Origin of the sequence: Flavisphingopyxis soli (genome assembly GCF_007995095.1) — a bacterium.
GTDB lineage: Bacteria > Pseudomonadota > Alphaproteobacteria > Sphingomonadales > Sphingomonadaceae > Flavisphingopyxis > Flavisphingopyxis soli.
The window spans coordinates 25,001-81,368 of record NZ_VOPY01000001.1 but is presented as its reverse complement, the minus strand read 5'-3'; the positions used below and the strand labels follow the sequence as shown (position 1 = coordinate 81,368).

The 56,368-nt window shown below is 64.5% G+C and carries 54 protein-coding genes (2 of these 54 cut by a window edge); 28 read left to right on the top strand and 26 right to left on the bottom strand.

From position 1 onward, the window contains the following. Positions 1 to 3,574: the 3' portion of an NAD-glutamate dehydrogenase gene (locus tag FSZ31_RS00370; RefSeq protein WP_147121096.1), read on the top strand. 1,181 nt of this gene lie to the left of the window's left edge; 3,574 of the gene's 4,755 nt are visible here — the last part of the coding sequence; its start codon lies beyond the left edge, outside the window; the stop codon is at positions 3,572 to 3,574. Positions 3,575 to 3,599: 25 nt separating this feature from the next. Here FSZ31_RS00370 and FSZ31_RS00365 read toward each other — a convergent pair whose 3' ends face one another. The 6 genes from FSZ31_RS00365 to FSZ31_RS00340 all read right to left on the bottom strand — a co-directional run bounded on the left by FSZ31_RS00365 (position 3,600) and on the right by FSZ31_RS00340 (position 9,432). Then, on the bottom strand, positions 3,600 to 3,860 hold the full coding sequence (locus FSZ31_RS00365) for a ribbon-helix-helix domain-containing protein (protein WP_147121095.1): 261 nt from the start codon (positions 3,858 to 3,860) through the stop codon (positions 3,600 to 3,602). Then, positions 3,860 to 4,582, bottom strand: a complete 723-nt coding sequence (gene phbB / locus FSZ31_RS00360) for an acetoacetyl-CoA reductase (RefSeq protein ID WP_147121094.1) — start codon at positions 4,580 to 4,582, stop codon at positions 3,860 to 3,862. The genes FSZ31_RS00365 and phbB overlap by 1 nt, the downstream gene beginning before the upstream one ends. 60 nt (positions 4,583 to 4,642) lie before the next feature. Beyond that, the gene (hemH, locus tag FSZ31_RS00355; protein WP_147121093.1) at positions 4,643 to 5,647 is read right to left on the bottom strand and encodes a ferrochelatase; all 1,005 of its coding nucleotides are present in this window, start codon (positions 5,645 to 5,647) and stop codon (positions 4,643 to 4,645) included. Beyond that, complete coding sequence (locus FSZ31_RS00350; protein ID WP_147121092.1) at positions 5,644 to 7,929, bottom strand: xanthine dehydrogenase family protein molybdopterin-binding subunit; 2,286 nt, start codon at positions 7,927 to 7,929, stop codon at positions 5,644 to 5,646. The genes hemH and FSZ31_RS00350 overlap by 4 nt, the downstream gene beginning before the upstream one ends. Positions 7,930 to 8,005: 76 nt before the next feature. Next, the gene (locus FSZ31_RS00345; protein WP_147121091.1) at positions 8,006 to 8,434 is read right to left on the bottom strand and encodes a CoA-binding protein; all 429 of its coding nucleotides are present in this window, start codon (positions 8,432 to 8,434) and stop codon (positions 8,006 to 8,008) included. A 26-nt stretch (positions 8,435 to 8,460) separates the two neighbouring features. Further along, positions 8,461 to 9,432, bottom strand: coding sequence for an Mrp/NBP35 family ATP-binding protein (locus FSZ31_RS00340; RefSeq protein WP_147121090.1), 972 nt, complete (start codon positions 9,430 to 9,432; stop codon positions 8,461 to 8,463). A 146-nt stretch (positions 9,433 to 9,578) separates the two neighbouring features. Here FSZ31_RS00340 and hflK point away from each other — a divergent pair, with 146 nt between their 5' ends. From hflK to FSZ31_RS00320, 4 genes are all read left to right on the top strand, one after another. Beyond that, positions 9,579 to 10,646 (top strand): FtsH protease activity modulator HflK, encoded by a 1,068-nt coding sequence (gene hflK / locus FSZ31_RS00335; protein ID WP_236643598.1) that lies wholly within the window; start codon positions 9,579 to 9,581, stop codon positions 10,644 to 10,646. After that, a complete protein-coding gene (gene hflC, locus FSZ31_RS00330; protein WP_147121088.1) occupies positions 10,643 to 11,494 on the top strand; it encodes a protease modulator HflC in 852 nt (283 codons plus the stop codon). Before hflK ends, hflC begins: the two co-directional genes overlap by 4 nt. A 101-nt stretch (positions 11,495 to 11,595) precedes the next feature. Beyond that, entirely contained in the window at positions 11,596 to 13,149 is a 1,554-nt protein-coding gene (locus FSZ31_RS00325) for a Do family serine endopeptidase (RefSeq protein WP_147121087.1), read from the top strand. Positions 13,150 to 13,274: 125 nt separating this feature from the next. Next, positions 13,275 to 14,852, top strand: a complete 1,578-nt coding sequence (locus FSZ31_RS00320) for a helicase HerA-like domain-containing protein (RefSeq protein ID WP_147121086.1) — start codon at positions 13,275 to 13,277, stop codon at positions 14,850 to 14,852. Positions 14,853 to 14,910: 58 nt separating this feature from the next. On the opposite strand, the gene FSZ31_RS00315 is transcribed toward FSZ31_RS00320, so the two are convergent. Both FSZ31_RS00315 and queF read right to left on the bottom strand, forming a co-directional pair. Then, a complete protein-coding gene (locus tag FSZ31_RS00315; protein WP_147121085.1) occupies positions 14,911 to 17,610 on the bottom strand; it encodes a M1 family metallopeptidase in 2,700 nt (899 codons plus the stop codon). 46 nt (positions 17,611 to 17,656) lie between these two features. After that, positions 17,657 to 18,103: a preQ(1) synthase gene (gene queF / locus FSZ31_RS00310; protein WP_147121084.1), complete on the bottom strand. Its 447-nt coding sequence runs from the start codon at positions 18,101 to 18,103 to the stop codon at positions 17,657 to 17,659. Positions 18,104 to 18,194: 91 nt separating this feature from the next. Here queF and FSZ31_RS00305 point away from each other — a divergent pair, with 91 nt between their 5' ends. Then, positions 18,195 to 18,389, top strand: coding sequence for a hypothetical protein (locus tag FSZ31_RS00305; protein WP_147121083.1), 195 nt, complete (start codon positions 18,195 to 18,197; stop codon positions 18,387 to 18,389). Positions 18,390 to 18,419: 30 nt separating this feature from the next. Here FSZ31_RS00305 and FSZ31_RS00300 read toward each other — a convergent pair whose 3' ends face one another. Both FSZ31_RS00300 and FSZ31_RS12865 read right to left on the bottom strand, forming a co-directional pair. Next, entirely contained in the window at positions 18,420 to 18,980 is a 561-nt protein-coding gene (locus FSZ31_RS00300) for a DsrE family protein (protein ID WP_147121082.1), read from the bottom strand. A gap of 117 nt (positions 18,981 to 19,097) precedes the next feature. Continuing rightward, on the bottom strand, positions 19,098 to 19,454 hold the full coding sequence (locus FSZ31_RS12865; protein ID WP_201739091.1) for a hypothetical protein: 357 nt from the start codon (positions 19,452 to 19,454) through the stop codon (positions 19,098 to 19,100). 23 nt (positions 19,455 to 19,477) lie between these two features. Here FSZ31_RS12865 and FSZ31_RS00290 point away from each other — a divergent pair, with 23 nt between their 5' ends. Next, the gene (locus tag FSZ31_RS00290; protein ID WP_147121081.1) at positions 19,478 to 19,900 is read left to right on the top strand and encodes a hypothetical protein; all 423 of its coding nucleotides are present in this window, start codon (positions 19,478 to 19,480) and stop codon (positions 19,898 to 19,900) included. A gap of 930 nt (positions 19,901 to 20,830) precedes the next feature. On the opposite strand, the gene FSZ31_RS00285 is transcribed toward FSZ31_RS00290, so the two are convergent. Genes FSZ31_RS00285 through FSZ31_RS00275 form a run of 3 tightly spaced genes read right to left on the bottom strand, consistent with a single transcriptional unit; the run spans position 20,831 to position 23,419 of the window. Next, entirely contained in the window at positions 20,831 to 21,277 is a 447-nt protein-coding gene (locus FSZ31_RS00285) for a hypothetical protein (RefSeq protein WP_201739090.1), read from the bottom strand. A 55-nt stretch (positions 21,278 to 21,332) separates the two neighbouring features. Beyond that, complete coding sequence (locus FSZ31_RS00280; RefSeq protein ID WP_147121080.1) at positions 21,333 to 22,355, bottom strand: hypothetical protein; 1,023 nt, start codon at positions 22,353 to 22,355, stop codon at positions 21,333 to 21,335. 5 nt (positions 22,356 to 22,360) lie between these two features. Then, complete coding sequence (locus FSZ31_RS00275) at positions 22,361 to 23,419, bottom strand: ribonucleotide-diphosphate reductase subunit beta (RefSeq protein ID WP_147121079.1); 1,059 nt, start codon at positions 23,417 to 23,419, stop codon at positions 22,361 to 22,363. Between the two features lie 87 nt (positions 23,420 to 23,506). Between FSZ31_RS00275 and FSZ31_RS00270 the strand changes: the two genes are divergently transcribed. Next, entirely contained in the window at positions 23,507 to 23,776 is a 270-nt protein-coding gene (locus FSZ31_RS00270; protein WP_408021634.1) for a DUF2171 domain-containing protein, read from the top strand. A 53-nt stretch (positions 23,777 to 23,829) separates the two neighbouring features. Here FSZ31_RS00270 and FSZ31_RS00265 read toward each other — a convergent pair whose 3' ends face one another. From FSZ31_RS00265 to FSZ31_RS00255, 3 genes are all read right to left on the bottom strand, one after another. Next, a complete protein-coding gene (locus FSZ31_RS00265; RefSeq protein WP_147121077.1) occupies positions 23,830 to 24,159 on the bottom strand; it encodes a hypothetical protein in 330 nt (109 codons plus the stop codon). After that, entirely contained in the window at positions 24,156 to 24,575 is a 420-nt protein-coding gene (locus FSZ31_RS00260; RefSeq protein ID WP_147121076.1) for an endonuclease domain-containing protein, read from the bottom strand. Before FSZ31_RS00260 ends, FSZ31_RS00265 begins: the two co-directional genes overlap by 4 nt. Before the next feature lie 95 nt (positions 24,576 to 24,670). Beyond that, positions 24,671 to 26,665 (bottom strand): ribonucleoside-diphosphate reductase subunit alpha, encoded by a 1,995-nt coding sequence (locus FSZ31_RS00255; protein ID WP_408021633.1) that lies wholly within the window; start codon positions 26,663 to 26,665, stop codon positions 24,671 to 24,673. A 492-nt stretch (positions 26,666 to 27,157) separates the two neighbouring features. Between FSZ31_RS00255 and FSZ31_RS00250 the strand changes: the two genes are divergently transcribed. Beyond that, positions 27,158 to 27,409, top strand: a complete 252-nt coding sequence (locus tag FSZ31_RS00250) for a GlsB/YeaQ/YmgE family stress response membrane protein (protein WP_147121074.1) — start codon at positions 27,158 to 27,160, stop codon at positions 27,407 to 27,409. Between the two features lie 75 nt (positions 27,410 to 27,484). Here FSZ31_RS00250 and FSZ31_RS00245 read toward each other — a convergent pair whose 3' ends face one another. After that, complete coding sequence (locus FSZ31_RS00245; RefSeq protein WP_161595902.1) at positions 27,485 to 28,450, bottom strand: alpha/beta fold hydrolase; 966 nt, start codon at positions 28,448 to 28,450, stop codon at positions 27,485 to 27,487. Continuing rightward, a complete protein-coding gene (locus FSZ31_RS12750) occupies positions 28,438 to 28,710 on the bottom strand; it encodes a hypothetical protein (protein WP_161595901.1) in 273 nt (90 codons plus the stop codon). Before FSZ31_RS12750 ends, FSZ31_RS00245 begins: the two co-directional genes overlap by 13 nt. Here FSZ31_RS12750 and FSZ31_RS00240 point away from each other — a divergent pair. From FSZ31_RS00240 to FSZ31_RS00225, 4 genes are all read left to right on the top strand, one after another. Further along, the gene (locus FSZ31_RS00240; protein ID WP_147121072.1) at positions 28,703 to 28,969 is read left to right on the top strand and encodes a hypothetical protein; all 267 of its coding nucleotides are present in this window, start codon (positions 28,703 to 28,705) and stop codon (positions 28,967 to 28,969) included. The two genes, FSZ31_RS12750 and FSZ31_RS00240, sit on opposite strands and share 8 nt — an antisense overlap. 106 nt (positions 28,970 to 29,075) lie before the next feature. Further along, positions 29,076 to 29,351: a hypothetical protein gene (locus FSZ31_RS00235; protein ID WP_147121071.1), complete on the top strand. Its 276-nt coding sequence runs from the start codon at positions 29,076 to 29,078 to the stop codon at positions 29,349 to 29,351. A gap of 68 nt (positions 29,352 to 29,419) precedes the next feature. After that, positions 29,420 to 29,686, top strand: coding sequence for a hypothetical protein (locus FSZ31_RS00230; RefSeq protein ID WP_236643597.1), 267 nt, complete (start codon positions 29,420 to 29,422; stop codon positions 29,684 to 29,686). 82 nt (positions 29,687 to 29,768) lie between these two features. Beyond that, positions 29,769 to 31,055 carry an MBL fold metallo-hydrolase gene (locus tag FSZ31_RS00225; RefSeq protein WP_408021632.1) on the top strand — a complete coding sequence of 429 codons (1,287 nt, stop codon included), beginning with the start codon at positions 29,769 to 29,771 and terminating at the stop codon, positions 31,053 to 31,055. Here FSZ31_RS00225 and FSZ31_RS00220 read toward each other — a convergent pair. Further along, positions 31,052 to 32,356, bottom strand: a complete 1,305-nt coding sequence (locus FSZ31_RS00220; protein ID WP_147121070.1) for a chloride channel protein — start codon at positions 32,354 to 32,356, stop codon at positions 31,052 to 31,054. The two genes, FSZ31_RS00225 and FSZ31_RS00220, sit on opposite strands and share 4 nt — an antisense overlap. A gap of 375 nt (positions 32,357 to 32,731) precedes the next feature. Between FSZ31_RS00220 and FSZ31_RS00215 the strand changes: the two genes are divergently transcribed. The 4 genes from FSZ31_RS00215 to uvrB all read left to right on the top strand — a co-directional run bounded on the left by FSZ31_RS00215 (position 32,732) and on the right by uvrB (position 36,661). Further along, positions 32,732 to 33,505, top strand: coding sequence for a LysM peptidoglycan-binding domain-containing protein (locus tag FSZ31_RS00215; RefSeq protein WP_236643596.1), 774 nt, complete (start codon positions 32,732 to 32,734; stop codon positions 33,503 to 33,505). Then, positions 33,502 to 33,909: a hypothetical protein gene (locus FSZ31_RS00210; protein WP_161595900.1), complete on the top strand. Its 408-nt coding sequence runs from the start codon at positions 33,502 to 33,504 to the stop codon at positions 33,907 to 33,909. The genes FSZ31_RS00215 and FSZ31_RS00210 overlap by 4 nt, the downstream gene beginning before the upstream one ends. A 20-nt stretch (positions 33,910 to 33,929) precedes the next feature. After that, the gene (locus FSZ31_RS00205; RefSeq protein WP_161595899.1) at positions 33,930 to 34,421 is read left to right on the top strand and encodes a hypothetical protein; all 492 of its coding nucleotides are present in this window, start codon (positions 33,930 to 33,932) and stop codon (positions 34,419 to 34,421) included. Between the two features lie 62 nt (positions 34,422 to 34,483). Next, positions 34,484 to 36,661, top strand: coding sequence for an excinuclease ABC subunit UvrB (gene uvrB, locus FSZ31_RS00200; protein WP_147121066.1), 2,178 nt, complete (start codon positions 34,484 to 34,486; stop codon positions 36,659 to 36,661). Here uvrB and FSZ31_RS00195 read toward each other — a convergent pair. Further along, positions 36,658 to 37,584, bottom strand: coding sequence for a CPBP family intramembrane glutamic endopeptidase (locus FSZ31_RS00195; RefSeq protein WP_147121065.1), 927 nt, complete (start codon positions 37,582 to 37,584; stop codon positions 36,658 to 36,660). The two genes, uvrB and FSZ31_RS00195, sit on opposite strands and share 4 nt — an antisense overlap. Before the next feature lie 174 nt (positions 37,585 to 37,758). After that, positions 37,759 to 38,220, bottom strand: a complete 462-nt coding sequence (locus FSZ31_RS00190) for a hypothetical protein (protein ID WP_147121064.1) — start codon at positions 38,218 to 38,220, stop codon at positions 37,759 to 37,761. Positions 38,221 to 38,354: 134 nt separating this feature from the next. Between FSZ31_RS00190 and FSZ31_RS00185 the strand changes: the two genes are divergently transcribed. From FSZ31_RS00185 to FSZ31_RS00170, 4 genes are all read left to right on the top strand, one after another. Then, entirely contained in the window at positions 38,355 to 39,878 is a 1,524-nt protein-coding gene (locus FSZ31_RS00185) for a S10 family peptidase (RefSeq protein ID WP_236643595.1), read from the top strand. A gap of 79 nt (positions 39,879 to 39,957) precedes the next feature. Beyond that, positions 39,958 to 40,800, top strand: coding sequence for a sulfurtransferase (locus tag FSZ31_RS00180; protein ID WP_147121063.1), 843 nt, complete (start codon positions 39,958 to 39,960; stop codon positions 40,798 to 40,800). Between the two features lie 10 nt (positions 40,801 to 40,810). Next, the gene (gene metC, locus FSZ31_RS00175) at positions 40,811 to 42,007 is read left to right on the top strand and encodes a cystathionine beta-lyase (protein WP_147121062.1); all 1,197 of its coding nucleotides are present in this window, start codon (positions 40,811 to 40,813) and stop codon (positions 42,005 to 42,007) included. Next, on the top strand, positions 42,007 to 43,368 hold the full coding sequence (locus FSZ31_RS00170; RefSeq protein WP_236643594.1) for a mechanosensitive ion channel family protein: 1,362 nt from the start codon (positions 42,007 to 42,009) through the stop codon (positions 43,366 to 43,368). The genes metC and FSZ31_RS00170 overlap by 1 nt, the downstream gene beginning before the upstream one ends. 152 nt (positions 43,369 to 43,520) lie before the next feature. Here FSZ31_RS00170 and ppa read toward each other — a convergent pair whose 3' ends face one another. After that, positions 43,521 to 44,057 carry an inorganic diphosphatase gene (ppa, locus tag FSZ31_RS00165; RefSeq protein WP_147121061.1) on the bottom strand — a complete coding sequence of 179 codons (537 nt, stop codon included), beginning with the start codon at positions 44,055 to 44,057 and terminating at the stop codon, positions 43,521 to 43,523. A gap of 186 nt (positions 44,058 to 44,243) precedes the next feature. Further along, a complete protein-coding gene (locus tag FSZ31_RS00160) occupies positions 44,244 to 46,169 on the bottom strand; it encodes a M61 family metallopeptidase (RefSeq protein ID WP_236643686.1) in 1,926 nt (641 codons plus the stop codon). A gap of 178 nt (positions 46,170 to 46,347) precedes the next feature. Here FSZ31_RS00160 and hisS point away from each other — a divergent pair, with 178 nt between their 5' ends. The 6 genes from hisS (at position 46,348) to FSZ31_RS00130 (ending at position 53,737) form a co-directional block, all read left to right on the top strand. Further along, entirely contained in the window at positions 46,348 to 47,598 is a 1,251-nt protein-coding gene (gene hisS / locus FSZ31_RS00155) for a histidine--tRNA ligase (protein WP_147121060.1), read from the top strand. Beyond that, on the top strand, positions 47,595 to 48,677 hold the full coding sequence (prfA, locus tag FSZ31_RS00150) for a peptide chain release factor 1 (RefSeq protein ID WP_147121059.1): 1,083 nt from the start codon (positions 47,595 to 47,597) through the stop codon (positions 48,675 to 48,677). Before hisS ends, prfA begins: the two co-directional genes overlap by 4 nt. Next, a complete protein-coding gene (prmC, locus tag FSZ31_RS00145) occupies positions 48,670 to 49,521 on the top strand; it encodes a peptide chain release factor N(5)-glutamine methyltransferase (RefSeq protein WP_147121058.1) in 852 nt (283 codons plus the stop codon). The genes prfA and prmC overlap by 8 nt, the downstream gene beginning before the upstream one ends. A gap of 294 nt (positions 49,522 to 49,815) precedes the next feature. Then, positions 49,816 to 50,652, top strand: a complete 837-nt coding sequence (locus tag FSZ31_RS00140) for a DUF4167 domain-containing protein (RefSeq protein ID WP_147121057.1) — start codon at positions 49,816 to 49,818, stop codon at positions 50,650 to 50,652. A gap of 113 nt (positions 50,653 to 50,765) precedes the next feature. Beyond that, on the top strand, positions 50,766 to 52,172 hold the full coding sequence (locus tag FSZ31_RS00135) for a DUF4139 domain-containing protein (RefSeq protein ID WP_147121056.1): 1,407 nt from the start codon (positions 50,766 to 50,768) through the stop codon (positions 52,170 to 52,172). An 11-nt stretch (positions 52,173 to 52,183) separates the two neighbouring features. Further along, positions 52,184 to 53,737 (top strand): DUF4139 domain-containing protein, encoded by a 1,554-nt coding sequence (locus FSZ31_RS00130; RefSeq protein ID WP_147121055.1) that lies wholly within the window; start codon positions 52,184 to 52,186, stop codon positions 53,735 to 53,737. Here FSZ31_RS00130 and FSZ31_RS00125 read toward each other — a convergent pair. Both FSZ31_RS00125 and FSZ31_RS00120 read right to left on the bottom strand, forming a co-directional pair. Continuing rightward, positions 53,734 to 54,144 (bottom strand): acyl-CoA thioesterase, encoded by a 411-nt coding sequence (locus FSZ31_RS00125; protein ID WP_147121054.1) that lies wholly within the window; start codon positions 54,142 to 54,144, stop codon positions 53,734 to 53,736. The genes FSZ31_RS00130 and FSZ31_RS00125 overlap by 4 nt on opposite strands. Next, entirely contained in the window at positions 54,141 to 54,449 is a 309-nt protein-coding gene (locus FSZ31_RS00120) for a nitroreductase family protein (RefSeq protein WP_147121053.1), read from the bottom strand. The genes FSZ31_RS00125 and FSZ31_RS00120 overlap by 4 nt, the downstream gene beginning before the upstream one ends. 114 nt (positions 54,450 to 54,563) lie before the next feature. Between FSZ31_RS00120 and FSZ31_RS00115 the strand changes: the two genes are divergently transcribed. Continuing rightward, positions 54,564 to 54,992: a CBS domain-containing protein gene (locus FSZ31_RS00115; protein ID WP_147121052.1), complete on the top strand. Its 429-nt coding sequence runs from the start codon at positions 54,564 to 54,566 to the stop codon at positions 54,990 to 54,992. 16 nt (positions 54,993 to 55,008) lie between these two features. Here the strand turns inward: FSZ31_RS00115 and FSZ31_RS00110 are convergent, their stop codons facing one another. Continuing rightward, on the bottom strand, positions 55,009 to 56,368 hold the 3' portion of the coding sequence (locus tag FSZ31_RS00110; RefSeq protein ID WP_236643593.1) for a lipopolysaccharide biosynthesis protein. Its footprint extends 137 nt past the window's final position; 1,360 of the gene's 1,497 nt are visible here — the last part of the coding sequence; its start codon lies beyond the right edge, outside the window; its stop codon occupies positions 55,009 to 55,011.

The window sequence follows — 56,368 nt, the reverse complement described above, 5'->3', positions numbered from 1 at the left end:
GCCCAAGCTGTTCCTCGTCGAGGGCGCGCTCGGCCGGCATCTGTTCGCGTTCGTCTGGCTGCCGCGCGATGAAGTGTCGACGGGTCGACGGCTCGCGATCCAGTCGATGCTGACGACCGCGGCGAAGGCCAGCGTGATCAGCTGGAATATCGTTCTCGAGGACGGCGCGGCGGCGATGCTGCGCTATACGCTCGACCTGCGCGATGGCGGGGTCGTGCCCGATGCGCCGGCGCTCGACGATCAGTTGAAGGCGATGGTCCGCGGCTGGCTGCCCGGTGTCGAGGAAGAACTCGGCGAACTCGGCGAGACGTCGCGCGCCGCCGCCCTGACACGCAAATATGCCGAGATATTCCCGGCCAACTATCGCACCAGCTACGGATCGGACGAGGCCGCGCGCGACATCCTGCGCCTGCGCGAAGTGACGCGCCTGTCGCCGCGGACGGTGCGCCTCTATCGCTGCAAGGGTGACCGGGCCAAACAGGTCAGGCTAAAGGTCTATAATTTGTCGGGCTCGATGCCATTGTCCGACGCGGTGCCTGCGCTCGAGAATTTCGGCTTCAAGGTCATCGAGGAAGTGCCGACCGCGCTGTCCGACCGCCAGCACGGCTATATCCACGACTTCCTGCTCGAGCGCGATGCCGATCAGGACGCGCAATCGCTGCTGGCGAGGGCCGACGTTATCGAGCCGATGATTGCCGCAGTGCTGATCGGCGCGGCTGAAGACGATTTGTTCAACCGGCTGACGATCGACGCCGGGCTTGCCCCGCGCGAGATCGTCTGGTTGCGCGCCTGGTTCCGCTATCTGCGCCAGACCGGCATGGCCTATGGCATGGGCACGGTGGTCGATGCCATGCGCAGCGCGCCCGCGGTTACGCGCGGTCTGGTCGGCCTGTTCTCTGCGATGCACCATCCCGATGATGCCTCGGCCGACGATGTTGCCGACTTCTCCAGGGCGATCGAGACCGCCTTGGCCGACGTCACCGCGATCGACGACGACCGCATCCTGCGTACGCTCAAGGCGTTGATCGAGGCGACGCTGAGGACCAACGCCTTTGCCCCCGCGGCCAAGGAAGCGTTGGCGTTCAAGATCGACAGTGCGGGCGTGCCGGGCTTGCCCAAGCCTCTGCCGTGGCGCGAAATCTGGGTCTATTCGCCGCGCGTCGAGGGCATCCATCTGCGGGCTGGCCCCGTCGCGCGCGGCGGCCTGCGCTGGTCCGACCGGCGCGACGACTTCCGTACCGAAGTGCTCGGCCTGATGAAGGCGCAACGCGTCAAGAACGCGGTGATCGTCCCGACCGGAGCGAAAGGCGGATTCTATCCCAAGCAACTGCCCAATCCGCAGGACGATCGCGACGGCTGGATCGCCGAGGGAACCGAGGCCTATCGGATTTTCATCCGCACGCTGCTCTCGGTGACCGACAATATCGAGGCGAGCGAGGTGGTGCAACCGCGCTGCGTCGTCACGCGCGACGGTGAAGATCCCTATTTCGTCGTTGCTGCCGACAAGGGCACGTCGACCTTTTCCGATGTCGCCAACGCGATCGCGCTCGAACAGAATTTCTGGCTCGGCGACGCGTTCGCGAGCGGCGGCAGCTACGGCTATGACCATAAGGCGATGGGCATCACCGCCAAGGGCGCATGGCTGTCGGTCCAGCGTCATTTTGCCGAGATGGGCGTCGACGTACAAAGCGACCCCGTGCGCGTCGCCGGTTGCGGCGACATGTCGGGCGACGTCTTCGGCAACGGCATGCTGCTGTCGAAATCGATCAAGCTCGTCGCCGCGTTCGACCATCGTCACATCTTCTTCGATCCCGATCCCGATCCCGCCAAGAGCTGGGCCGAACGCGCGCGCATCTTCGCGTTGCCGCGATCGAGCTGGGAAGATTACAATGCCAAGCTGATATCCAGGGGCGGCGGGATCCATTCGCGCCATTCGAAGGCGATCGCATTGACCCCTGAGGTCAAGCAAATGCTCGGCCTCGAGGTTGACGAGATCGATCCGACCGCATTGATCTCGGCGATTTTGCAGGCCGAGATCGACCTGTTGTGGTTCGGCGGAATCGGGACGTACATCAAGGCCGCGACGCAGAACCATGTTGAGGTCGGCGATCCGGCCAACGACCGGCTGCGCGTCGACGGCAACGAAGTGCGTGCCAAGGTCATCGGCGAAGGCGCCAATCTGGGCGTGACGCAGGACGGGCGGATCGAATTCGCCGCAACCGGCGGCCGGATCAATACCGATTTCATCGATAATTCGGCGGGCGTCGATTGTTCGGACAACGAGGTCAACATCAAGATCGCGCTCAACCGCGAGATGCTCGAAGGCCGGCTCAGCTTCGACGGGCGCAATGAATTGCTTGCCGCGATGACCGACGACGTGTCGTCGCTCGTCCTAGAGGATAACCGCCTGCAGGCGCTGGCGCTGTCGATCGCAGAACGTGGCGGCGCCGAGGCGCTGCCGTCCTACGTCCGCCTGATCGAAATCTTCGAAAATTCGGGGCGTCTCGATCGCAAGGTGGAAGGCCTGGCACCGTCCGATGTCCTGCTGCGCCGCGGCCAGGACGAGCACGGACTGACACGGCCCGAACTCGCGGTGCTGCTGTCGACCGCCAAGCTCGCCCTGCAGGACGCGATCGAGGCGAGCCGCCTGCCCGACGACCCGACGCTCCAGTCCGAGCTGCGCGAAGCCTTCCCACTTGAAATGCGCGACCGCTTTGCCGACGCGATCGACGACCACCGGCTGCGGCGCGAGATCATCGCGACCAAGATCGCCAACCGGATCGTCAACCGGATGGGGATCATCCATCCCTTCGAACTGGCCGAGGAAGAAGGCTGCGCGCTCGCCGATGTCGCGGCGATGTTCGTCGCGGCCGAGCGCTTGTACGACATGCGCACGATCTGGGACGGTCTCGACACCGCGGTGATCGACGAGGGTACGCGCCTCGCGCTGTTCACCCAGGCATCGAACGCCTGCGCGTCGCAGGTCGCCGACCTGCTGCGCACTGCGCCGGGCATCCAGAAGCCGGGCAAGCTGGTGGCGCGGCTCAAGCCGGGCGTCGACCGGCTGCTCGCCGGCGTCGACATGCTGTTGAGCGATGTCGTCCGGCAGCAATGGGAAGCCCTGTCGACGCGGCTGGCGGCAGCGGGAACGAGCGACGATGTCATCGAGCCCGTCGTGCGCCTGTTCAAGGCCGACGGCGCGGTCGGTCTGGCGGCACTGAGCGAGCAGCTGGGGGTCGAGGAGATTGCGGCGACGCAGGCCTTTACCCACCTCGGCGAGGCGCTCGGCCTCGACTGGGCGCAGACGATGGCGGCCAAGATGGCGCCGTCGGATCCATGGGATCGCCTGCTGATGAAGGGGCTCGCGCGCGACTTCCAGCAGATGCGGCTCGAGTTCCTGATGCGCGCCGAGGATGGCGAGCTCGAACGCCATGTCGCTGCCTGGATCGAGGAGCACAACGCGCGCGTTGCCCAGTTCCGCCACGTCATCGATCGCGCCAAACGCTCGCCGACGCCGACCAGCGCGATGCTGGCGCAGATCGCGGCGCAGGCGCGCTCGCTCCTCGCGCGCTGATCTCAGGCCCGGACGAGCCCCGCGATTATTCAGCGGTCGCTGAAGCCTGGACGAGCAGCCAGACGCGGATCGCGCTCGCCAGGTTGGGCGGCGTCTCGGCGATCAGCCGTTCGGCATCGATTCGCGCGATGAGCGCATTGAGCGGCAGCGAGGCAGATTTCGCCGCCGCCTCGAGCGCTGACCAGAACGGCGGCTCGAGGCTGATCGACGTGCCGTGTCCCGCGATCGTCACGCTGCGCTTGACCGGCGGGTGGTAGAAGGCAGCAGGACGCGCAGGCTTGTCCATCAGTACATGTGCTGACCACCGTTGATCGACAGCGTCGACCCGGTGATGAAGGCGCCTTCGTCCGAACACAGGAACGCGACGCCGCGCGCAATCTCGCTGGCCTGGCCGAGGCGTCCGACGGGAATCTTGGCGACGATCTTTTCGAGGACCGGAGGCGGCACCGCGGCGACCATCTCGGTATCGATATAGCCCGGCGCGATCGCGTTGACGGTGACGCCCGAACGGGCGCCCTCTTGCGCCAGTGCCTTGGTGAAGCCGTGGATGCCCGACTTGGCGGCGGCATAGTTGACCTGGCCGTACTGGCCCGCCTGGCCGTTGATCGAACCGATATTGACGATCCGGCCCCAGCCGCGGTCCTTCATCCCGGGATAGGTCGCCTTGGCCATGTTGAAACAGCCGCCGAGATTGACCCGGATCACCTCGTTCCAGTCATCGCAGCTCATCCGCTGCATCGTCCCGTCGCGCGTGATGCCGGCGTTGTTGACGACGATGTCGATTGGGCCGTGCTCCTTGACGACCGCTTCGCAACCGGCGAGGCAGGCCTCGTGATCGCCGACGTCCCACTGATAGGCGGGGATGCCCGTCCGATCGGTGAATTCCTTGGCCTTGGCGGCGTTGCCGCCATAATTGGCCACGACGGTGATGCCCATATCCTTGAGCGCGAGGCTGATCGCTTCACCGATGCCTCGCGTCCCGCCCGTGACGATTGCCACCTTTGCCATGTCGTGCGTCCTCTCGTTTCGTTTCTTATCAACGAGACTTACGACTGCGGCGTGCCAGCTTCAAGCGATCCAGCCTGCCAGTTCGCGTCGGATGATCGTTTCGAGCATGTCGAGGCCGCGCTCGGCGTCGTTGAGGCAGGGCAGATAGGCGAAGTTGCGCCCACCGGCTTCGAGGAATTGCTCGCGGCCCCGGATGGCCAGCTCTTCGAGCGTTTCGAGGCAGTCGGCCGAGAAACCCGGCGCAACGACCGCAATGTCGTTGATGCCCTCCTTGGCCAGTTTGGCGAGCATCGTATCGGTCGCGGGTTCGAGCCACTTGGCGCGTCCGAAGCGCGACTGAAAGCTGATCGTCAACGGGATCGACAGCCGCTCGCCGAGCAACCGCGCGGTTTTCTGGCAATGGCAATGATAGGGATCGCCTTTTTCGAGCGTCCGTTGCGGCATGCCATGGAAACTCGCCAGGATAGCGCGCGGCTTGAAATCGAGCGCGCCCACCGCCTGCTCGATCTCGCCTGCCAGTGCGTCGATATAGGCGGGGTCGTCGTGATACGGCGGCAACGTGCGCAAGGCTGGCTGCCAGCGCATGGCGGCCAGCGCGGCAAAGGCGGCGTCATTGGCGGTCGCGGTCGTTGCCGCGCAATATTGCGGATAGAGCGGCGCAACCAGGATCCGGTCGCAGCCCTTGGCCTGCATCGCCGACAGCACTTCGTCGATTGCCGGTCGGCCATAACGCATTGCGAAGGCGACGGTGATCCCGTCGCCCAGCCGCGCGTCGAGCGCGAACGCCTGGCGCCGGGTGAAGGCGAGCAGCGGCGAACCCTCGGGCGTCCAGACCTGGGCATAGGCACGCGCAGATTTGCGCGGGCGCGTGCGCAGGACGGCGCCGCGCAGGATCGGCTGCCACAGGATCGACGGCAGTTCGACGACGCGCTTGTCCGACAGGAATTGCTTGAGATAGCGGCGCACCGCGCCGGCTTCGGCGGCTTCGGGCGTGCCCAGATTGACCAGCAGGACGCCGACGCGCGGTGCGGGCATCGGTGGGTGGCTGGCTGGGAGAGACGTCATGCTGTTCGACCGATACGAAAGGGAAGGTTGCGGTGTCGCACGCCGGTGGCTGAAAACAACGCGTTTGCCAAGGCCGGCGCGACGACAGGGACGCCCAGTTCGCCGATCCCGCCGGGGTCGCGTTCGCTGTCGATGAATTCGATCACGATCTCGGGCGTCTGGGCAAGCCGGGGCAGTTTGAGATCGCGCATCCTCAGGCGGGTGGCGAGGCCGTCACGATATTCGGTTGTGGCGCCGATCGCGCCGGCGAGACCGAAGATCAGGCCGCCCTCGATCTGTTGCCGTGCGACATCGGGATTGACCAGCCGTCCGGCATCGACCACCGCGGTCAGGCGGCGGACCTGGAGCCCCTTGGCGCTCATCCGCGCATCGGCGAGTAGCGCGATATGGCTGCCGCGCATCGAATGGATCGCGAGACCCTGCGACGCGCCGTTCGCGCCGCCCTGCCAGCTACCGCTGACGCCGACCATCGCCAGGCAGCGCGCCAGCGCCGCGTCACCTGCCAGCATCGACATGCGATAGCTCAGCGGATCGAGCCCCGCTTCGTGCGCGAGTTCGTCGACGAAGCTCTCGGTGAAAAAACAGCAATAGCTGTCGGCGTTGCCGCGCCAGCGGCCGGCGGGCAGCGCGCTGTCGACCGCGACGTGATCGACTGCAAAATGCGGTATATTATATGGTGGACGCGCGGGCGCGACGGCGGCGGCCTCGCTCTGGCCATCGCTCGCCCGGGCGGCGTCGTGGGCCGATTGCCCGTCGAGCCGCGCGGCGAGCTGGTGCGCGGCGGCGGGCACCGCGATACGCGCGATCCAGGCGTCGATCGTGCCCGCGGTGTTGAGCGTTGCAACCATCCGTCCTGCGGCTGGTGCGCGCGGCAGGTCGCGCATCGTGTCTTCGGCGCGCGAATAGGTCAGCTGGACCGGGCGTTGCGCGGCGCGTGCAATGATCGCGGCTTCGACCGCGACGTCGTGGTCGAGCCGCGAGCCAAAGCTGCCGCCGGCGAAGCTCTGGAAAATCGTCACGTCGTCGATGCCCAGCCCGAGCGTATCGGCGACTGTCTGGCGACAATGGCCCGGCGCCTGCGTCGCGACCCACAGCTGAACCTTGCCGTCCTGTACGCGCGCGGTGGCGGTGCGGGTTTCGATCGCAACGTGGAGCGCGGGATCGACGGTATATTCGGCGAGCTTCATGCGCTGTCGCGCAATCGCCGCTTCGACACTGCCCGCCTGCTGCATGCGCACGCCGGTGCCCCGCTGTGCGGCGGATCTCAGATCGCTTGCGATCGCCTTGCTCCTGACGCGCGGACCGCGCGTTTCGAACACCGGCTTGATCGCGTCGAGCGCGCGATTCGCGGACCACCAGCTATCGGCGAGCACCGCGACCCAGCGCGGGTGCTCGACGATCTGGATGACGTCGACGATCTGCTCGGCGGCGGCCTTGGTCATCGATTTGAGTCGGGTGTCGCCGTGGGGTCCGTGGCGAATCGCGGCGAAGGCCATGTCGGGCAGACGGATATCGCCGGCAAAATTGGCCGACCCGTCGAGCTTGGCGGGGATATCGAGGCGCGGCGCTTCGCGTCCATAGAGCGCGTCGCTCTCGGGCAGACGGTAGATCAACGTGGCCGGCGGCGACAGATTCGCGGCGTCGGCGGCAAGCGTGCCAAAGCGCAGCCTCTGATTACCGTGGACGACGAAGCCCGCATCGGTTCTGCACTCTTCGGCGGCGACGTTCCAGCGTTCGGCGGCGACGTCGCAAAGCAACATTCGCGCAGCCGCGGCGGCATCGAGGCACGATTGCTCGAACGCGCGCACCGAACTCGACGCCATCGTCAACATGGCGGCATCGCGGACCGCGACTTCGCCCAGGATCCCGCGGCGCGCATCGTTGACTTCGGCCGGGACCGACCCGCGCGGCGTGATCTGCGCCGCCTGTTCGTCGATGACGAGGCGATTGGCATAAAGCGGGCTGACCGGCGCTGGTTCGACCGCGATACTGCGCCAGTCGGCGCCGAGTTCGTCGGCGATGATCTGCGGCAGCAGCGTCGTCACGCCCTGGCCCATTTCGCATTGCGGAACGATGACGGTGATCCGCCCGCTCGTCGCTATCTTGAGCCACGCGTTGAACAGTCTCTCGTCGGGTGCGACGTTGACGTTGGGCCCATAAGAGCGCGGCCACACTGCCCAGCCGACCGCGAGCCCGACCGCCGCGCCGCCGCCGATCAGTATTTGTCGGCGGCTGACCGCAGGGCTGGCCGGCTTGGTTTTCAGGTTGGGAAAGCGGGCCATGACCTGACCTGATAATGCCCCCCCGCGCGCTGGCAAGCCGCTTGGCGCAAAGCTCCCGCTCGGGCATCGGCCAACCTCATTCGACCGGCGGTATGTTCAGCCTGGCGAGCTCGATCTTGGGGCAATGGTCCATGACGACGGTAAGGCCTGCCTCTTCGGCACGCTTGGCGGCAGCTTCATTGATGACGCCGAGCTGCATCCACACCGCTTTGGCGCCGTGCGCGATCGCCTCGTCGACGACCCCGCCGGCGTCATCGCTGTTGCGGAAAATGTCGACCATGTCGGCGGGCGGCGAAACATCGTTGAGCGATGCGACGACGGGAGCGCCGTGGATCGTCGTGCCGACATGGCCGGGATTGACCGCGACGACATCATAACCGTGTTCGACCAGCGTGCGCGTCACGCCGTTGCTCGGTCGCGACGCGTTGGGCGATGCGCCGACCACGGCGATGCGGCGGGTCGAGGTCAGCAGGTCGCGAAGCGCATCATCGGTATCGATTGGCATAAGAAACTCCTTGGACTGTCGGCGCGCTAGGCTGTGCGCCGTTCGTCCACCCAACGCGCGACCCGCCCTGCAATATCCCTGAACGGTTGGGCGAGGTCGTTTTCGCTGCCCGCCGGCGGCTCTCCCCCGTCGCTCGCTTCGCGAACCCCGAGCGATAGCGGGATGCGGCCGAGAAAGGCGACGCCGATCTCCTGCGCCGCGCGTTCGACGCCGCCCGAGCCGAACGGATCGCTGATCTCGCCGCAGTGCGGACAGGCATAGCCCGCCATGTTCTCAACGAGGCCGATGATCGGCACGCCGGCCTGTTCGAACAATGCGATCGCCCGCCGCGCGTCGATCAGCGCGAGGTCCTGCGGCGTCGACACGATGACCGCGCCGACCGGCTTGTGGCGCTGGATCATCGACAGCTGCACATCGCCGGTCCCCGGCGGCATGTCGGCGATCAGCAGCTCGGTCGCGCCCCAGTGCGCATCGACCAGCTGGGTCAGCGCGTTGCCCGCCATCGGTCCGCGCCAGGCGATCGCCTGACCCGGTTTGACCAGCTGGCCCATCGACAACAGGCCGATGCCGTGACGACATTCGACGGGGACGAGTTTCTTGTCGCGCGCCTCGGGCCGCGTCTCGTCGCAGCCGAGCAGCGTGGGCTGCGACGGGCCGTAAATATCGGCATCGACGATGCCGACCTTGCGCCCGGCGAGCGCCAGCGCGACCGCGATATTGGTCGCGAGCGTCGACTTGCCGACGCCGCCCTTGCCGCTGGCGACCGCGACGATCGGTAGCTCCCGACGCTCGCTGGTCTCGGCAATGCGCACTTCGTCGACGCCGTCCATCGCTCCGAGCTCGGCCTTGAGGCGGCCGATCATGTCGGCGCGGGCCGTTTCGTCGAGCCCCGAAACATCGCATACCAGCGAGACGGTCGAATCCGTGAGCCGCACGGCGGCGGCACGGCCTTGTGACAGGCGGGCTGCGGTCGCGGCGATCATTTCTGATTGGGTCATGGCGAGGCGAATAGTCGGGAATTCCGCGAATGGCACTGTTTTTCGCGGGCCATGCAACCTATAACAGAGGAATGAAGAATTTTTGGCAACGGGCGGTTCGCCGACTGACAGCGAGCGGCCCAGTGCCGCGGGGCAATATTTTCGCGGTGGAAAAAGGACCATGGGGCGGGGGTGACGACGAGTCTCCCAAGCCCAAGGGGCCGCGCAATCCATGGTCGCAACCGTCGAACGGTCCGCAACCCGTTGGCGATAACGCGCGCGGGCCATCGGCGCTCGACGAACTGCTCCGGCGCGGTCGTGCCGGATTCGGCGGCGGCGGCGGCGGTGGCGGCAGGCCCCGACTGTCCGGCGATCGGCCCTTCTGGCTCTATGGCATCCTCGGCTTCATCGCGATCTGGATCGTCTTCAGCAGTTTCCACATGCTTCAGCCTGCCGAACGCGGCGTCGTGACCCGGCTCGGCTCCTACGCGCGGACGGTCGGCCCCGGCGGCATCCAGCTGACAATGCCAGCACCTTTCGAACAAATGACCAAAATCGACACCCTCAACATCCGCGAGCTAAAGATCGGATCCGAACAGCCCAACGAGGAAAACCTCGTCCTGACCGGCGACCAGAATATCGTCGACCTCGCCTATCAGGTGCGTTGGTCGATCAAGGACCCCGAACTGTTCATCTTCCAGTTAAAAGATCCAGAACAAACGATCGGCGAGGTCGCCGAGAGCGCGATGCGCGCGACGGTTGCCAATTTCTCGCTCAACAGTGCGATCACATCGGGGCGCTCGGACATCGAGGCGCAGGTCCAGCAGCGCATGCAGACGATCCTTGACCAGTATCGATCGGGCGTACGTATCGACGGCATCCAGCTACGCCAGGCCGATCCGCCGGCCGAGGTCGACGAAGCGTTCAAGAAGGTCAATGCGGCAAAACAGCAGCGCGAATCGTATCAGAACGATGCGCGCGCCTATGCGCAGCAGATCCTCGAACAGGCGCGCGGTGAATCGGCAGCGTTCAACAAGGTCTACGAGCAGTACCGGCTCGCGCCCGACGTCACCAAGAAGCGCATGTACTACGACACGATGGAGCGCGTCCTCGGGAAAGTGGACAAGACGATTGTCGAGACGCGCGGCGTGACGAGCTATCTGCCGCTTCCCGAACTGCGTCGCCGCGCCAAGGCGGCCCCCGAAGTCACAGTGACCGAAGGAGCTGCACAATGAGCATCGTCACACAGATCACCGAACACCCCGTCCGCACCAGCATGATCGCACTGGCGCTCGCGGTGCTGGCAAGCATGACGTTTTCGATCGTGCCCGAGGACAAGCAGGCATTGCTGCTACGTTATGGCACGATCACCGGGGTAGTGAATTCGTACAAGCCCGACCAACCATTCGGATCGACAAATGCCGGTCTGATTGCGCGCATTCCCTTCGTCGAGCAGATCAAGTTTATCGACAAGCGCGTGCTCGGCGTGAATATGGAGCGCCAGCAAGTGTTGTCGACCGATCAGTTGCGACTTCAGGTCGATGCATTCGCCCGCTTTCGCATCGTCGATCCGGCCAAGATGTACACGACGATCCAGACCGAGGACAAATTGCGCGACCAGCTCGGCGCAATTCTCGGATCGTCGCTGCGCAACGAGCTTGGCAAGCGAGCCTTCGCGACGCTGCTCAGCCCCGAGCGCGGCCAGATCATGGACAATATTCAGGCCGGGCTCAATCGCGAGGCAGCCAAATATGGTGCCGAAATCATCGATGTCAGAATCAAGCGCGCCGATCTTCCGCAGGGCACGCCGCTGACATCGGCGTATCAGCGAATGCAAACCGCGCGCAATCAGGAGGCCATCTCGATCCAGGCCGAGGGACGCAAGGAGGCGCAGCTGATCCGTGCCGACGCCGATGCCGAGGCGGCTAATATCTACGCTTCGGCGTTCGGCAAGGATCCCGGCTTCTACGACTTCTACCGGGCTATGCAGGCCTATCAGAAGACCTTCGTCGAATCGGATGGCGCGACCTCGGTCGTCCTGTCGCCAGACAATGAGTTCCTACGCGAATTCCAGGGGCGTTGATCGCTGGGATCGCCGTCCCATATTCAAGCTTCGTTAAACTTCGAAGTTTCATGAGAACCGTGGCCAGCTCTCGTTTTTTCCACAAAAAGGATTATCCGCCCGTGCGATATGTTTATGCAATCACTTCGGCTTTCCTGCTTGGCGGCACCGCTCTAGCACTCGCCTCGCCAAGCACCGTTGGCGCGCAGGTCGCGCAGAACGAAGATGCCCAGCTGCAGCGCGTCGTGCCACGCGCCGGTGCCCCGACAAGCTTTGCAGACCTGACCGAGCAATTGCAGCCTGCGGTAGTCAATATTTCGACGCGCCAGCGTGTCCAGGTCCAGTCAAACCCGTTCGCGGGCACGCCGTTCGAGCAGTTTTTCGGAGGCCAGAGTAATGGCGGCGCGCAGCCGCAGACGCGTGAAGGTCAGTCGCTTGGCTCGGGCTTCATCATCTCTCCCGACGGCTATATCGTCACCAACAACCATGTCGTTGCGCCTGCCGCGGATGGTGCGGTGGTCGAAGAGATCACCGTCACCATGCCCAATCGCAAGGAATACAAGGCGCGCGTTATCGGGCGCGACGCCCAGTCGGATCTCGCGGTACTCAAGATTGACGGCACCAACCTTCCGTTCGTCAAGTTCGGCGATTCGACCAAGTCGCGCGTCGGCGACTGGGTCATCACGATCGGCAATCCGCTCGGATTTGGCGGCACCGTGACGACGGGGATTGTTTCGGCGCTGTATCGCAACGTTGGCGAAAACGGCCCCGGCACCGGCGGCGCCTATTCGCGCTATATCCAGACCGACGCGGCAATCAATCGCGGCAATTCGGGTGGGCCGATGTTCGATTTGAATGGCAACGTCATCGGGATCAATTCGGCGATCATTTCGCCAACGGGTGCCAATATCGGCCTGGGCTTTGCGATCCCTGCGGATGTCGCTGCACCGATTGTCGCCAAATTGCGCAGCGGCGAGGCGATCGAGCGCGGCTATTTCGGCGTAGCGCTCGCGCCGCTCGATGATGATACTGCGGCGGCATTGGGCCTGGCCCATAATCGCGGCGAGTTCATCCAGCGCGTTGTCGACGGAGAGGCCGCGGCCAAGGCAGGCATCAAGGCGGGCGACGTCGTAGTTGCGGTCAACGGCCAGGAGGTCACGCCCGACAACAATGTCTCGTATCTTGTCGCCAATGTAACGCCAGGCACGAAAATCCCGGTCGACATCATCCGCGATGGCAAGAAGCAGCGCCTCAATGTCACGGTTGGCAAACGACCGCCCGAGGATAAGTTGCAGCAGCCCAAATTCGATCCCGACGATGACCAGGCCTATCCGAGCAAGTCGAGCGAAAACGCGACCGGACCCGACCAGGCGATCCGCCAGTCGCTCGGCCTGATCGTCGAGCCGCTGACCACCGATATTGCCCGTTCAATCGGGGTCGATACCGCGACCAAGGGCCTTGTCATCGGGCGCGTCTCAGGTGCGGCCGATGCTGCTCAAAAGGGACTGCAGCGCGGCGACGTGATCATCAGTGCCAATCGTGAACCGGTACAAACCCTGAAGGCGCTGGCGGATGCTGTTTCGCAAGCCAAGTCCGATGGGCGTTCGGCCATTCTGTTGCAGGTCACACGGCGCGGCGTTGAACCGACCTTCATTGCGGTCAGGCTCAACAACTGACGGCGCGCTGAATCGCCCGACACTTAAACGCCCGGCCAATTTGGTCGGGCGTTTTGCTGTCTGCCATGTTTGCTTTCGATTTGTGCTGGTCTACGCTTCGCCGACACGCGTGAAAGGGAACCGCAATGGACGATCGATCGGTCTTTATCGGCAGCGCTGACGGCACGCCGGTCGGTATCGCGCTCAGCCGGGCCAATCGCCACGGACTGATCGCGGGCGCCACCGGCACCGGCAAGACAGTGACCGTGCAAGTCCTCGCTGAGGGGTTCTCAAAGGCGGGCGTCCCTGTTTTCGTATCCGACGTGAAGGGCGATCTCAGCGGTATCGCGATGCCCGGCAGCGATGCCTTTGCCCATGCCGACAAGCTGAAGGACCGCGCCCGCGAGGTCGGGCTCATCGATTACGCCTATGCCGACAGCCCGACAATATTCTGGGACCTGTATGGCAAGCAGGGCCATCCGATCCGCACGACGGTCAGCGAGATGGGGCCGTTGCTGCTGGGCCAGTTGCTCAAACTCAACGACACCCAGGCCGGCGTCCTCGAAATCGCTTTCCGCTATGCCGACGATCAGGGCCTTTTGCTGATCGACTTGCCTGACCTGCGCGCGATGCTCGCCCATACCGCCGAAAATGCGGTCGAACTGAGCACGAAATACGGTAACGTCACCAAGGCGAGCGTCGGCACGATCCAGCGCGCCTTGCTCCAGCTCGAGGGCCAGGGCGGCGAGCAGTTCTTCGGCGAACCCGCGTTCGACGTCGCCGAATTCTTTCGTACCGATCCCACTGGCAAGGGGTTCGTCAACGTGTTGATGGCCGACCGGATGATGGTCGACCCCAAGCTTTATGCGACCTTCCTGCTATGGCTGATGAGCGAGTTGTTCGAGGCACTACCCGAGGTTGGTGACCCTGAAAAACCCAAGCTCGTCTTCTTCTTCGACGAGGCGCATCTGTTGTTCGACGATGCCTCGCCGGCACTGCAGGACAAGATCGAGCAGGTCGTCCGGTTGATCCGATCGAAGGGTATCGGCGTGTTCTTCATCACACAAAATCCGATCGACATTCCAGAGACCGTTGCCGGCCAATTGGGCAATCGTATTCTTCATGCGCTGCGCGCCTACACGCCGCGCGACCAGCGCGCGATCAAGGGTGCGGCCGAGACCTTCCGGATCAATCCCGACCTCGACGTCGAAACCGCGATCACCGAACTGAAGGTTGGCGAAGCCTTGGTATCGACGCTGATGGACGACGGCGCCCCGTCGCCGGTCGAACGCGTGCTGGTGCGCCCGCCCTCGTCGCGGATCGGACCGATCTCGACGGGCGAGCGCGCGATGATCGTCGGCGCGTCGCCGGTGGGCACTAACTATGACCAGCGGATCGACCGCGAGAGCGCCGCCGAGGTCATCGCTCAAAAGGCCAGTGACGCCGCCGCGACCGCCGAAGAAGTCGAAGCAAATGGCCGCGAAGAGGTCGGCAAACGCGAACGGCGGACGCCCAATATCTGGGGCAAGGCGCTCAAGCGCGCGACGGGCGCGATGACGGGGTCGGCGGCGACGATCGCGGCAGCGGCGGTAACCGGACGCAAGTCGCGGTCGAACCCGGTGCGCAATGCCGCGACCTCGGCCGCCGGTTCGATCGCCACCGATCTCGCCGGACCCTTCGCCGGCCGGTTTGTCCGCAACCTTATTGGCGGACTGATGCGCTAGGCTAGGCGTCCCTGCCCGTCACCGCTTCGCGCGGCGACGGGCCGAGAGATGGCCAGGCCTATTGTCCTGCGACCCAGGCGCGGACTTCCTGCTTGATCCGCGGACGGTCGGCGAGGCGGGTACGAATGCCGTTGATCGCCGAGTCGATGGGCTTGCGAGCCGAAGGATCGAGATTGGCCTTTGCATAGGCGTCGAGCTTGGCGATCGTCGTCTCTTCGTCGCTGCCGCTGCCAAGCTGCGCGACGAACCGCGAAGCCGCCGAGCTGTCGACCAACGCATTGACGCGGTCGAGATGCGCCAGGACGAAATCGAGCGCCAGTTCCGGGTTGCGCCGGGCAACCGCGTTGATCATACCCGCCGAAACCGTTGAACCCGGTTCGTCGGTCAATGCGAGGTCGAGTGCCCGCTGGGCGAGTGTCTTGTCCTTGGCGACGCCGAGCAACGAATAGAGCGTCGCACGCTCGACGGAGCCGGTCGCGTTCTTCGCCATTGCATGCAGCTGGCCCCATTCCGCCGACGTCGCATTATAGGCAACGAGTCCGAGCCAGGTCGACTTGAGCGATCCTGCAATTGCCGACGGATTGGTCTGGAGCGCCGCAAACAGGCGATCGCCCTCGGCCTGGATATTGCTGTCACCGACCGCGCCTAGCGCACTGATCAGACTCGGCCGCAACGTCGTATCGAGGACGGGTTCGCCCGCGCGCGGGAGGAGGCCGATCTGCCCCAACACGGGTGCGTAACGCGACTCGATCATGCTCGCGAGCTTGGCCTGGACGGCTGCGTCGCCGTCGAACATTTCGTACAACGAATAGAGCGTCCCGAGGCCTTCCGTCATCACCTTGCGATTGGCGTTTGCGGGAATTGCGGCAATGAGGTCCAGCGAGCGCCCGATCGGCTGATAACCCGCATAGGACAGCGCCAGTGAATCGTTGAGCAAGCCATATTGATCGACCGCGCCGAGCGATCCGAATGTGGCCTTCAGTCGGGCAAGCTGATCTGCAGTGTATAGCGTCCGATAATAACCGGTCTGACCCGCATTGACGAGCAGCGGGCCGCAACCCGCGACGATGACGTCGGTCGTTCGCCCGGCGGTCACCGTCATGGCTTTTGCTCCGCCGGCCGAGACGCTGACCGGGACGTGCCAGGTGAGCGGGTTGGCTGCCGCCGCCTCGCGCTTGTCACGCGAGAACTGGCCCTGGGTCAGCGGTACCTTGGTGCTACCATCGACGCATTGCGCCTTGCCGACGGTGATCAGCGGAATGCCGGGCTGCAACGTGAAGTCATGCGCGATCGTGGTTAGTCCGTTCGCACCCGCCGCCTCGACCGCGCGCCACAGGTCGTCGGTCTTGGTATTCTGATACTGATGCGTCTTCACATAGTCCTGAATGCCGCGACGCCAGACGTCGGGTCCAGCATAGCCTTCGAGCATCGAGATCACCGATTCGCCTTTCGAATAGGTAATCGAATCGAACGCCTGGTTGGTCTGTTCGACCGTCAGAATCTTCTGCACAATCGGATGGGTCGTGGCGTAGGCGTCCTGTCCCATCGCAGCCTCGCGGCTGCCAACCGCATCGATGTCTGCACCCCAATCGGGATGGAAGTGCTGCGTCGTCTTGTTCTCCATCCAGCTGGCGAAACCTTCGTTGAGCCAAAGGTCGTCCCACCAGGCCATCGTGACAAGGTCGCCAAACCACTGATGCGCCATTTCGTGAGCCTGAACCGAGAAGATCGCGTGCCGCGCGCTTTCGCTGGTGATGGCCGGGTCGTCGAGCAGGATACGTTCGAAGGTGAAGATCGCCCCCCAGTTTTCCATCGCGCCGAAGAATTGCGACTGGCCGGGGCCGCCAACGTTGTCGAGCTTTGGCAGCGGATAGGGCGTGCCGAAATAGTCGTTATAATAAGGCAGGATTTGTGCTTCGTCGTCGAGCGCCGTGCGCGCCATTTCCTCGTTGCCCTTGCTGACGACGATGCCGACCTCTGTGTTGCCTGCCATCTTGGAAATGCGTCCGAAATCACCCTTGCCGAAAAACAGCAGGTAGCTCGACATCACCGGGGTGGTTTCGAAGGTGACGCGCTTCAGGCCGTCCGCGAGCGCGGTGGTCGATTTGGCCGGCATGTTGCTGATTGCCATTTCGTCGGCGGGGACGATCGCGCTGAGGTCGAAGCTCGCCTTGTAATCGGGCTCATCCCAGCTGGGAACAAAGCGGCGCGCATCGGGTGCTTCGAACTGGGTAAACAGCGAGCGTTTATCGACCCCCTTGGTGCTCTTGTAATCGAGCGCGAACAGGCCGTTGGCCTGCGTGTTGATCTTGCCCGAATAGACCATGTCGAGAGCGTAAAGGCCCGGCGACAACGGCTGGGCAAACTGTGCATTCGCGGTTTGCGCATCGGTGTTCAAGTTGACGCGGCCCTGCTGGCTGGTGCCATCGGCGGCGGTGATCGTCGCGCTCGCGATCGCCAGATCGGCGGCGTTGAAGGTCAGCGTGTCGGTCGGCTCGGTCACGTTGAGCGTGATGCGGACCTTGCCGTCGAAGGTCAGCGCATCGGCGTGCGGCGTCACTTCGATCTTATAATTGCGCGGCACCGCATTGCGGGGCAGCTGCGTCGTCTGGCTTTTGTCGATGCTATCCGGGCTGGCGGCAAAGACGCTGGGCGCCATCGGCGCGCGCGTATTGAGGTCGCCTGCGGTGGCGGCACACCCGCCAAGCACCAGCGTGCTTGCAGCAAGGAGAAGGGCGGGACGGAAAGCACGTGTCATGAGTTTGGCTCCGGTTAGACGAACGATGATTATGCGATGAAGCTGGTCAGCCGCGGCCGCGATAGGGGGCGACCCCCTGGCCGGGTAGCCACAGACCTTCGGGCGGCTTGCCCGATTGCCAGAAGACGTCGATCGGAATGCCGCCGCGCGGATACCAATAGCCGCCGATGCGCAGCCATTGCGGGCGCATCTCGTCAAACAGGCGCTGGCCGATGCCGACGGTGCAATCCTCGTGGAAGGCGGCGTGGTTGCGGAAGCTGCCGAGGAACAGCTTGAGCGATTTCGATTCGACGATCGTTTCGCCGGGCGCATAATCGATGACGAGATGCGCGAAATCGGGTTGCCCCGTCACCGGGCATAAAGAGGTGAATTCGGGCGCTGCAAAACGGACGAGATACAGCGCATCAGGCCGCGGATTGGGGACGTAATCGAGTTCGGCGGCGTCGGGCGATGCGGGCAGTCCGCTTGCCTGGCCAAGATGTTTGGGGGTCATGACGTGCTTTTAACCCGAGCAGGGGCGCCTGTCATCGGCGGAACCGCAAGGGCCTGCCGGGGGTTGGTCGAGAAACACACAGGAGAATCCCATGACCGATGACACCAGCCGCAAGGACGGATTGAACAACGACCCGCAAAACGACCGCCGCGATTCGGAAGCGCCTGAGGGCGTGAACACCAGCCAGCGCCACGAGGATGCGCAGGCGCAAAGCGTCGCCGATGACGCGCTCGCGGCGCACAAGGCCGAAAAGGCCGCCGAAGAAAGTCGCCAAAAGCGTAAATAACGGTGTGATCCCGGATCAATTCGGCTCCTGTCAGAACGGGTTGAGCGTATAGCCGCGCTGTTGCAGCAGGGCATGTGCGGTCATCGCCGATAGCGCCATCTTTACGCCGGGCAACAGGTCGCCATTGTGAACGTCCTGCGCGGCAGCGCTTTGCCCGCAGACGTAGATCTCGACGCCGACCGCCTGAAGCGCGGCGACCAGGTCGGCATTGGGATTTTTCGCACCATCATATTTCGCGCCGTAGCGTTCGGCATTGGTGACATCGAACACCGCCGGACCGTGGACGACGACCGCAGCGTGGACGTTGGCAAGCGGCATGCCGGCAGCGACGTGCATGTTGACGAAGCGCGCCACCGATTCGAGCGTGCGGTTGAGCGTCCCGGCCTTCCCTTCGGTGGCATCGAAGCTGTGGAGCAAGACAGTGCCTTCGGGGATCGCCATCTCGATATCGACATCGGCGATCTTGCCATAGCCGGGAATTGCGGTGCCGGGGTGGAAGGCGGCCATCGGGTCGGGGTCGTCTGCAGCGGCGACCGGACCGAGCGGCAGTGCGACGGCGGCGGCGAGGGACAGAAGGAAACGGCTGGTCATGATGGGGCCTTTCGCTGGCATGGCAGAAAACGACTTGCGGTCTCCCACCATGACACGACGCGCAGTCGGGCGAAAGCGCGGAGCGAGCGGTAGCGTCGGCAGCCTGGCCCGGCCGCGCTAGCCAGTGTGGCAGGCGGGACAGCAATAGGCGCAGCCGTTCGATTGCGGGTAGAGGCGCTTCGCCTCGACCAGCGCACCGTGGCAGCCGGGGTGGACGCCAAGATCCTTTCGGTTGCGCGTATCGGGCATGTGGCCGCAGCCGTCGGTCGTGTTGTGGACTTCGTGGTCGCCGTTTGCCTGCGCGTTCTTGTTGACGATGAAACGGGGCATCGCAGTCTCCTTCGCGCGCCAGCGTAATGCGACGACTCGGCAGGCTGCACGCGTGATCGCGTCCATATTGGCGCCGATCGCGGCGGCACCGGCGCCCTTGCGCGGCGGGACGTGCACGGGCAGGTTGGCGCCCGGCGGGAACATCCGCAACGGGACAGGATGGCGAGATGGGCGAACGCAATTTCATGAAGCGGCTGTTGCGCGGCGCGGTGGTGCTGTGGGCGGTGTATTTCCTTGTGCTAGGCGTGCGCGGCCTGATCGACCCGGGGGTCTATGCCGATAACCTGGGGGTCAGCCTGGACGGCGTGTTCGGCGCGAGCACGATCCGCGGCGACCTTTCCGCATTCTTCATCGTCGCGAGCGTGTTCGCGCTGCTCGGCGCGCTGCCGTTCCGCGACGGGCGGCGGCGGCGGCACGACTGGCTGCTGGTGCCCGCCAGCCTGTTCGCGGTCGCGCTGGCGGGGCGCGGCATCGCGTTGCCGGGCGGCGGGGCGAGCGACCCGGGCATTTCGATGGCGATGATCGCCGAGGCGGTCTCGGTCGTCCTGCTGCTGGTGACGTGGCGGGTGCTGGGGCGCACGCGGCGGTAAGTCGCCAGCCCGCCAAAGTCGCGACAAGTTCATGGGGTTCACACCGTCCAGGGACGGGTTCACACTGTGACCCTGAAGGCGCAAGCGGCCGCGCTGCCCCGACCAGCCGGACGGTCGCAAAGTTCGCGATAGGGTGCGCGCGCAATCGCCTCCGCACGCGAGGCGCCGATACGCGCGATGCGCCGTGCGTCGGCAAGATGATCGGGGTCGCCATGATCGCGGCAGGCTAAGCGGGTCGTAATGGGTAGGACAGCGCGGCGTGGCGGCGGCGATCCTATTGGCAAGGCGTGCGTCCTATCGGCCACGGGGTTTCGCCCAAAGTGGTGTTTTGGGCGAGTTTGGCGGGTGGGGTGAGGATGGCGTACCCCGGCGCAGGCCGGGGTCCAGCTTGTGACGGTCACCGCCGGGCAAATCGGGTCGATCGATCGGGACGCTAAGCGTCGAGCCGTTGGCTTGCGGGTCGAGGCGGTGCCCTGGGGTGGAGGTCTGGAGATGGGCCCCTGCCTGCGCAGGGGCACGGCGGGTATTGGCGGAAAGCTAGCACGAGAAGCTGCGCGACGTGACGCGCGGGGGTGTCTCGCTGGGCGACGTGCTGATCGCCGAGGGGTTGGCGCGGCCCTATGCGGGCGGGCGGCGGCCATGGTGCTAGGGGTTTCGCCCAAAGTGGTACTTTGGGCGATAAAGACGTGGAAGGAGCAGAAAATGGAAGGCCGCTTTTGGGTTTACGAAAATTGGGTTCGGAACAAGGCGATTGTACACCACGCCCACTGCGGAAGTTGCAACGACGGCCGGGGGTTACATGGGTCACGGACTACGAAGAGTAGCACTTGGCACGGCCCATTCGATGACTCGCGATCGGCTCTACAAAAGGCAAAATCGTGCGGCAAGGAACGGACAGAAGGCTGTAAACATTGCTCGCCGCTGTAGGCGCTAAGTCGTCACTTTTGTGTCATGGTACTCGACGACCCGACGGCACAGGTCGATAAAGTCATTATGCGATAAGTCGTTCTTGGCGTCGTTGGTGCGCCAAGCGCAGATGACGAAATCGTATTGCCCGTCGTTGCCGGGAACATGATCGGCGGTAGGCAGAAGGCCGAGCGTCGACTTGTATTCGCTCCGGCCAGCTTTCGACGCTTCGTTGCAATATGTACCAATCAGCCCCCAGTCGAGTTGCTCGCCGGTGTAGTGGTCGCGGCCTTTCGAGTGGGTGACTGCGGAATGGATTAGCTCACGATATTTCGCGCCAGAAACGAGATAATCGCAACGTCTCCTGTCCCGTTTCACATGAGCGGCTGCCTTCCGATGCAACCATCGACCGTAAACGTCTTGCGAAACGACGCCGTTAAGAAACGGCGGAACTGTAAACTTTTGGCTCATTATCACCGATAATCTCGTGTGGTTGAAAACGGTTTTATGGCCTTAACCTCAATCGCTATTGCGCAGACGCCATTCCACCTATGCGGGGCAAGATTTGCAGTGCAGGCACACCATCAGGATGCGCAGCATCCCCTTTGGTATAACCTGTCTCCTGAGGAGAAAATATGCAGGCCGCTGCATGGCTAAGTACTATATCTGAACTCGCAGCATCCGAGGTTGCCTCGGCCAAAGCTGTAAACGTAGCTAGGGCATTTTGCCGATGGCGGTTTATGATTTCATTATGCTTGTGAGACAAAAAGTTACGTGCGCATAATAGAACACTATATGCGATCACACCAAATATCAAAACTTTGCTTATACCGAGTTGTATAGCGCCATAGGGGCCGGCCATAGTTCCAGGTATATTATGAATGAAAATCGAGGCAAAAGCATAAACAACCAAGACGACAGATGATAAAATAGTTCGCTTAAGCCATATTTGGGACTCGTCGTGGTGCTTATCCGCCTCGTTCTTAAAGTGAATGGCCTGTTTACTAACCCCTTGCTCCGCCGCTGCCGAACGCACCTCGGCTAATATAGCATCGGCCGTATCTTTTTGTCCTTTAAGTGCGCTGACCAAAGAATTGGCTTGATCTTTTGCTGCTTGAGTAGCTGCGCGTGCATCGCGCTCTAATGCGGAAAAGTCTTGGGCTCTCGCGGTAGAAAAAGCTATCAGTGGCGATAACTGATTGAAAACATGCTGGTATTGAGTAGTTAACTTTGAGATTAGTGCCGTTTGCGCATCGGAGACAGAAGGCTGAGCACTTTCAACGTCAAAGTTTTCAAATTCTCCAAAAATATTATAGACAGTATTGGCTGTGTCCCTGACCAAATTTAATTGCTGGGTTGGGAAGTATTCGAGATGACTTGCCGAAAGAACCTCAAACAGCGAAATTAATCTTTTTGCCGGACCTACGGCAGCCGAAAAAGCATATTTACCCAGTTCATCTCGACGGACTAGTTTCTGAGGGTCGTAATTCTGGACGCGCTCTAAAGCATTCTCTGCTTCCGAAAGGGAATCGTCCTGATTATCGACCATTTATCTCACTCCACCCCAGCAAACATGTCCTTGCCTTCATCGGCCTGCGTCGCGGTGTCGCCGCTCGCGTCGTCGATCGCGACCTTGCCCTTCTTGCGTTGGTCGAAGCTGGTCCAGACCTGGCCCCAGTCGCCGCGCGTTGCCGCTTTCGAATATTCGGTCGCGCGGGTTTCGAAGAAGTTGGCGTGCTCGACGCCGTTGAGCAGCGGGGCGAGCCACGGCAGCGGGTGTTCGTCGATCATGTAGATCGGCTGGAAGCCCAGCTGCCCCAGCCGCCAGTCGGCGATGTAGCGGATGTACTTCTTGATTTCCTTGGCGGTCATGCCGGGGACGGGGCCGTCCTGGAAGGCGAGGTCGATGAACGCGTCCTCCAATCGCACGGTCTTCTGGCAGCAGTCGATGATGTCGTTCTTGACCGACTTGGTCAGGCAGCCGCGCTCGGCGCAGAAGGCGTGGAACAGCTTGATGATGCCTTCGCAGTGCAGGCTCTCGTCGCGGACCGACCAGCTGACGATCTGTCCCATGCCCTTCATCTTGTTGAAGCGCGGGAAGTTCATCAGCATCGCGAAGCTGGCGAACAGTTGCAGCCCCTCGGTGAAGCCGCCGAACATCGCGAGCGTCTTGGCGATATCCTCGTCGGTGTCGACGCCGAATTCGTTGAGGTAATCGTGCTTGGCCGACATTTCCTCGTACTCGAGGAACATGCCGTATTCGCTCTCAGGCATGCCGATCGTGTCGAGCAGGTGCGAATAGGCGGCGATGTGGACCGTCTCCATGTTGGAGAACGAGGTCAGCATCATCTTGATCTCGGTCGGTTTGAACACGCGGCCGTATTTGTCGTGATAGCAGTTCTGCACCTCGACATCGGCCTGGGTGAAGAAGCGGAAGATCTGCGTCAGCAGGTTGCGCTCGTGGTCGCTGAGCTTCTGCGCCCAGTCGCGGCAATCCTCGCCCAGAGGCACTTCCTCTGGCATCCAGTGGATCTGCTGCTGGCGCTTCCAGAAGTCATAGGCCCAGGGATATTCGAAGGGCTTGTACTGGGTGCGGGCTTCTAACAGGGACATGGCGAACCTTCCGGACTTTTACGAGGTATGGAGCGAATGGGGGGCGTGGTACGTTGAACCAGTGAACCCCCCAGAAGGAGAATGATGATGAGCGATCACGACCACAGCAACATCAAGGAAGACATGAACATTGTCGGCGCCGACGGCGTCCATCTCGGTACCGTCGACCATCTCGACGGCGAGCGGATCAAGATGACCAAGACCGACAGTCCGTCGACGCAGGGCGGCAAGGGCGCCAAGCATCACTATATCCCCGCCGGCCTCGTCGCGAGCGTCGATGGCGACACGGTGCGGCTGAGCGCGACCGCGGCGAACGCCTACGACCTGTTCGAGACCGCCGACAAAACCAGGGGCTAACGACCGAACGGCGTTCGCTTTGGCGGCGTCGAAGTTAGAGGCGAGCGCGGTGGTCATTGATCGATGATCACCGTCTCGCGCTCTGGCTGTGCGTTCGTGCGGATCGTGCGCGTGCGATAGACGGTGCGCGTCTTCCTCGCGCCGACGCCGAACACGACGATGCCGAGGAAATAGCCGAAATCGTACCAGCCGCCGTCATTGGGTACGGCGTACACCGCGACATTGTCGATAAACAGGCTGAGCACCCAGGCGACCGGGAAGATGAAGCCGTGCCACAGGCCGAGCAGGAAGCCCGGACCGCTCGCGACGACCGCGTCGGCGCGCTGCGTGGCGCAGGCGGAGAGGAGGAGCGGTAAAAAGACGGCAAGGCGTTTGTAGCTCATTGGCCTTCTCCCCCTGTGGGAGAAGGATAGGCAGACTTGCGAGCTTGCTCGCTAGTCGCACTTGGATGAGGGGTCAGTGCGCGACCGAGCGCCTCAAGTACGCCGTCGAGATTGTCGATCACGTCGTGGTTAGAAAAGCGCAGGACGCGATAGCCTTCGTGCTCAAGATAGAGCGTGCGGGCGGCGTCGTAACCAGCAGCTTCGCCATGCTGGCCACCATCGACTTCGATCACCAGTTTCGCGCCATGCGAAGCGAAATCGGCGAAATAGCGGCCAAGCGGCACCTGGCGCCGGAATTTGGCGCGCGGCAGCTTTTCCCGCAGCACACGCCACAGGATGGTCTCCGCTTCAGTAGCAGTGCGGCGCAGCTTGCGTGCGCGGGGAATGGCGTTCGATGGCAATCGGTCGCGCTTCATCGCCTTACCCCTCACCCAGCTGCGACTAGGCAGGCGAGCTGCCAAGTCTGCGCATCCCTCTCCCACAAGGGGAGAGGGAAGAATGGCGCATCGGCTTACTGGCACGCTAAGCATTCGTCGTAATCCGTGGTCTCGCCGATCGCGAAGACGGGGGGATTGGCGGTGTTGTCCGCCTCTACGCCGCCGCGGCTTTCCTCGGTGCTGACCGCGTCGGTGTGGTTGGCGAAGCCGGCGCGCTGGACGCTCTTCGAGCGCAGGTAATAGAGCGACTTGATGCCCAGCTCCCACGCGCGGAAGTGGAGCATGAGCAGGTCCCATTTCTCGACATCGGCGGGGATGAAGAGGTTCAGCGACTGCGCCTGATCGATATACGGCGTGCGGTCGGCGGCGAGTTCGAGCAGCCAGCGCTGGTCGATCTCGAAGCTGGTCTTGAAGGTGTCCTTTTCCTCTTGCGTGAGGAAGTCGAGATGCTGGACGCTGCCGCCGCGTTCGAGGATCGAGTTCCACACGTTGGCCGAATCCTTCGACTTTTCGCGCAGCAGTTTCTCGAGATGCGGGTTCTTGATCGAGACCGAACCCGACAGCGTCTTGTGCGTGTAGATGTTCGCCGGGATCGGCTCGATGCACGCACTGGCGCCGCCGCAGATGATGCTGATCGACGCGGTCGGCGCGATCGCCATCTTGCACGAAAAACGCTCCATCACACCGACATCGGCGGCATCGGGGCACGGCCCGCGTTCGTGCGCGAGCATCATGCTGGCTTCGGACGCCTTCGAGTGGATGTGCTTGAAGATCTTGAGGTTCCACGACTTGGCCATCGCGCTCTCGAAGCCGAGGCCGCGCGCCTGGAGGAAGCTGTGATAGCCCATCACGCCGAGGCCGACCGAGCGCTCACGCTCGGCTGAGTACTTGGCGCGCGCCATCTCGTCGGGGGCGCGGTCGATATAGTCCTGCAGGACATTGTCGAGGAAGCGCATGATGTCCTCGATGAACTGCGGCTCGCCGTTCCACTGATCCCAGGTTTCGAGATTGAGCGACGACAGGCAGCAGACCGCGGTGCGATCGTTGCCGAGATGGTCGACGCCGGTCGGCAGCGTGATCTCGCTGCACAGGTTCGAGGTCGATACCTTGAGGCCGAGGTCGCGGTGATGCTTGGGCATCATCCGGTTCACCTGGTCGGAGAACACGATGTACGGCTCACCGGTGGCAAGCCGCGTCTCGACGAGCTTCTGGAACAGCGAGCGCGCATCGACGGTGGCGCGGACGCTGCCGTCCTTGGGCGATTTCAGGTCGAACTCGGCGCCCGCACGGACGGCTTCCATGAACTCGTCGGTGACGAGGACGCCGTGGTGGAGGTTGAGCGCTTTCCTGTTGAAGTCGCCCGAGGGCTTGCGGATCTCGAGGAACTCCTCGATCTCGGGATGCGAGATGTCGAGATAGACCGCCGCCGAGCCGCGCCGCAGCGAGCCCTGCGAGATTGCCAGCGTGAGGCTGTCCATGACGCGGACGAAGGGAATGATGCCGCTGGTCTTGCCGTTGAGGCCGACCGGCTCGCCGATGCCGCGGACATTGCCCCAATAGGTGCCGATGCCGCCGCCGCGCGATGCGAGCCAGACATTCTCGTTCCACGTGTTGACGATGCCGTCGAGGCTGTCCGAGACCGAGTTCAAATAGCACGAGATCGGCAGGCCGCGACCGGTGCCGCCGTTCGACAGGACGGGCGTGGCGGGCATGAACCACAGCTTCGAGATATAGTCGTAGAGCCGCTGGGCATGCGGTTCATCGTCGGCATAGGCCGCCGCGACGCGGGCGAACAGGTCCTGGTACGATTCGCCCGGGAGCAGATAGCGATCCTTGAGCGTGTCCTTGCCGAAATCGGTGAGCAGGTCGTCGCGGTTCGAATCGGTCGTCACGGCAAAGCGGCGATCGTCGACCTGCTTCGAATCCTTCGATTCGCCCGCGGCCTTCTTCGCTGCCGGCTTTTTCGCAGGCGCCTTGGCGGGCGCAGCGGCGGATGCTGGGGCGGGCGCGCGGGCGCTCGCAGCGCTCTCGATCGCGTCGTTCTCCAGCGTATCGCTCGTGCTATCCATATCGCTCCGCTCCGTGTCCCTGAAATCCATGTCGCCCGCTCCGTATGTTCACTATTCGTTCGATTCGGAAGGGCGAAATCCCTCCCTAACATTTTTGGGGTCGCTGCGGGGGAAAAACTCGTCTTTCATCCACAGATTACTATCGCCGATATGCCCATTCTCAAGGCGCAGGTCGGGAGCCCGCGGAAAATCCACGTTCCGGCTCCACCACTACGTCTAGGGGTGCCCCCCGGCGACGACCCACCATGGATAGTGCCACATCGAATCTGAGATGCAAGGCGGTAAATTTCGCCTTAACCCGTTTCGGCACAGCGGACCGTGAGAACAAAGCGAGTCTGCACGCAACGCAAAGCCGCCTCTGCGGCGGGCTTGCCGGGGGGCGTTGCAGGCCTGCATCGGGGGGTGAAATTTTTTTGTCATAAAGACGCAATTGCCATCGCCCCGACAGCGGCTAGAATCGCCACTCGATAAATTGGCGAAGGAACAGGTTTCATGATCAACATCATCTCGACAATCATTGTCGGATTCGTCGTCGGCCTGCTCGCGCGCTTTTTCTATCCCGGCGCGGTCGACATGGGATTCTGGCTGACGACGCTGCTCGGCATCGGCGGATCGCTGCTTGCCGGCCTGGTGACCGCGTCGCGGCGTTCGGGCGGGATCGGCGGCGGGTTCAACCGCGCGGGCTTCTTCGCCTCGCTATTGGGCGCGATCGTGCTGATCCTGTTGGGGCGGATCCTTCTTTAGACGGCATAGCCAGGTCCGGCATGCTTCACCCAAGCGGGCGGTCCGCCCTGCCGGGCCGGTCATGGCCGAAGCGGGCTAATTCCGTTCGAAAGCAATAAATCCTTCGATGCGTTGCGCGACCTCTTCGTCATGACCGAGCCAAATGTGTCCGCCATCGGGAAATATGGTGAGGTCCGCATGAGGCACCATGGTGGCGATTGTGCGTGCCGTGGTGGCGGTATTGAATCGGTCGTCTTCCGCCGAGATCAGGAGCAGTGGCATCCTAAGCTGGGCGAAATCCAATTTCGCGGGTTGCCCAGCCTGCCGGGCATCGTTCAACATTCCGTCGGTTCGCGCGTGGATCGGCATCATGTCCGACGCAATGGCGAACGCCCTCCGGCGCTCGCTTGGGCTGACGTTCGGCAGCAGCTTCGGGTCGGTGGCCAAGAGCGTACCGATGATGCGTTCGGGCGCCGCTTCAAGCGCCGACCAGTAAAGCAGATCGGAGGTGAGCAGCGCCCGGACCGCGCTCTCTTGCAACCTGCCCATTTCGACGGGATCGCTGCCGGTGACATTCGCGACCGGCACAAGCAGGACCAGCGCCGAGCAACGATCGGGATGCCGTAGCGCGAAGGCCGATGCCGACAAGGCTCCGGCGGAGCCACCCACCACGGGAAGTCGATCGATCCCGAGATGATCCAGCAACACGGCAAACGCATCGGCCTGATGAGCGAGCGAGGGGTCGGCCGGAAAGTCGCTCCGCAAATAGCCGAAGCGCGACGGTGCGACGATGCGATGTCCGCGCTGCCGCAGAGCATACGCAAACCGCAGCCCCTGATCGAAGCCGCCGCCTGTGCCGTGGATCATCATCAGCGGATCGCCCGAACCGGCCACGGCATATTCGAGCGCGCCAAACGCAGTCATGATGATCCGGCTTCTATCCGAAATGCGACGTTCTGCCGTGGCGAGGTCGCGCCTGAAGCTGGACCATATAAAGCCGCTGCCCAGCAAAATGGTGCTGCCGGCCCCCAGCAACACTCGCCGGCGGGTTAGCCTGGGCATGTCCGCCCCTGCCTGCAGACAAATAACGGGAGGAGCGCGGCGATCAGCTGAGCGGACATGCCGAGCAATCCTGCCGGCGTCGTCAACGCAGCCCATTGTTCGGTTGCGGTCCGCGCGAAGAGCGCCGAGCCGAGCAGCATTTCGCCTGTCATCAACAGTGTCAGAAACCACCCGACCATTGCCCAGCGGATCGCAATCGCGCGCCGAACCTGCCAATATTGGACCGACCACCGGCAGGTGTAATAGGCCGCGATGAGCATCAAGGGCAGTTCGGCGAATGTCGCCCCGAGAGGCCCTAAGCGCGGCGCTACGAAAACCACCCGGATCGTTCCCAAGACGAAGCCCAAGGCAAACAGCGCCAAGAAAAAAATGTCGCAGCTTTCAGCGCGGGCTTCAAACCAACTCCTGACCGGCACGGTTGAGGCTATCGATTACCAGAAAAGCGAGGCGGACGACAGTTGCGAACGCGATCGGCGCACGGCGAAGGATTTGGCGCAGGGCGTGTCATTGCATCAATGAACGGGGTCGGCGACACGCCCAACGCGAAGAAAACGCGGCGATGGCGAGGGGCCGACATGCGCGGCAAGTTGCTGGCGATTAGGCCCAAGGTGCCTATATCGGGGGCATGACGCTGTCGCTGATCTTCATCTTCTTCGCCGGAATCGCCAATTTCGCGATGCACCGCGCGCTGATCGAGAGCCGCGACCCGATCATCCAGGCGTCGGTCATGCCCGTGCAGCGCGCGATGGGGCGCTATACCAGCTATGCCTTCGAATTCGTCCTGCTGCTGATGGCGATGCTGTTCAGCCAGAGCTGGCCGATCGCGATGCTGCTGCTCTACGGGCTCTACACGATGGTCAATGGCATCGTCTTTGCCCTGCTGACCAATCGGCGGCGCTGACATTCATCAATGGAACCGGGGCGATAGCGGCGGGTTGATGATCGTGTCATCTGCACAGGAACCGCCCGATGTCGTTCACCCAACTCGATCCCCCGATCCCCCTGCACGTCCTTGAGCGCGGCGACGGCCTCGCCTTTGGCGTGATCGATTACGGGCCCGAGCATAACCTGATCTGGGTCACCGCGATCGACGCGACGGGCGAGATCTGGTGCGCGCCCAATCCCAAGGTGCGGATGCAGACCAACTGGTCGATGGGGCGCAAGGTGCCGCGTCAGCCGGGCGCGGGCGACGCCCCCGGCGAAGGCAATGTGACGCCGATCGCTTCGGGGAGTTGATCGCGCACGGACGATTGGCGGCATTGCCCGCGCGGCGCGCCATGCTATCGCGGGCACCCAACCAGCGGCGGGATAGTTTCGAATGCGGATGATCAGCGCGGTGGCGCGATGGACTGGCACGATCGTGCTGTGGATAGTTGTTGCGCTGCTGCTGACGGTGACGATCGTCCCGCGCTTCCTCGACCGCGTCTATTACGAGGGTCCGCCAGACGGCAATTTCGACGGCGCGCATTTCTTCAATCCCGACGAGGGCGAAGGCGAATGGTCGGGCGACCCGACGCGTGCGGCGGTCAAGGGCGGCAGCCGCGGGCCGGGCGGGTTCCTGCTGCGCTGGATCACTGGCGCCGACCAGCGTCCGGCCTGGCCCGATCATGTCGCGGTGGCGCAGGCCAGACCGAAGGCGCTGCCGCCGGTCAAGCCCGGCGAGATGCGCGCGACCTGGATCGGCCATGCCAGCGTGCTGATCGAGACGCCGGGGCTCAACATCCTGACCGACCCGATCTGGAGCGACGTGGCGGGGCCGCTCGGTATCGGCCCGCACCGCGTCGCCGCGCCGGGGATCGCGTTCGACGACCTGCCGCGGATCGACCTGATCGTCGTTAGCCACAACCATTACGACCATATGGACATGGCGACGCTAAAGCGGCTGTGGGAGCGCGATCGGCCGGTGATCGTCACCAGCCCGGGAAACGAAGAGATTCTTGCCGCCGGGGGAGTCTCGACTGAAACCTGCAACCATTGCTTGAGGTATGACGCCCTCGTTATGGTGCTGGACTGGGGCCGTTCGGAATTTATCGCTGATCGCCTATCACGAGATACCGGTCTTTTTCCGAGGGAATTAGACGTCAAGGTCACCGTCACGCGCAACCATCACTGGTCGAGCCGCTGGGGCGCCGATCGCAATCGCGCCCTGTGGTCGAGCTTCGTCATCGACACACCGTCGGGCAGCGTCTTCTTCGCCGGCGATACCGGGCCGGGCGACATGCGCTGGCCCGACGAGGCGAGGCGGCGGGCAGCGGGGCCGATCCGGCTCGCGATCATTCCGATCGGCGCATTCCGCTTTGCCCCGGGGCAGATGTGGTCGGGATCGCATGTCGGGCCCAAGCACGCGGTCGAGGCGTTCGAGCGGCTCGGCGCGACGACCGGGCTGCCGATCCACTGGGGAACCTTCCGCCTGTCGTGGGAGGGGTATGATACGCCGCCGAAGATGCTCGCGCTCGAGGCGCAGTGCGCCGGGCTGCCCGCCGACCGGTTCGCCGCGCATCGCATCGGGGCGTCGTTCATGGTGCCGGCTGCCGCGCGATCCCAAAGCGATGTGCGCGGGCCAAAGCCGCGCTGCGACCAGGCGGCAATCGACGCCTTGCCCTAGGACCTGGCGGTCTCGTCCTTGCCCATGAAGGTCTTGGCGAGACCGTTGTAGAGCTTCTCGCGGCAGACCAGCGCGCTGGCGCGGTCGGCGATCAGCGCGGTCGCCATCAGCGGCAGCATCAGCCCGCGTGCGGCGGTCGTCTCGGTCAGGATGAACACCGCGGTCAGCGGCGCGCGGACGACGCCGGTGAAATAGGCGACCATGCCGAGGACGACGATCGCGCTGACCGGCTGGCCGGGGAACAGCCAGGTGAGGATATTGCCGAAGCCTGCACCGGTCGCGAGGCTGGGAGCGAAGATGCCGCCGGGAAGTCCTGCGATCGCGGTCGCCAGCGTGGTGGCGAACTTGGCCGGGCCGAACCACCAGGGCGACGCGCCGCCTTCGATCATCATCCGCGCGGCATCATAACCGGTGCCCCAGGTCAGATTGGTCGCGATGCCGAGTGCGGCGACGATCAGGCCGCAGATCCCGGCGGTCAGGACCGGGGTGCTCTTTGCCGCACACATCAGCCGCGTCGTACCCTGCGCCGAGGCGAGGACGAGCCGCGCGAACCAGCCGCCGGTGAGTCCGCCGAGCACGCCCGCAACCGGCGCGATGACGATCACCGAAACAAAGTCGACCCGGCTCGAGACGACGCCGAAATAGACATAGTCGCCGCCGATGCCGAGCGCGACCGCGCCCGAGATCAGGATCGCGGTCATGACGAGCAGCGCCATCCGCTGCTCATAGGCGGCGGCGAGCTCCTCGATGGCAAAGGCGATGCCGGCGAGCGGGGTGTTGAACGCGGCGGCGACACCCGCCGCGCCGCCCGCGATGATCACCGAGGCGCGCAGCGGCAGGCGCAACAACCGGTGCCACGCGGCCATCACCGCGGCGGCGATCTGGACTGTCGGCCCCTCGCGCCCGGTCGATGCGCCGACGAGCAAGCCGGCGAGCGTCAGCACGCCCTTGGTGAGCGCGGTCGGTAGCGACAGCGCTCTGCGGACCGCCGCATCGGGATCGTTGCGCGCGGCGATGACTTGCGGAATGCCCGACCCGCGCGAGTCGGGGCTGAAGCGCAAGGTCGCCCAGACGATTCCGGCATAGCCGAGCGGGGTGACCAGCAGCGGCAGCAGCGGCCAGAGGAGAATCGTGCGATGGAACAGACGCGTCGCATGGTCGGACAGGCTGGCAAAGCCGAGCGCGACGAGCCCGACCGAAATCGCGCCGCCGACGATCGCGAGCCGCCGACGGAAGATCGCCGAGGTCGGCCCGTGCAGCCGCATCGCGGCGCGCATGCGATAGCGCGTCCAGCGTTTCATGCGGCGGTGGGGCGAGTCGGGCGGGGCACAGCCGTCTCTTAGTCCCAAGTGCGCGCGATGCCACCCCTGTGGCGATAGGGGGGCGAGAAGATGCAATTACGACCGCAGCGAAACTGGCCAAGCATGCCACACTACGAGAGGGCGATAAGCGAACATCCGACATGTTCTTGATTTGTTCTTCAGGTTCTGTTAGGCGGGCGCGACAGGATCGATGGAGCATGCGTGTATCAGGCCGATCATCGACGCGCGTTCGACGTGTATTTGCGCACGGGCTTTTGCCCGCAACCGATAGAGCGCAAATTCAATCCGTGGCACGACCCGAGAAACGGGCGGTTTACATTTCGCAACGCGGGCAATTTTTTCGCGGGACGTTCGGTGGCGGCGTCCGGCGGCGGTGGCGCGACGGGCAGTTGGGGAAGCGGGTCCTCTGACCCGCGCGACCCGGCGAACCGCACGATCCATGTCGTCAGGAAGGGCGACACGCTCAACGCGATCGCGAAGTTGCGCAAAGGTCTGACCGCAGCGGACCTCGCCTGGATCAATCGCCTGCCGATCGATCGCCAGATCCAGATCGGTCAGCGACTTATGCTACCGACGCAAGCCTATCTCGAACGCGCGCGCGAAGCTCGGGCGACCGCGCTTGCGCTTATTTATTACTCCGCGACGCATGATGGGAAGCTGCCACCCGATCCGCGCCATCCGCCGTCGATCCCCGAGCAGGTCGCTGCGGATCGCCGTTCGATCACTGCCAATGGCTACCGATTCGACATCGATCTGATCGGGCGAACGCAACAGGCCCGCGGCGTACTCATCGCCAATCCCGATCAGAACCGATCGCGTGCCGCACAGCGCACTGCCGGCGGCCGTGATCGCTTGCCGACCGACCATGGGGGGCATTACATTGCCCGACGGTTCAACGGACCGACCGAAGCATTCAACCATTTCGCGCAGGACGCCAACTTCAACCGCAGCGGATATGCCAGGCTCGAAAACCAATGGGCGGCGGCCATTCGCGCAGGCAAGACGGTCAGGGTCGATATCCAGGCACGTTACGATGGATTGTCGCAGCGACCGACCGAGATTATCGTCTTCTTTTGGATCGATGGTCAGCGGATGCGCCAGATTTTCGAAAATCGAGCAGGGGAATGATGATGGACCGGGCGACTGAACAGTCCCTGCTGACTCAGATAGGCGGCGCGATGATGGCCGCTTTCGAGGACAGTTCATCGACCGGCTGGCTGTATGTCGAAGCGATCCCCGGGGTTATGGCGCCGACGCTTTACGAAGTAACAAAAAGCGGACTTATGGATCGGTTCATTAATGATGAACTATCCGATCTTGTGCGAAAGTTATGGTATCTCCCCGAGCCGGAAAAACGGTGGACAGAGCTGGAAATCAAGATCGTCGACCACGCGTTCGACGCCCAGTTTCGGTACGAGCCAGACGCGGAGCGCGCGTTCGCACAGTTCGGAGAACGCCGTGAGGCGCTGCTCGCCCAGCGCTTTGGCGATATGCCGGTGACCTATTTGCCGCCGCCCGACGACGCGTTTTGACCGCGATGGGTAAGCGGCAAATGTCTCTGCGGCTCACCCTTGGGGCTCGGATCGCCGTCTGCCTGGCGGCGGCTCTGTGCGGTAGCGGAGCATTGGCGCAGGATGGCGCTCCAGACGGCCTCGTCGCGCCCGACATGGCCACGCTCGAGCAAACGGGGCCAGCCTATGGGGCGATCGCGGGGTTGGCGCTCGAGGAGGCGGCGCTCGACGGCAAGCAGGACCAGGCCATCGTCTATGCCGAAGCCGATGCCGACGACGTGTCGGTTTACCTGGTGAAAGCGGTCGGCGGCGGGTTCGAACAGGTCGCGCCGAGCGACGAGCTGATCGCCGCAGTGCGCGAGGCGCGTCTGATCGAGCGCCCGTCCAGACGATGGGTGACGAGCGTGTGTCTGATCGTCGGCATGGCCTTCGACGTCACATTCGATTACGAGCCGCTCGACGCGACGATCACCCGTGACGACCGCATGCGGCTGGCCGTCGTCGCCTATCTGGGTGAGAGTCGCGAAGAATAGGCGTGGACGGGGAAGCGTCCTGAAGCGTTGCCGAATTCGGACCGGGATCCCATATCCCCGCGATGGCCATTGAAATCCGTACCAGTCTTGCCGAACCCGAAACGTCCGGCAGCTTCGTCCCGCATCGTCCCGCGCGCCCGCCCAAGGCCGAGGGCGGCAAGCGCTTCAAGCTCGTCAGCGACTACGAACCCGCGGGCGACCAGCCGACCGCGATTCGGGAGCTCGTCGAACAGGCGGCGGCGGGCGAGCGCGACCAGGTGCTGCTCGGCGTTACCGGATCGGGCAAGACTTTCACGATGGCCAAGGTCATCGATGCGCTGCAGCGCCCCGCGCTGATCCTCGCGCCCAACAAGATCCTCGCCGCCCAGCTCTATGGCGAGTTCAAGCAATTCTTTCCCGACAACGCGGTCGAGTATTTCGTCAGTTACTATGATTATTACCAGCCCGAGGCCTATGTCGCGCGGTCGGATACGTATATCGAGAAGGAAAGCTCGGTGAACGAGGCGATCGACCGGATGCGGCATTCGGCGACGCGGTCGCTGCTCGAACGCGACGACGTCATCATCGTCGCCTCGGTCAGCTGCCTTTATGGCATCGGTTCGGTCGAAACCTATTCGGCGATGATCTTCGACCTCAAAAAGGGCGAGAGCGCGGACAATCGCGAGATCATTCGCAAGCTTGTGGCGTTGCAGTACAAGCGCAACGATGCCGCCTTCCAGCGCGGCAATTTCCGCGTGCGCGGCGACAGCCTCGAGATATTCCCGTCGCATTACGAGGACACCGCGTGGCGTGTCAGCTTCTTCGGCGACGAGATCGAGGCGATCACCGAGTTCGATCCGCTGACGGGCAAGACCGTCGCCAACCTCAATTCGATCCGCATATACGCCAACAGCCATTACGTGACGCCGGGCCCGACGCTCAAACAGGCGACCGAGGCGATCCGTCACGAGCTGACCGAGCGGTTGAAGGAGCTCGAGGCCGAGGGCAAATTGCTCGAGCACCAGCGGCTCGAACAGCGGACCAATTTCGATCTCGAGATGATCCACGCGACGGGCAGCTGCGCGGGGATCGAGAACTATTCGCGCTTCCTGACGGGGCGCCTGCCGGGCGAGCCACCGCCGACACTGTTCGAGTACCTGCCCGAGAACGCGCTGCTGTTCGTCGATGAGAGCCACCAGACGGTGCCGCAGATCGGCGCGATGGCGAAGGGCGATCACCGCCGCAAGATCACGCTCGCCGAATATGGTTTCCGCCTGCCGAGCTGCATCGATAACCGGCCGCTGCGCTTCAACGAATGGGACGCGATGCGGCCGGAAACCGTCTTCGTCAGTGCGACTCCGGGCAGCTGGGAAATGGAGGCGACCGGCGGGGTGTTTTCCGAACAGGTCATCCGCCCGACCGGCCTCATTGATCCGCCGGTCGAGATCCGCCCGGTCGAGGAACAGGTCGACGACCTGATCGCCGAATGCCGCAAGGTCACCGCGGCGGGATATCGCACGCTCGTCACCACGCTGACCAAGCGGATGGCCGAGGATTTGACCGAGTTCATGCACGAGGCGGGGATCAAGGTCCGCTACATGCACTCCGACGTCGAGACACTCGAGCGTATCGAGCTGATCCGCGACCTCAGGATGGGCGTTTACGACGTCCTGATCGGCATCAACCTGCTGCGCGAAGGATTGGACATTCCCGAATGCGGACTGGTCGCGATCCTCGATGCCGACAAGGAAGGGTTCTTGCGTTCCGAGACGTCATTGATCCAGACGATCGGGCGCGCCGCGCGCAACGTCGACGGGCGCGTGATCCTCTATGCCGACCGCGTGACGGGCAGCATGGAGCGCGCGCTCAACGAGACCGACCGGCGGCGCGAGAAGCAGGTTGTCTACAACAAGGAACACGGCATAACGCCGACGACGATCAAGAAGAATATCGGCGACATCATCGCGCACGCCACCGCCAAGGACATGGTCCCCGATGGCGGCAGCGGGCACGCGGTGCCGCTCGCCGGGCACAATCTGCGCGCCTATATCCAGGACCTCGAAAAGAAGATGCGCGCCGCCGCCGCCGATCTCGAGTTCGAGACCGCGGGGCGCATCCGCGACGAGATCCGCAAGCTCGAGGCCGACGAGCTCGGCCTCGGCGAGCATTCGCAGATCGCGCAGATCCGCGGACGCTCGACCGAGGGCAAGCCGGGCACGCGCAAGGGGCGCTACGGCAAGGTGCAGAGGAAGATGCGCTAGCCGCCCCAGATCGTCGCAAATCGGGCGGTTGCGGGCAGGGCATCGACGGCCCCGTGGAGCATGACGACGAGCACCAGGCTGCGCGTCCGGTGCCATAGCGTTCCGAACATGATGGCGATCGGCGATAGCGTAGCAATCGTGTAGGCCGCGACCTCGACGGGGTTCTGCGACCAGCCCTCGACCCCCGGCCCGCCGCGCAGGTAGAGACCCGGCGCATGCGCCAAGGCAAACACGATTGCGGTCGTCGCTATCGCCAGCGGTGCCGAACCGAACCAGGCGCCGAGGCGCGACTGGAGCAGGACCCGGTAAAAGAATTCCTCGCACAGGCCGGCCTCGATCGAAATCCACGCCCATGCGCCGAGAATCCACGCGCCGACCGCGAACGGCGAGAGGTCGAGCGCAGCGATCTGACGCAGTGACGGGCTGACGAGCGTCTGCAGGCCCACAAGGATCGCGCCGAACACGACCAGCGTTGCGACGACGCCCTTGCGCGAGAGTCCGGGATCGGTGGTGCCTTCAAGCGATGCCTTGGCGGCGCGGAGCAGCAGGATCGGGATGACGAGATGGATCGCCAGCTTGAACGCGATGACCGCCAGCTCCTGACCCGGGCCCGGCGGTATCGCCGAGCGCAGCCAGCTCATGACGGGTCCCAAGAAAAGTACCGCGTAAACCGCGAGATAGGCCAATAGTACGAGGCTTTCGCGTATCGGTCGTCGGACCGGCACCGTCGGCGCAGCGGTGCGCCGGGTCAGCCAGACCGCGAGTGCCGTCAGCAACCCGCCAAACAGCCCAAGCGACACGATGGGGAAAATCCAGTCAGTACCCGCGCCTGCCAGATAGAGCGTCGAGCCCCCCCAGATTGCAACATAGCCAAGCACCGCCCAAACAAGCGTCGGCGACGCGCGAAAGATCGTTTGCGACAAGGTTCTCTCCCCAACCGTATTGCTTGACTAATACAGCTGTGGGAAAATCCTGCAACGGGTTTTTGTAGCTATCGCAGTAGCGCAGTTTCGCGCAGCGTGCTCGCCCCGCCGATGTGGTGATCGGGCGACGCGCCAAGTCAGGTTCGCCGCCCGGACCAGAGCGAGCTTCGCCCCCTAGCGCAGGACGCCGCTGGCGCGCTGGCGCAGTGCGTACCACAATAGCAGCACGCCGATCACGACGATCGCTGCCACGATGAGTGCGTTGTTCGCTTCTCCCGGCGGCGGGGTGACGAACAGCTGGTAGGAAAAGCTCAGCGCCATGCCGACCAGCGAGGCGATGAAGGCGTGGACGGCAAAGCGGCTGCGCAGGAGCAGCAGGATCGCGCCGGCGAGTCCGGCCCAGATGCCGAGCCCCCAGCCGATGCTCGCATAGCCGGGCATCGCGTCCATATAGGCGAACATCACCGCCGGGTCGGCGTCGGGCATCATCGATTTGATATAGTCGCCATTATGCATGCGGCTCATCAGATAGTCATAGCTGCCAAAGGCGTTCCAGATGAGCGCGAGGCCGCCGACGATCCACAGGTGAACCGGCGTTCGGCCGCCCTGCATGACCACTGTTTCGTGCTGTTCCATGCTATTTCTCCTCTCCCCTGCGCGTCGTGCGCGCGGGCTTTACATAGATCAATCGGGCGAATTTGTCAGCGGCCTTGGCGCTCGCCAGCGGGCATGGCATAGCCAGTGAAAATCCAGTGGGGAGTCTACCTGATATGATCGTTTGCCACCGTTTCGCCGTCGCCGGCGCCGCCATGTTGCTCGCTTCGTGCAGCGCGATGGCGCAGGGACCCGCCAGCGCGGGCACCAGCCCCGCCGAGACGAAGGCCGAGCCGGCCAAGCCCTATGTCCCGCTGTCGTCGACGACGCGCCAGTCGGGGACGTTCGGCGGACAGGCGGTCGACTACAGCGTGACCGTCGCCGAGACCGTGCTCAAGGACGACAAGGACGAGACGCCCAAGGCGGCGATCGTCACGACCGCCTATGTCGCCGAGCCGCGCGACCCGAACCGACCGGTCACATTCCTGTTCAACGGCGGCCCGGGATCGGGTTCGGTCTGGCTGCAGATGGGCGCGTTCGGGCCCAAGCGCGTGGCGATTCCGTCCAACGCCAAGGACGACGGCGCGGCGCCCTATCCGCTGCTCGACAATCCCGACAGCCTGCTCGACGTCACCGACCTCGTCTTCATCGATCCGGTTGGCACCGGCCTGTCGCACGTCATCGGCACGACCGAGGGCAAGGACTATTGGGGCGTGACCAAGGACGCGAAATCGGTCGCCGACGTCATCCGCCGCTGGCTCAATGACAATGGCCGCTGGAACAGCCCCAAGTTCCTCGGCGGCGAAAGCTATGGCACGACCCGCTCGGCCGCGGTCGTCAACGAGCTCGAGGGCGGCTATAACGACGTCTCGCTGAAGGGCGTCATCCTGGTATCGACGATCCTCGACTTCGCCGCCGGGGCCGACACCGAAGGCAACGAGCTGAGCTACATCACCAACCTGCCGTCGATGGCGACCACCGCCTGGTTCCACAAGAAGGCGAGCGGGGCATCGGCCGAGGCGGTCGCTGCCGAGGCGCGCGCCTGGGCGATCGGCCCTTACGCATCGGCCTTGCTCAAGGGCCAGAAGTTGCAGGGCACCGAGCGCGCCGCGATCCGCACGCAGCTGTCGCGTTTCACCGGCCTTGGCGAGGACTATCTCGAGCGCGCCGACCTGCGCGTGACGCCCGACCGGTTCTACAAAGAGCTGCTGCGCGACCGCGGCCTGACCGTCGGTCGGCTCGACAGCCGCTATACCGGCAAGGATTACGACAATGCCGGTGAATCGCCCGACAACGACCCCAGCTTCTATGGCATCGACGGCGGCTATACCGCGGCGATCAACAGCTATCTGCGCGACACGCTGCATTACAAGACCGACCGCCAGTACGTCACGATCGGCGATGTCGGCCCGTGGGACTGGAAGATCGACGGCGGGCGCGACACCAATGCCTATCTCAACGTCACGCCCTATCTCGGCCGCGCGCTGCGCGAGAACAAGGATCTGCGCATCTTCGTCGGCCAGGGCTATTATGATTTCGCGACGCCGTTCTTCGCCGCCGAATATGCGTTGAGCCGGACGGGCATCCCGCAGGATCGCGTCCAGTTCCATTATTACGATGCGGGCCACATGATGTACATTCGCGACGAGGACCGCGCCAAGCTGGCCAGCGACATCCGGCAGTTCATCCGCGCCCGCTGATGCGCGCCGCGCCGTCTCGACGCGGCCGTGCGACGACGATAGGGTGGCCGGCCAAGGCGTTGAAGGGACGACGATCGCAATGGATGCGCTGGTAACGACCGACTGGCTCGAAGGGCAATTGAAGGCATCGGACCTGCGCGTCGTCGATGCGACCAAGTTCCTGCCCGACATGGGCCGCGATGCGCGCGCCGAGCACGAGGCCGAGCATATCCCCGGCGCATTGTTCATGGACCTTGCCGAGCTGACCGATCCCGATGCCTGCGTCGAGAACATGGCGCCGTCGGCGGAGAAATTCGCCGCGCGGATGCAGAGCCTCGGGCTCGGCGACGGCAGCCGGATCGTCCTGTATGACGACAGCCCGCTGCACAGCGCGGCACGCGCCTGGTGGCTGCTGACACTGTTCGGCGCGCACAATGTCGCGATCCTCGATGGCGGGCTGGCCAAATGGAAGGCCGAGGGCCGGCCGACCGACAGCGGCAAGCGCGATTATCGCGAGCGCCATTATACCGCGTGGCGCGATGCCGCCCTGGTCCGCGATGCCGCCGCGATGCACGCCAATCTCGCGCGCGGCGACGAAGAGGTGATCGACGCGCGATCGGCAGCGCGCTTTGCCGGCGACGAGCCCGAGGCGCGGGCTGGGCTGGCGGCGGGTCACATCCCGGGATCGAAAAACCTGCCGTATGGCGAGCTGTTCAATAGCGACGGCACATGGAAGACCGGCGATGCGCTGCGTGCGGCGTTCGCTGCGGCGGGGGTCGATCTCGACCGGCCGCTGGTGACGACGTGCGGATCGGGCATGACCGCCGCGGTGCTGGCGTTCGGGGCGTACCTGCTCGGCAAGCGCGACATCGCGCTCTACGACGGCAGCTGGGCCGAATGGGGCGCCGATCCGGCGCTGCCCAAGGCGACCGGGTGCCCATGAGCGGCGCGCAGTGAGCGACGACAAACCGGGCAGCGACACGCGGCTGGTCGAGGCCGGGCGGCGGCGCGAATGGACGGGCAGCGAGACGCTCGGCGGCGGGGTCGTCAACGTCCCCGTCTGGCGCGCATCGACGATATTGTTCGACAGCGTCGCGGCGATGCGCGCCGCGCACCCGCACGGCAAACCCGAACAATTGTTCTACGGCCGCCACGGCACGCCGACGCAATGGGCGCTGGCCGACGCACTGACCGAAATGGAACCCGGCGCCGAGGGGACCGCGCTCTATCCGTCAGGGGTCGCGGCGATTGCGGGCGCGCTGCTCGCGCTGCTCTCGCCGGGCGACGAGCTGCTGATGGTCGACAGCGTCTATGGCCCGACGCGGACATTGTGCGACGGATTGCTCAAGCGGATGGGGATATCGACGCGCTATTACGACCCGGCGATCGGTGCAGGGATCGCCGACCTGATCGGCGAGGCCACGCGCGCGGTGTTCTGCGAAAGCCCGGGCAGCCTGACCTTCGAGGTGCAGGACGTGCCCGCGATCGCCGCGGCAGCAAAGGCAGCGGGCGCGCTGACGATCATCGACAACACCTGGGCGACGCCGTTGCTGTTCCCCGCGCTGGCGCATGGCTGCGACGTCGCGATCCTTGCCTGCACCAAATATGTCGTCGGCCATTCGGACGTCATGCTGGGTTCGGTCAGCGCGCACGGCGACGCGTGGCGGAGACTATCGCGGCACGCCCGCGAGACCGGCCAGCATGTCGGGCCCGACGATGCCTATCTCGCGCTGCGCGGGATGCGAACGCTCGGCGTGCGGCTGCGCCAGCACGAGGCGAACGCGATCGAGGTGGCGACCTGGCTCGATGCGCGCGACGAGGTCGGCACGCTGCTCCACCCGGCGTTCGCGTCGTGTCCCGGGCATGAATTATGGGCGCGCGATTTTACCGGCGCATCGGGGCTGTTCGCCTTTACCATGCGCGGTGCGAGCGCGGCGCAGCGTGACGGTTTCGTCGATGCGCTGACGCGCTTCGGGCTCGGCTATAGCTGGGGCGGTTTTGAAAGCCTCGCGCTGCCGGTCGATCCGGTTCGCACCGCCCGCCGCGCCGATTTCGACGGGCCGCTCGTCCGGCTGCATATCGGCCTCGAAAATCCCGCCGACCTGATCGCCGACCTTGCGCGCGCGTTCGAGTCGCTTAGGGTCGCGTGATGGACCTCGATTATTTCATGGCGACCTATTCGATCCCGCCGCTTGGCCAGCACCAGCTGGTCGAGCTCGGCATCGCGGGCGCGATCATCTTTGCGATCCTGTCGATTGCCGTCGTCGTCGCACGCTATTTCGGACCCGGGCTGGCGCAGCGGCTCGAGGACAATGCGGTCGATGCGCGCTTCCCGCTGGCCACGCGCGCCGTGGCGATCCTGCGTCACCTCGTCGCAGCATTGCTGCTCGCCGCGACGCTCGGCTTCCACGACTGGACCTTTTACGCGCAGCTTGCGGTCGGTTTCACCTTCGCCGCCGCGTCGGCATTGTTCCTGAAAAACCTGTTGATCGGCCTTCGGATCAGCTTCCCGATCGTGCTCGCGGTGTCGCTCGTCGTCTTCGTTTTCATCTTGTCGAACGCGGTCGGGCAGCTTTCGAGCATCACCAGCGCGCTCGACAAGGCGGGCTTCGATATCGGCAATTCGCGTTTCTCGCTGTTGACGATCATCAAGATCGTCCTCGCGCTCGTCATCCTGTTCGCGCTGATCCGGCTCGCCAATCGCGGCATCAAGCAGATGGTCCGGCGCAACAAGGCGCTCGACGAAGCGCAAAAATTGCTGACCGAAAAGCTCGCCGCGGTCGCGATCCTGATCGCCGCCTTCTTCGTCGGCATCGACATGCTGGGGATCGACATCACCGCCTTTGCCGTCTTCTCGGGTGCGTTCGGCCTCGCCATCGGTTTCGGCCTGCAGAAGACGTTCGGCAACCTGATCGCGGGGATCATCCTGCTGATGGACCGGTCGATCAAGCCGGGCGACGTGATTGTCGTCGGCGAGAGCTTTGGCTGGGTCAACAAGATCGGCGTACGCGCGGTTTCGGTGATCACGCGCGACGGCAAGGAGCACCTGATCCCGAACGAGAACCTGATGACTCAGGAGGTCGAGAACTGGAGCTATTCGAGCAAGAACGTCCGCGTCCATATTCCCGTCGGGGTCAGCTATCGGTGCGATATCCACAAGGCGCAGGAGTTGATGCTGCAGGCGGCGACCGATGCCAAGCGCGTGCTCAATGCGCCCAAGCCCAATGTGTGGATGAGCGGGTTCGGCGACAGCAGCGTCAATTTCGAGATCCTCGCCTGGATCAAGGATCCGCAGGAGGGCGTCGGCAACGTCAAATCCGAAGTGCTCAACCGCTTGTGGGACCTGTTCAAGGAAAACGACATCGAGATCCCCTTCCCGCAACGCGACATCAACGTGCGGACGATCGACGACGAATTCGTCGACAAGATCGCCGCGCGGATGCTGGCGCGAGGGGATGAGGCGGCGCAGCCCAAGGCTGCGGTCACGAAAGCTGCCGCAAAGAAATCCTGAGCGGCAAGATCGTCATTGCGAGAAGCGCAGCGACGACGCAATCTCTGCGAAGCTGCAACGCTGCGCGATAGTGCGCCGTCGTCATGTGCGCGAAGTTGTTCTCACGATAGATTGCCGCGCGGGTTCGCCGTTCGCAATGACGGGCGGGTCAATCAGCCCTTGGCTTTCTTGCCTGCTTCGATCGCTTCCATCAGCACTGCGCGCGCGTCGTCGGCGCCGCCCCAGCGGCCCATGCGAACCCATTTCTCGGGCTCGAGGTCCTTGTAGTGTGTGAAGAAGTGCTCGATCTGCTGCATGACGATCTCGGGCAGGTCGCCGCGTTCGCCGATCTTGCGATAGTAGGGGAAGGTGCCGTCGACGGGGACGCAGAGCAGTTTCTCGTCGCCGCCGGCCTCATCCTCGAGATAGAGCACCGCGATCGGCCGGACGCGCACGACGCAGCCGGGGATGAACGGCGAGCGCGACACGACGAGCGCGTCGAGCGGGTCGCCGTCGGGCGACAGCGTGTGGGGAATGAAGCCGTAATTCGCCGGATAGCGCATCGGCGTGTGGAGGATGCGGTCGACGAACAGCGCGCCCGACGCCTTGTCGAACTCGTATTTGACGGGCTCGCCACCGGTCGGGACTTCGATGATGACGTTGATGGAGTCGGGGACGTTGTCGCCGATCGGGATAAGGTCGATGTTCATGGGCCGCGCCCTTAAGCCCATCGCTGCGATGCAGCAATGGGGATGCGCAGTTATTTGGCTTGCGGGCGAACGATTGTTCTCGAGCTAGGAACGCCGACCGCCATCCCGACCGTCAGCGATGTGCGACGGTCGGGATAGGCCCCAGCCTACGCTAGGGCGACGGGGAAGCTAAGAGTCGAAGACTCCTTATTTGGGGGCGAGCAGGCGGTCGAGGCCGGTCGTGCCCGTGCCGGTCTTCTTGAGCGTCGGGTAGCGCAGCCCGCCGTGATAGTCGATTTTGACCGTCCGATAGACGTCGCCCGATTTGAGCAACAGCTCGACCGCGGGGCCCTTGCCCTTGGCGGCGGTGATCGCGTCGCGGATGCCATCGGCCGAGAACGCCTTGCCATTGACCGCGACGATCTTGGTTCCCGAATCGATGTCCTGCTTGAACGCCGGGCCGTTCCAGATCACGCCGCCGACCTCGCCATCATTGTCGGTCGTCATGCCGAGCGAGTAGCTGAGATCGACATATTTGCGGACCGATTCGCGGTTCTTGAGATAGGCCGAGCGCTGGTCGGTATAGACGAGTTCGTAGCCATTGTCGGTAAAGCCAGCGAGCGGCGCGCGCTTGCTGGTGTCGTAGAGGTGCGTCTTGAGGAAGCCCGTCCAGTCATAGGGCACGACGCCATTCAGCGTCCGCGCGACGTCGTCGAAGGTATAGGTGACTTCACCGAAATCGCCGTCGCGCAGGCCGAAAAAGGTCCGGGCGAAATCGTCCATCGACTTGGTGCCGTTCGACTGTTTGCGGATGATCGAGTCGGCCTCGAGCCACATCAGCAGCCCCTCGTTGTAATAGTCCTCCGAGCGCTGGTAGCTCGACCACGGCTTGGGCCGGCGCGCCGAGATGATCGGATCGTTGGTCGTATCGATCAGCGGACGCCATTCGCGGCCCGGCAGATTGTCGTAATAGGCGGCGATGAAGGCGAGGCCGTCGAGCGTATCCTGTTTCGACACCAGCCCCGAGCGCGCCTGGAGCATGTAACCCCAGAACTGCGTCTGGCCTTCATAGACCCAGAGTAGCGAATCGCGCATCGGCGTGCGGAAATCGGGCGTCCACAGGTCGGCACCGCGGCGGAACTTGCCGTTCCAGCTGTGGGTGTATTCGTGCGGCAGCAGGTTGCGACCGCCGGGACCGTCGGACCATTTGGTGAAATAGCCCGGATCGACACCGTCCTCGCTCGAGCGGTGATGTTCGAGGCCGATGCCGCCGAGCTTGTCCGAGATCGTCAGGAGGAAATGGTAGTTGTCGTAATGCTGCGCGCCGAACAGCTTGACCGCCTGGGTGACGAGGTTCTTGTGCGCCTGGATCTGTTCGGGGGTGGCGGCGAGTTCCTTGGCATCGTCGGCGACAACGTCGAGCGTGACGCGGTCGCTCAACGGGATCTCGCGATAATATTGGCCCGCGATGACGGGCGAATCGACCAGCGTCTCGTAATTGGTCCGGGTGTAGCGATAGGCCGCGCCGCTTTTGGTCGAGGGCAGGCCCGAGGCGGCGGTCCAGCCAGTCGGGTAGGTGACGCTCGCGTCGACCGGGATCTGGCGCGTGTAATAGCCCGCCGGATAGAGCGAGACGTCCTCCCATTGCAGCGAGAGCATTTCGGGCGTCATCTGGATGCGGCCCTGGTTGCCCGCAGTCGGCGAAAGATACTGGAAGCTCGCGACGATCGCCTTGGCGCCTGCGGGCACGTCGATATGAAAGGCGTAAACGTCGACCGGATCGCGAGTCCATTTGACCGGCTTGCCGTCGGCGGTGAAGGCGAGACCGGCGAGGTTGGGGATCGCGCCCGCGGGACGGTGGTTGCCGGGCAGCCACTCGGGATAGAGCAGCGTCATCGGTCCCGCCTGCGCTACGGGAATCGTCTGTTTGACCGAGAAAATGCCGCGCGCGATGTCGGTCGCGTCGACGTCGAGCGTCATCGCGCCGGGATAGGCGATGTCGCGCGCCGCCGGGATCGTATCGACGATCGGGACGGGTTGCGGCGCGGAGTTGCCGGGGATCGCCTGAGCCAGCACGGCGGCGGGCAGGGCGATCGAGGCGAGCAAGGACAGGCGAAGGGCAGCGCGAAGGATCAAAGGAGTTCTCCAGGGAAAATGATCGAGGTGCGCGTATGTCCCGACGGGCCGCGCGGGACCTTCATGGCGCGATGCGGGGCGCTCTGTCCAGCCCCCTCCAGCGGTCGGCCGATGCGCGGGTCCGCGCGGCGAAAGCGATTGCGGGTTTCGGCGGCGATGCGCTAGGGCGCGGGCCATGGCCAAGCTTGCAACCCCCCATGCCGTGCGCGGCACCCAGGACATGTTCGGCGAAAGCCAGGAGCGCTTCGCGCATGTCATCGACACGTTCAATCGCGTCCGGCGATACTACGGTTTCAAGGGCGTCGAGGTCCCGGTGATCGAGCCGACCGCGGTGTTCGCGCGGTCATTGGGCGAGACGACCGACGTCGTGTCGAAGGAAATGTACTCGTTCGAAGATAAGGGCGGGGAATCGATCACGCTGCGTCCCGAGTTTACCGCCGGGATCGCGCGCGCCTATCTGACCAACGGCTGGCAGCAGCACGCGCCGATGAAGATCGCGACGTCGGGCCCGCTGTTCCGTTACGAGCGCCCGCAAAAGGGCCGCTATCGCCAGTTCCACCAGCTCGACGCCGAGATTATCGGCGCGGCCGAACCGCTCGCCGACGTCGAATTGCTGTGCTTTGCCGACCAGTTGCTCAACGAGCTCGGCATCGACAGCGGGGTCGTGCTGACACTGAACACGCTCGGCGACGGCGACAGCCGCGATGCGTGGCGCGCCGCGCTGATCGACCATTTCGCGGCGCATCGCGCGCAGCTCAGCGATGACAGCGTCGACCGGCTGGAGCGCAACCCGCTGCGCATCCTCGACAGCAAGGACGCGAGGGACGCCGCGGTGGTCGAAACCGCGCCGGGGATCGACGATTACCTGACCGCAGAGGCGAGCGACTTCTTCGCCGCCGTCACCAGCGGGCTCGATGCTGCGGGGGTCGCGTGGACGCGCAATTCGCGGCTCGTGCGCGGGCTCGATTATTATCGCCACACCGCGTTCGAATTCGTCACCAACCGCCTCGGCGCGCAGGGCACGGTGATCGGCGGCGGCCGCTATGACGGGCTGATCGAGGCGCTCGGCGGTCCGGCAACGCCCGCGGTCGGCTGGGCAGCGGGGATCGAGCGGCTGGCGATGCTGATCGATGCGCCCGCCAGCGATGCGCCCGATGTCGTCCTCGTCCCGCTCGGCGAAGCGGCGATGTTGCGCGCGGCCGGGCTGATCGCCGAATTGCGCCGCGCAGGGATTGCCGCCGACATGGGCTACAAGGGCAACATGAAGAAGCGCATGCAGCGCGCCGATGCGAGCGGTGCGCGCTTTGCCGTGATCATCGGCGACGACGAGCTGGCGCGCGGCGAGGTCGCGCTCAAGAACCTGCGCGACGGTAGCCAGCGCAATGTCGCGCTGGCGCAGCTCGCCGACCATCTCGCGCGGACATGACGGGCATCTCGGACGAGCGGATCGCGCAGATCGAGGCGCGGCGCGACGAGTTGCAGGCCAAGATGGCGACGGGGCAGCTCGACGGCGAAGCGTTCGTCGCGGCGTCGAAGGACTATGCCGAGATCGAGCCGGTTGCCGAGGCGGCAGCCGAGGTGCGACGGCTGCGCGCCGAGCTCGCCGACATGAGCGCGATGATCGCGCGCGACGATACCGACGCCGAGCTGAAGGCGATGGGGGTCGAGGAGATCGCGCTGATCGAGACGCGGCTGCCCGAGGCCGAACGCGCACTGGCGCTCCGCATGCTGCCGCGCGATAGCGCCGACGATCGCCCCGCGATGCTCGAAATCCGCGCCGGGACGGGCGGCGACGAAGCGGCGCTGTTCGCCGGCGACCTGATGCGGATGTACACGCGCTATGCCGAGGAACGCGGCTGGAAGGTCGAGACGATCAGCGCGAGCAGTTCGGACGTCGGCGGCTTCAAGGAGGTCGTCGCGAGCGTGCGCGGGACGGGCGTGTTCGCGCGGCTGAAATTCGAAAGCGGCGTCCACCGCGTCCAGCGCGTGCCGGTGACCGAGAGCGGCGGGCGCATCCACACTTCGGCGGCGACCGTCGCGGTGCTGCCCGAAGCCGAGGAGGTCGATATCGACATTGCCGACGGTGACTTGCGGATCGACGTCTATCGCGCATCGGGCGCGGGCGGCCAGCACGTCAACACGACCGACAGCGCGGTGCGGATCACGCATATCCCGACCGGGCTGGTCGTAACGCAGCAGGACGAAAAGTCGCAGCACAAGAACAAGGCGGCGGCATTGAAGGTTCTGCGCACGCGGCTCTACGAACAGGAGCGCAACCGGATTGCCTCCGAACAGGCGGGCGCGCGCAAGTCGATGGTCGGATCGGGCGACCGCTCCGAACGCATCCGCACATACAATTTCCCGCAAGGCCGCGTGACCGATCACCGGATCAACCTGACGCTCCACCGGCTGCCCGAGATCCTCGAGGGCGCCGCATTGGACGAAGTGATCGACGCGCTGATCGCCGAGGACGAGGCCGAACGGCTGGCGAGCCTCAATGGCTGATGCCGCCAGCGCGCTGCGCGAGGCGGCGGCGCGGTTGGAAGGCGTCAGCGCGACGGCGCGGCTCGATGCCGAATTGCTGATGGCGCACGCGGCGGGGATCGAGCGCGGCGAATTGCTGTTGCGCCTGCGCGACATGGCCGCGCCCGCGGGGTTTGCCGCGCTGGTCGAACGCCGCGCGGCGCATGAGCCGGTTGCCTATATCCTGGGCTATCGCGATTTCTGGAGCGTGCGGATCAAGGTCGCGCCGGGGGTGCTGATCCCGCGCGCCGACAGCGAGACGCTGATCGAAGCTGGGATCGAGGCGGCGGTCGCGGCGTTCGGCGAGCCTGGGCCGGCGACGATCCTCGATCTTGGCTGCGGACCGGGCACGCTGCTCTTCGCCGCGCTCGACGAGTGGCGCGATGCGCACGGGCTCGGGATCGAGCGGTCGGCGGTCGCGCGGGCACTGGCGATGGACAATGCCGAAGCGCTCGGCCTGGCGGATCGCGCCGAGATTCGCGCAGGCGACTGGACCGCGGCAGGCTGGACCGAAGCGATCGGCGCGCGGTTCGACCTCATCCTGTGCAACCCGCCTTATGTTGCGCCCGAGGCGGAGCTGATGCGCGAAGTCGCCGACTACGAGCCCGCCGAGGCGCTCTATGCGGCCGACGAGGGGCTTGCCGATTACCGGATCATTATTGCCGCGCTGCCCGCGCTGCTGAGCGAAAACGGGAGCGCGGTGATCGAGCTCGGCGCGGGGCAGGCGGGCGATGTCGGCGCGCTGGCGGACGCCGCGGAGCTGGCCTGGGCGACACGCGACGACCTTGGCGGCCATGCCCGCGCGATGGTGGTTAAGCGCGGTTAACCGGCGATACGCGATTATGCTTGGCAAGGTTCGCCGCGCCCGTTAAGAGTGTGATTAGAGGAAGCGTTTCGTGGCTTTGCCCCCAGGGGTGACAGGAAACCGCCTTGGCCCCCTATACAATCGCTGCAAATCGTTTGATCGGATTGCGGCAGGCAAACGGTCTTGCGACCGTCGGCTACAGGGCAGGGCCAAGGTCACCTCATTGGGGTTCGCCACCGGCGCATAAGACGGCGGAGCGAGCGAGCGGGAACCGACGCGCAGCGATGCCGTCTTGACCACAAGGATGTCAGAGTTTTGATCAACAATCGCCAGAGCGGTCGCCGTCGCGGCCGTAACAATCCGCGCGTTAACACCGGCGGCAATCGCGGCGGTGGTGACAGCGCCAATCGCATCGACAACCGGTCGCGCGGCAATGCCCCGCAGATGCTCGAGAAATACAAGAACATGGCGCGCGACGCGCAGATGCAGGACGATCGCGTCCAGGCCGAATATTACCTCCAGTTCGCCGATCACTATTTTCGCGTGATGAACGACCAGAAATTGCGCCAGGAAGAGGCCCAGGCCCAGAACCAGGGCAGCAACCAGTCGCAGGGCAATCGCCAGAACCAGTCGGACCAGGGCCAGCAGCGCCGCGGTCGCGACGATGACGACGACCAGGGTCCGCGCGGCCAGAACCGCAATCGCGACGATAATCGTAACGATCGCAATGACGGCCGTAGCGACGCGCGCGACGATGACGGCGACGACAATCGCGGCAACCGCAGCGCCCGCGACGAACAGCCGCGCGTCCGGCGCGAGCGTTCGAGCGGCAGCGATGCCCAGCCGCGTTCGCAGAACAGCTATCGCGATCTCGACGATGACGAAGGCGCGCAGGAAGCTCCGCGCGCTGCCGCCAAGCCCCGTGCCGAGGCCAAGCCCCGCGCCGAGGTCAAGCCGCGTGCTGCCGCCAAGCCGCGCGCCAAGAAGGTCGATCACGACGACGACGGCGCGCTCGACGCATCGGTGCTGCCGCCGGCCTTGTCGCTGAGCAGCGTCGGCGATCGCGAAGCCGCCAAGGACGCCAAGCCGCGCCGTACGCGCAGCCGTGCCGCCGGCGACGACAGCTCGCCCGACAGCAGCGCCGCCGCCTGATCGCACATTGCGTAAATAATTGCAGGCGCGTAATTTTATCTCGCCTTTGCAGTTCGATTCGATAGACTGACCCTCGTCAGCGCCGGCACAGGCGCGCAGCGGGAGGGGCGGTCATGCGGCGTTATCTTGGGATCCTGGCGATTGTCGCGGCGGTGCCGCTGACGGCTCACGCGCAGGAGGACCCGACGCGGCCGAGCGCGCAGGGCGACGTATCGGTCACCGTCTATAATAACGGCCCTTCGCTGATCCAGGACATCCGGCGGCTCGATTTGCCGCGCGGCGTGTCGCGCCAGGAATTTCCCGACGTGTCGGCGCAGATCATGCCGCAAACGGTCTCGTTCGAGGCCGCCGATACCGGCATCGTCGAACAGAATTTCGATTACGACCTGCTGTCGCCCGACGCGCTGATGGACAAGGCGGTCGGCAGCACGATCACGCTCATCCGCACCAACCCCGCAACCGGCGCCGAAACGCGCGAGCGCGCCAAGGTGCTCGCGGTCAATGGCGGCGTCGTCGTCCAGATCGGCGAGCGGATCGAGATATTGCGCGACGATGGCCAGCCGGTCCGCGTCGTGTTCGACAAGATTCCGCCCAATCTGCGCGCCAAGCCGACATTGTCGGTGACGCTCGACAGCGCGCGGAGCGGCGCGCGACCCGCGACGCTCGCCTATCTGACGCAGGGGCTCGGCTGGTCGGCCGATTACGTCTCGCTCTATGACGAGGCGAAGGGGACCGTCGACGTCCAGGGCTGGGTGACGCTGCGCAACAGCACCGGCACGACCTTCACCAACGCCAACACGCTGCTTGTCGCGGGGACGCCGCGGCTCGCCCAGTCGGGCGGCTATCGCCCCGGCTATGCGCCGCAGCCTCCGCGCCCGCCGGTGCGCAGCGCCGGGACCGAGAGCGCGGATCGCGAACAGCTCGGCGATTTCTATATCTATCCGCTCAAGGATCGCACGACGATCGCCAATGCGCAGACCAAGCAGGTCAGCTTTCTCGACGTGCGATCGGTGCCCGCGCGCAAGGCATATGAGTATCGCGTCGGCTGGCTTGGCAGCACCGCCGACCCGCAGAGCTTTTCGAGCGTGATCAAGTTCTCGTCGAGTCGCGATGGCGGGCTCGGCGATGCGCTGCCCGCGGGCACGGTACGTTTCTATATGCGCGACGCGCGCGGCGATCCGCAGTTCATCGGCGAAAGCGCGATCCCGCACACGCCGGTGGGCAGCAGCCTGGCGCTCGCCACCGGCGACGCGTTCGACGTCAAGGTCCAGTACACCGTCGAAAAGCGCGAGCGGCTGTCGTCGAGCAAGTGGCGCACGACGATGCGCTATGTCCTGACCAACGCGAAGAGCCAGCCGGTTACCGCCGACCTCCAGCAGACCGGCCTCTATGGCGAGACGCGAATCGTCGAGGAAAGCCTCGCCAGTACGCGCGTCAGCGCCGACATCGTCGAATGGCGGGTGCCCGTCCCGGCCAATGGCGAGGCGGTCGTCACCGCGACCTTCGAGACGAAATACTAGGGCGCGGAGCGATGCGCCTGCCGCTGATCATGATTGTCGGTGCCGCGTTGGCGGCGGGCCAGCCTGCGTCCGCGCAGGACGCGCGGGCCATGGTCCGGTCCGAACGGCCCGAGGCGGTGAGCGTGACGGTTTATCGCGAGCCGGGGCGGACGTCGGGCGAGGTCGATCTCGACTGGCTGCAAGGTTTTGCGCTGATCACCGAGACGCGCACGGTGATACTGCCGGCGGGAAAATCGACCGTGCGCTTCGAAGGCGTTGCCGAGGGAATGGTCGCGGTCAGCGCGGTGGTAACGGGCCTGCCCGGCGGGGTGGTGCAGAAGAATCGCGATGCCAACCTGCTCGGCCCCGCCAGCCTGCTCGACGGCACGCTTGGCAACCATGTCAGGATCAAGCGGACCAACCCGGTGACGGGCGCGGTGCGCGAGGAAGATGCGATCGTCCGCTCGGGATCGGGCGGCGCGGTCGTGCTGCAGACGTCAAGCGGGTTCGAGGCACTGCGCTGTTCGGGCCTGCCTGAGGGGCTGGTCTATGACCGCGTGCCCGACGGGCTGGTGCCGGTACCGGTGCTGTCGGTCGATACCGTCAGCCACGCGGCGCAGCGCGTGACGGTGACGCTGACCTATCTTGCCACCGGCTTCGACTGGGGCGCGAACTATGTCGCCGAGGTCGATGCGGCGGGCAATACGATGAACCTTTTCGCCTGGCTGACCGTCGCCAATTCGAACGGCGAGAGTTTTCCCGATGCGGCGATGCAGGCGGTCGCGGGCAATCTCAACCAGGAGGAAGATTATCGGGATCTGGTCGACGATCCGCCTGAACCGGAGTTGTCGCTGCAATGCTGGGCGATCGGCAGCGGTCGCGACGATTGGGACAGCGACACCAACCGATATCCGCCCCCCCAAGCCATGGCGCCGCCACCCCCGCCCGCTCCAATGGCAATGCGTGATAGCGCGGAAGAGATTGTCGTCGTGACCGGGTCGCGCATCGCCCAGCAGGAGGAGCTCGGCGACCTCAAGCTCTATCGCGTGCCGATGCCGGTGACGATCGCGGCCAATGCGCAGAAGCAGGTCGCGCTGCTCACCAAGGACGCGGTCGCGTTCGAGCGGATCGCCAAGGCGGAGCTGTGGATCGACGACGAAGACAACGACGTCGCGACCAACGTCATCCGCCTGCAGAACCGGACCAAGGATGGCCTGGGCGTGCCGCTGCCGTCGGGCGGGGTGGCGTTCTACCAGCGTGTCGGCGACGCGCGGCTGCTCGCCGGCATGGGCGAGATGCGCGACCGCGCGATCGGCGAAGAGGTCGATATCGAGATCGGCGAAGCGCCGGGGATATCGGTCGCGGCCAAGGAAGAGGAAGACGGGCGTTTCCGCGTGACGGTGAGCAACGCCAATCCCGATCCGCGCCGGGTCGAGGTCGCGCTCAATTACGGCGGGGCCGACTCGGACGTTTACAGACTGTCGGACAAGCTCGTTCGCAAGGACGGTGTGCGGACGTGGATCGTGACGGTGCCCGCCAATGCCACGCGCGCGCTGACCTACCGCTATCGCGCGCCGAAGAATTAATCGTCGACGCCGGTCTCGGGCGGCAATTCGCGCGGGCGATGGTTTTCATCGAGCGCGACGAAGGTGAACAGGCCGTTGGTGACCTTGACCTCCTGGCTGCCGCGTTCGCGCGTGGCGACGACTTCGATCCGGATCCCCATCGAGCTGCGGCCGCGGCGTTCGACATGCGCATAGACCGAGATGATGTCGCGCAATTCGATCGGTGCGATGAACTGCATCGCCTCGATCGCGACGGTTGCGGTCGCGCCCTGGGCGACGCGCGCGGCAACGATGCCGCCGGCGATGTCCATCTGGGAAAGGACCCAGCCGCCGAAGATATGGCCGTTCGAATTGATATCGGACGGGCCGGGGACGACGCGCAGGATCGGATCGGAGCGCTTGGGCAAGTTGCGGACATTCTCGGTCATGGTAGGTCGTGATGCTCCCTGATTTCCTGTTCGAGGCGATCGTCGATCGCCTCGTCGTGACCGGTGCCGCTCGACAGGAAGACGAGTCCCATCAGCGCCGCCATCAGCATCACCGAAACGCCGATGCCGCCCGCGACCATCAGCACGACGCCGAGGCCGATATCGCCGGTCTCGAAATAGAGCGCGGTCAGCACGAGCGCGACGCAGGCGACCGCGACGAGGCCCATCCAGCGCATGAGGCGGCGATAGCGCGCCCAGGCAAAGGCGGCATATTCGGGATCGTCGAGGTTCGATGGGCGGGTCACGTCGCCCAATTGGCCCCGCGCGGCGCATTGCGCAAGTGGTGCGTGCGAGGTCGTGCCTTGCCTGCGCTTTCGTGATAGCATGTTCGCAACACCGACCAACAGGCGAGGGCAAGCATGACGATTGCGCGAATCATGGAAGGCCGTAGCGGCGAAATCATCTCTGCCGAAAGTGGCGAAAAGCTCCGCGCGGTCGTCGCCCGCTTGGCCGAGCACCGCATCGGTGCGGTGCCGGTGATGGACGGCGAGAGGGTGATCGGCATCTTTTCCGAGCGCGACCTCGTCTATTGCATCGCCGCCAAGGGTGATTCGGCGTTCGACCTGCCCGTCGACGAGGCGATGACCGCCCCTGCGGTGACCGCGACGAGCGATACCGGCGTACTCGCCGCGCTGTCGCTGATGACCAAGCGCCGCATCCGCCATTTGCCGATCGTCGAGGATGGCGTGTTGCGCGGCTTCGTCTCGATCGGCGACCTCGTCAAATATCGCATCGACAAGATCGAGGCCGAAGCCGAGGGCATGCGCCAGTATATCCAGGCGGTGTAAGCGCCGCGGCGGCGGTTCAGGCGGTGCGCCCGCGCAATGTCGCGATCGCGTCGACCAGGGCGGGGCGATCATAGGCGAACAGCAGGCCGGCATAGCTGGCCATCCCGACGACAACGAGCAGCGCCAGCCTTAGCGGCGCGACCAGATCGACGAGCAGCAGATCGACGCCCGCGACGATCAGCGCCATCGCGATCGCCGGAACAAGGCCGCTACGCGCCGAGCGCCAGATATCGCCAATCGTGAACCCGATCAGCGGGCGCGACAGATAATAGGTGCACGCGAGCAGCGCGGGCGAGGCAAGCAGCCAGGCGATCGACAGGCCGGTCGCCCCGAATCGCACGCCGACCAAAAAGGCCAGGGTGAAGGCAACCGCACCGAACGCCGCGGTCTGCGTCGCAATTCGCGGACGGCCGAGCGCGGTGGTCGCGGGCGAGAAGAGAATCTGCAGCGTCATCACCGGCATCGACAGCGCGATGATTCGCACCAGCGGCGTCATCGCGATCCATTTGGGGCCGAGCAACGTCGCGATCAGCGGTCCGGCGGTGGCAACGATGCCGAGATAGGCGGGGAAGGTGACGAGCCCGACCAGCCGCATCGCCTTGAGAAAGCCCGCGCGCAAGGCGGCGATGTCGTGCTGGATCCGCGAATAGGCGGGGAAGGCGACCTCGTTGAGCGGGGGGACGAACTTGCTCATCAGCACCTGGGTGAGGAACAGCGCCTCGGCATAAAGGCCGAGCTCGCGCGGGGCGAAGCTGCGCCCGGCGATGAAGATGTCCGACTGCGACTGGATCAGCCAGAGCAACTGGGTGACGAGGATCGCGCCGCCGAAGCCGAGCATCTTGCCCGTCCCGCGCAGGTCGAAGCTCGGCCAGACGAGCAGACGCGCGGCGATCGTCAGCCCGATCGCGCGCGTCCAGAACAGGACGATCGGCGCATAGACGAGCGTCCATACGCCATAGCCATTGAGCGCGAGCGTCAGCGCGGTGACCGCGCCGGCGATCGCCGCGATCAGATTGACCAGCGCCTGTTTGCGAAATTCGAGCGCGCGCGCCATCACGACCTCGGGAATCACGAAGAACGGCGTCGCGAGGTAAATGAGCGCGGTGGTGCGCAAGAGGTCGGTGACGATCGGCTGGCCGTAATAGTCGGCGAGCAGCGGCGCGCCGAAATACTGGACCACCGCGAGCGACCCGTTGAGCAGCAGGAGGATGCCGAACGCCTGGCGCAGCGCCTTGGGCGTGACCTCTTCGGACTGGATCAGCGAGCTGGCAAAGCCATAGCCGTTGAGGAAGCTCAAAAAGACGAACACCGCCTGCGCCATCGCATAGAGGCCGTAGTCGGCGGGATCGAGCAGGCGGATGACGATCAGCGTCGAG

Bases quoted from the DNA above. Each gene is read 5' to 3' on its own strand.
- FSZ31_RS12750 (WP_161595901.1), bottom strand. From the start codon at position 28,710: ATGCTCATCGCGGCCTATTACACCTGCCGGTGGTCGGTCCAATATTGG.
- FSZ31_RS00290 (WP_147121081.1), top strand. From the start codon at position 19,478: ATGGGCGAACGCAATTTCATGAAGCGGCTGTTGCGCGGCGCGGTGGTG.
- FSZ31_RS00345 (WP_147121091.1), bottom strand. From the start codon at position 8,434: ATGCCAATCGATACCGATGATGCGCTTCGCGACCTGCTGACCTCGACC.
- FSZ31_RS00135 (WP_147121056.1), top strand. From the start codon at position 50,766: ATGCGGCGTTATCTTGGGATCCTGGCGATTGTCGCGGCGGTGCCGCTG.
- FSZ31_RS00210 (WP_161595900.1), top strand. From the start codon at position 33,502: ATGATGATGGACCGGGCGACTGAACAGTCCCTGCTGACTCAGATAGGC.
- FSZ31_RS00190 (WP_147121064.1), bottom strand. From the start codon at position 38,220: ATGGAACAGCACGAAACAGTGGTCATGCAGGGCGGCCGAACGCCGGTT.
- hisS (WP_147121060.1), top strand. From the start codon at position 46,348: ATGGCCAAGCTTGCAACCCCCCATGCCGTGCGCGGCACCCAGGACATG.
- FSZ31_RS00280 (WP_147121080.1), bottom strand. From the start codon at position 22,355: ATGGTCGATAATCAGGACGATTCCCTTTCGGAAGCAGAGAATGCTTTA.
- prmC (WP_147121058.1), top strand. From the start codon at position 48,670: ATGGCTGATGCCGCCAGCGCGCTGCGCGAGGCGGCGGCGCGGTTGGAA.
- FSZ31_RS00125 (WP_147121054.1), bottom strand. From the start codon at position 54,144: ATGACCGAGAATGTCCGCAACTTGCCCAAGCGCTCCGATCCGATCCTG.
- FSZ31_RS00305 (WP_147121083.1), top strand. From the start codon at position 18,195: ATGACCGATGACACCAGCCGCAAGGACGGATTGAACAACGACCCGCAA.
- FSZ31_RS00265 (WP_147121077.1), bottom strand. From the start codon at position 24,159: ATGAGCTACAAACGCCTTGCCGTCTTTTTACCGCTCCTCCTCTCCGCC.
- FSZ31_RS00350 (WP_147121092.1), bottom strand. From the start codon at position 7,929: ATGGCCCGCTTTCCCAACCTGAAAACCAAGCCGGCCAGCCCTGCGGTC.
- FSZ31_RS00220 (WP_147121070.1), bottom strand. From the start codon at position 32,356: ATGAAACGCTGGACGCGCTATCGCATGCGCGCCGCGATGCGGCTGCAC.
- FSZ31_RS00115 (WP_147121052.1), top strand. From the start codon at position 54,564: ATGACGATTGCGCGAATCATGGAAGGCCGTAGCGGCGAAATCATCTCT.
- prfA (WP_147121059.1), top strand. From the start codon at position 47,595: ATGACGGGCATCTCGGACGAGCGGATCGCGCAGATCGAGGCGCGGCGC.
- FSZ31_RS00250 (WP_147121074.1), top strand. From the start codon at position 27,158: ATGATCAACATCATCTCGACAATCATTGTCGGATTCGTCGTCGGCCTG.
- FSZ31_RS00260 (WP_147121076.1), bottom strand. From the start codon at position 24,575: ATGAAGCGCGACCGATTGCCATCGAACGCCATTCCCCGCGCACGCAAG.
- phbB (WP_147121094.1), bottom strand. From the start codon at position 4,582: ATGGCAAAGGTGGCAATCGTCACGGGCGGGACGCGAGGCATCGGTGAA.
- queF (WP_147121084.1), bottom strand. From the start codon at position 18,103: ATGACCCCCAAACATCTTGGCCAGGCAAGCGGACTGCCCGCATCGCCC.
- FSZ31_RS00340 (WP_147121090.1), bottom strand. From the start codon at position 9,432: ATGACCCAATCAGAAATGATCGCCGCGACCGCAGCCCGCCTGTCACAA.
- FSZ31_RS00170 (WP_236643594.1), top strand. From the start codon at position 42,007: ATGGACCTCGATTATTTCATGGCGACCTATTCGATCCCGCCGCTTGGC.
- FSZ31_RS00315 (WP_147121085.1), bottom strand. From the start codon at position 17,610: ATGACACGTGCTTTCCGTCCCGCCCTTCTCCTTGCTGCAAGCACGCTG.
- FSZ31_RS00205 (WP_161595899.1), top strand. From the start codon at position 33,930: ATGTCTCTGCGGCTCACCCTTGGGGCTCGGATCGCCGTCTGCCTGGCG.
- FSZ31_RS00275 (WP_147121079.1), bottom strand. From the start codon at position 23,419: ATGTCCCTGTTAGAAGCCCGCACCCAGTACAAGCCCTTCGAATATCCC.
- FSZ31_RS00235 (WP_147121071.1), top strand. From the start codon at position 29,076: ATGACGCTGTCGCTGATCTTCATCTTCTTCGCCGGAATCGCCAATTTC.
- FSZ31_RS00285 (WP_201739090.1), bottom strand. From the start codon at position 21,277: ATGAGCCAAAAGTTTACAGTTCCGCCGTTTCTTAACGGCGTCGTTTCG.
- FSZ31_RS00225 (WP_408021632.1), top strand. From the start codon at position 29,769: ATGCGGATGATCAGCGCGGTGGCGCGATGGACTGGCACGATCGTGCTG.
- FSZ31_RS00365 (WP_147121095.1), bottom strand. From the start codon at position 3,860: ATGGACAAGCCTGCGCGTCCTGCTGCCTTCTACCACCCGCCGGTCAAG.
- FSZ31_RS00185 (WP_236643595.1), top strand. From the start codon at position 38,355: ATGATCGTTTGCCACCGTTTCGCCGTCGCCGGCGCCGCCATGTTGCTC.
- FSZ31_RS00320 (WP_147121086.1), top strand. From the start codon at position 13,275: ATGGACGATCGATCGGTCTTTATCGGCAGCGCTGACGGCACGCCGGTC.
- FSZ31_RS00300 (WP_147121082.1), bottom strand. From the start codon at position 18,980: ATGACCAGCCGTTTCCTTCTGTCCCTCGCCGCCGCCGTCGCACTGCCG.
- FSZ31_RS00245 (WP_161595902.1), bottom strand. From the start codon at position 28,450: ATGCCCAGGCTAACCCGCCGGCGAGTGTTGCTGGGGGCCGGCAGCACC.
- FSZ31_RS00240 (WP_147121072.1), top strand. From the start codon at position 28,703: ATGAGCATCAAGGGCAGTTCGGCGAATGTCGCCCCGAGAGGCCCTAAG.
- FSZ31_RS00180 (WP_147121063.1), top strand. From the start codon at position 39,958: ATGGATGCGCTGGTAACGACCGACTGGCTCGAAGGGCAATTGAAGGCA.
- hflC (WP_147121088.1), top strand. From the start codon at position 10,643: ATGAGCATCGTCACACAGATCACCGAACACCCCGTCCGCACCAGCATG.
- FSZ31_RS00130 (WP_147121055.1), top strand. From the start codon at position 52,184: ATGCGCCTGCCGCTGATCATGATTGTCGGTGCCGCGTTGGCGGCGGGC.
- FSZ31_RS00270 (WP_408021634.1), top strand. From the start codon at position 23,507: ATGAGCGATCACGACCACAGCAACATCAAGGAAGACATGAACATTGTC.
- uvrB (WP_147121066.1), top strand. From the start codon at position 34,484: ATGGCCATTGAAATCCGTACCAGTCTTGCCGAACCCGAAACGTCCGGC.
- FSZ31_RS00230 (WP_236643597.1), top strand. From the start codon at position 29,420: ATGTCGTTCACCCAACTCGATCCCCCGATCCCCCTGCACGTCCTTGAG.
- FSZ31_RS00255 (WP_408021633.1), bottom strand. From the start codon at position 26,665: ATGGATAGCACGAGCGATACGCTGGAGAACGACGCGATCGAGAGCGCT.
- ppa (WP_147121061.1), bottom strand. From the start codon at position 44,057: ATGAACATCGACCTTATCCCGATCGGCGACAACGTCCCCGACTCCATC.
- hemH (WP_147121093.1), bottom strand. From the start codon at position 5,647: ATGACGTCTCTCCCAGCCAGCCACCCACCGATGCCCGCACCGCGCGTC.
- FSZ31_RS12865 (WP_201739091.1), bottom strand. From the start codon at position 19,454: ATGTTCCCGCCGGGCGCCAACCTGCCCGTGCACGTCCCGCCGCGCAAG.